The 54,827-nt window shown below is 68.7% G+C and carries 59 protein-coding genes (1 of these 59 running past the window's edge); 31 read left to right on the top strand and 28 right to left on the bottom strand.

Annotation, left to right across the window (positions count from 1 at the left end; translation table 11 throughout):
• A protein-coding gene (locus AB0N89_RS01250) for a 3-hydroxyanthranilate 3,4-dioxygenase (RefSeq protein WP_364198924.1) crosses the window boundary here: on the top strand, positions 1–435 show its 3' portion. It extends 87 nt beyond the left edge of the window; 435 of the gene's 522 nt are visible here — the last part of the coding sequence; its start codon lies off the left edge, out of view; its stop codon occupies positions 433–435.
• A gap of 1 nt (position 436) precedes the next feature.
• Entirely contained in the window at positions 437–1,432 is a 996-nt protein-coding gene (locus AB0N89_RS01245; protein WP_364198922.1) for an amidohydrolase family protein, read from the top strand.
• On the opposite strand, the gene AB0N89_RS01240 is transcribed toward AB0N89_RS01245, so the two are convergent.
• Positions 1,422–2,366, bottom strand: a complete 945-nt coding sequence (locus AB0N89_RS01240) for a LysR substrate-binding domain-containing protein (protein WP_364198920.1) — start codon at positions 2,364–2,366, stop codon at positions 1,422–1,424. The genes AB0N89_RS01245 and AB0N89_RS01240 overlap by 11 nt on opposite strands.
• A gap of 32 nt (positions 2,367–2,398) precedes the next feature.
• Between AB0N89_RS01240 and AB0N89_RS01235 the strand changes: the two genes are divergently transcribed.
• Entirely contained in the window at positions 2,399–3,562 is a 1,164-nt protein-coding gene (locus tag AB0N89_RS01235) for a carboxylesterase family protein (protein WP_364198919.1), read from the top strand.
• Between the two features lie 10 nt (positions 3,563–3,572).
• The gene (locus AB0N89_RS01230; RefSeq protein ID WP_364198917.1) at positions 3,573–4,718 is read left to right on the top strand and encodes a hypothetical protein; all 1,146 of its coding nucleotides are present in this window, start codon (positions 3,573–3,575) and stop codon (positions 4,716–4,718) included.
• Between the two features lie 40 nt (positions 4,719–4,758).
• On the opposite strand, the gene AB0N89_RS01225 is transcribed toward AB0N89_RS01230, so the two are convergent.
• From AB0N89_RS01225 to AB0N89_RS01210, 4 genes are all read right to left on the bottom strand, one after another.
• Positions 4,759–6,117, bottom strand: coding sequence for an MFS transporter (locus AB0N89_RS01225; RefSeq protein ID WP_364198915.1), 1,359 nt, complete (start codon positions 6,115–6,117; stop codon positions 4,759–4,761).
• Positions 6,118–6,241: 124 nt separating this feature from the next.
• Positions 6,242–6,766 (bottom strand): MaoC family dehydratase, encoded by a 525-nt coding sequence (locus tag AB0N89_RS01220; protein ID WP_364198913.1) that lies wholly within the window; start codon positions 6,764–6,766, stop codon positions 6,242–6,244.
• Positions 6,763–7,614, bottom strand: coding sequence for a CoA ester lyase (locus tag AB0N89_RS01215; protein WP_364198911.1), 852 nt, complete (start codon positions 7,612–7,614; stop codon positions 6,763–6,765). The genes AB0N89_RS01220 and AB0N89_RS01215 overlap by 4 nt, the downstream gene beginning before the upstream one ends.
• Positions 7,607–8,953 carry an aminotransferase class I/II-fold pyridoxal phosphate-dependent enzyme gene (locus AB0N89_RS01210; RefSeq protein WP_364198910.1) on the bottom strand — a complete coding sequence of 449 codons (1,347 nt, stop codon included), beginning with the start codon at positions 8,951–8,953 and terminating at the stop codon, positions 7,607–7,609. The genes AB0N89_RS01215 and AB0N89_RS01210 overlap by 8 nt, the downstream gene beginning before the upstream one ends.
• Before the next feature lie 513 nt (positions 8,954–9,466).
• Between AB0N89_RS01210 and AB0N89_RS01205 the strand changes: the two genes are divergently transcribed.
• From AB0N89_RS01205 to AB0N89_RS01190, 4 genes are read left to right on the top strand one after another with little or no spacing between them, the layout of a single operon-like run.
• Positions 9,467–9,826: a hypothetical protein gene (locus tag AB0N89_RS01205; protein ID WP_364198908.1), complete on the top strand. Its 360-nt coding sequence runs from the start codon at positions 9,467–9,469 to the stop codon at positions 9,824–9,826.
• Complete coding sequence (locus AB0N89_RS01200) at positions 9,807–10,424, top strand: RNA polymerase sigma factor (protein WP_364198906.1); 618 nt, start codon at positions 9,807–9,809, stop codon at positions 10,422–10,424. Before AB0N89_RS01205 ends, AB0N89_RS01200 begins: the two co-directional genes overlap by 20 nt.
• Positions 10,421–11,083, top strand: coding sequence for a hypothetical protein (locus tag AB0N89_RS01195; RefSeq protein ID WP_364198905.1), 663 nt, complete (start codon positions 10,421–10,423; stop codon positions 11,081–11,083). Before AB0N89_RS01200 ends, AB0N89_RS01195 begins: the two co-directional genes overlap by 4 nt.
• The gene (locus AB0N89_RS01190) at positions 11,064–11,339 is read left to right on the top strand and encodes a hypothetical protein (protein WP_364198904.1); all 276 of its coding nucleotides are present in this window, start codon (positions 11,064–11,066) and stop codon (positions 11,337–11,339) included. The genes AB0N89_RS01195 and AB0N89_RS01190 overlap by 20 nt, the downstream gene beginning before the upstream one ends.
• A 137-nt stretch (positions 11,340–11,476) precedes the next feature.
• Here the strand turns inward: AB0N89_RS01190 and AB0N89_RS01185 are convergent, their stop codons facing one another.
• From AB0N89_RS01185 to AB0N89_RS01175, 3 genes are all read right to left on the bottom strand, one after another.
• On the bottom strand, positions 11,477–12,253 hold the full coding sequence (locus AB0N89_RS01185; RefSeq protein ID WP_364198903.1) for a hypothetical protein: 777 nt from the start codon (positions 12,251–12,253) through the stop codon (positions 11,477–11,479).
• Between the two features lie 417 nt (positions 12,254–12,670).
• A complete protein-coding gene (locus AB0N89_RS01180; protein WP_364198901.1) occupies positions 12,671–14,065 on the bottom strand; it encodes a lysine 2,3-aminomutase in 1,395 nt (464 codons plus the stop codon).
• A gap of 84 nt (positions 14,066–14,149) precedes the next feature.
• Positions 14,150–15,532, bottom strand: coding sequence for a hypothetical protein (locus AB0N89_RS01175; protein WP_364198899.1), 1,383 nt, complete (start codon positions 15,530–15,532; stop codon positions 14,150–14,152).
• Between the two features lie 52 nt (positions 15,533–15,584).
• Here AB0N89_RS01175 and AB0N89_RS01170 point away from each other — a divergent pair, with 52 nt between their 5' ends.
• From AB0N89_RS01170 to AB0N89_RS01160, 3 genes are read left to right on the top strand one after another with little or no spacing between them, the layout of a single operon-like run.
• Complete coding sequence (locus AB0N89_RS01170) at positions 15,585–17,195, top strand: amidohydrolase (RefSeq protein WP_364198897.1); 1,611 nt, start codon at positions 15,585–15,587, stop codon at positions 17,193–17,195.
• 9 nt (positions 17,196–17,204) lie between these two features.
• The gene (gene lnt / locus AB0N89_RS01165) at positions 17,205–18,797 is read left to right on the top strand and encodes an apolipoprotein N-acyltransferase (protein WP_364198895.1); all 1,593 of its coding nucleotides are present in this window, start codon (positions 17,205–17,207) and stop codon (positions 18,795–18,797) included.
• 26 nt (positions 18,798–18,823) lie between these two features.
• Entirely contained in the window at positions 18,824–19,591 is a 768-nt protein-coding gene (locus AB0N89_RS01160) for a polyprenol monophosphomannose synthase (RefSeq protein ID WP_364198894.1), read from the top strand.
• Here AB0N89_RS01160 and AB0N89_RS01155 read toward each other — a convergent pair.
• Positions 19,578–20,342, bottom strand: a complete 765-nt coding sequence (locus tag AB0N89_RS01155; protein WP_364198892.1) for a DeoR/GlpR family DNA-binding transcription regulator — start codon at positions 20,340–20,342, stop codon at positions 19,578–19,580. The two genes, AB0N89_RS01160 and AB0N89_RS01155, sit on opposite strands and share 14 nt — an antisense overlap.
• A gap of 51 nt (positions 20,343–20,393) precedes the next feature.
• Between AB0N89_RS01155 and AB0N89_RS01150 the strand changes: the two genes are divergently transcribed.
• Positions 20,394–20,768 carry a DUF4406 domain-containing protein gene (locus AB0N89_RS01150; RefSeq protein WP_364198890.1) on the top strand — a complete coding sequence of 125 codons (375 nt, stop codon included), beginning with the start codon at positions 20,394–20,396 and terminating at the stop codon, positions 20,766–20,768.
• On the opposite strand, the gene AB0N89_RS01145 is transcribed toward AB0N89_RS01150, so the two are convergent.
• Positions 20,756–21,649 (bottom strand): LysR family transcriptional regulator, encoded by an 894-nt coding sequence (locus tag AB0N89_RS01145; protein WP_364198888.1) that lies wholly within the window; start codon positions 21,647–21,649, stop codon positions 20,756–20,758. The two genes, AB0N89_RS01150 and AB0N89_RS01145, sit on opposite strands and share 13 nt — an antisense overlap.
• Before the next feature lie 73 nt (positions 21,650–21,722).
• Between AB0N89_RS01145 and dapA the strand changes: the two genes are divergently transcribed.
• Positions 21,723–22,613 (top strand): 4-hydroxy-tetrahydrodipicolinate synthase, encoded by an 891-nt coding sequence (dapA, locus tag AB0N89_RS01140; protein ID WP_364198886.1) that lies wholly within the window; start codon positions 21,723–21,725, stop codon positions 22,611–22,613.
• Positions 22,614–22,770: 157 nt separating this feature from the next.
• Here dapA and AB0N89_RS01135 read toward each other — a convergent pair whose 3' ends face one another.
• The 3 genes from AB0N89_RS01135 to AB0N89_RS01125 form a co-directional block, all read right to left on the bottom strand.
• Positions 22,771–23,118, bottom strand: coding sequence for an RNA polymerase-binding protein RbpA (locus tag AB0N89_RS01135; RefSeq protein ID WP_005151365.1), 348 nt, complete (start codon positions 23,116–23,118; stop codon positions 22,771–22,773).
• 226 nt (positions 23,119–23,344) lie between these two features.
• Positions 23,345–24,103, bottom strand: coding sequence for a thymidine kinase (locus AB0N89_RS01130; protein WP_364198884.1), 759 nt, complete (start codon positions 24,101–24,103; stop codon positions 23,345–23,347).
• A gap of 30 nt (positions 24,104–24,133) precedes the next feature.
• The gene (locus AB0N89_RS01125; RefSeq protein WP_364198882.1) at positions 24,134–25,534 is read right to left on the bottom strand and encodes an MFS transporter; all 1,401 of its coding nucleotides are present in this window, start codon (positions 25,532–25,534) and stop codon (positions 24,134–24,136) included.
• A gap of 270 nt (positions 25,535–25,804) precedes the next feature.
• On the opposite strand from AB0N89_RS01125, the gene AB0N89_RS01120 reads away from it, so the two are divergent.
• Positions 25,805–26,479, top strand: a complete 675-nt coding sequence (locus tag AB0N89_RS01120) for a transglycosylase family protein (protein ID WP_364198880.1) — start codon at positions 25,805–25,807, stop codon at positions 26,477–26,479.
• A 60-nt stretch (positions 26,480–26,539) separates the two neighbouring features.
• Here AB0N89_RS01120 and AB0N89_RS01115 read toward each other — a convergent pair whose 3' ends face one another.
• Positions 26,540–27,319, bottom strand: coding sequence for a glycerophosphodiester phosphodiesterase (locus AB0N89_RS01115; protein WP_364198878.1), 780 nt, complete (start codon positions 27,317–27,319; stop codon positions 26,540–26,542).
• 66 nt (positions 27,320–27,385) lie between these two features.
• On the opposite strand from AB0N89_RS01115, the gene AB0N89_RS01110 reads away from it, so the two are divergent.
• Together AB0N89_RS01110 and AB0N89_RS01105 are read left to right on the top strand one after the other, a co-directional pair.
• On the top strand, positions 27,386–27,769 hold the full coding sequence (locus tag AB0N89_RS01110) for a hypothetical protein (protein ID WP_364198876.1): 384 nt from the start codon (positions 27,386–27,388) through the stop codon (positions 27,767–27,769).
• A 30-nt stretch (positions 27,770–27,799) separates the two neighbouring features.
• Positions 27,800–28,414, top strand: a complete 615-nt coding sequence (locus tag AB0N89_RS01105; RefSeq protein ID WP_364199251.1) for an HAD family phosphatase — start codon at positions 27,800–27,802, stop codon at positions 28,412–28,414.
• Positions 28,415–28,421: 7 nt separating this feature from the next.
• Here the strand turns inward: AB0N89_RS01105 and AB0N89_RS01100 are convergent, their stop codons facing one another.
• Both AB0N89_RS01100 and AB0N89_RS01095 read right to left on the bottom strand, forming a co-directional pair.
• The gene (locus tag AB0N89_RS01100) at positions 28,422–29,402 is read right to left on the bottom strand and encodes a tyrosine-type recombinase/integrase (protein WP_364198874.1); all 981 of its coding nucleotides are present in this window, start codon (positions 29,400–29,402) and stop codon (positions 28,422–28,424) included.
• 553 nt (positions 29,403–29,955) lie between these two features.
• Positions 29,956–31,161 (bottom strand): epoxide hydrolase, encoded by a 1,206-nt coding sequence (locus AB0N89_RS01095; protein ID WP_364198872.1) that lies wholly within the window; start codon positions 31,159–31,161, stop codon positions 29,956–29,958.
• An 84-nt stretch (positions 31,162–31,245) separates the two neighbouring features.
• Here AB0N89_RS01095 and AB0N89_RS01090 point away from each other — a divergent pair, with 84 nt between their 5' ends.
• Positions 31,246–31,809 (top strand): CGNR zinc finger domain-containing protein, encoded by a 564-nt coding sequence (locus AB0N89_RS01090; RefSeq protein ID WP_364198870.1) that lies wholly within the window; start codon positions 31,246–31,248, stop codon positions 31,807–31,809.
• Position 31,810: 1 nt separating this feature from the next.
• On the opposite strand, the gene AB0N89_RS01085 is transcribed toward AB0N89_RS01090, so the two are convergent.
• Complete coding sequence (locus tag AB0N89_RS01085; RefSeq protein ID WP_364198868.1) at positions 31,811–32,176, bottom strand: helix-turn-helix domain-containing protein; 366 nt, start codon at positions 32,174–32,176, stop codon at positions 31,811–31,813.
• 91 nt (positions 32,177–32,267) lie between these two features.
• Between AB0N89_RS01085 and AB0N89_RS01080 the strand changes: the two genes are divergently transcribed.
• Positions 32,268–33,107: an NAD(P)H-binding protein gene (locus AB0N89_RS01080; protein ID WP_364198866.1), complete on the top strand. Its 840-nt coding sequence runs from the start codon at positions 32,268–32,270 to the stop codon at positions 33,105–33,107.
• Between the two features lie 49 nt (positions 33,108–33,156).
• Positions 33,157–33,996 (top strand): methyltransferase domain-containing protein, encoded by an 840-nt coding sequence (locus AB0N89_RS01075; RefSeq protein WP_364198864.1) that lies wholly within the window; start codon positions 33,157–33,159, stop codon positions 33,994–33,996.
• 1 nt (position 33,997) lies between these two features.
• On the opposite strand, the gene AB0N89_RS01070 is transcribed toward AB0N89_RS01075, so the two are convergent.
• Genes AB0N89_RS01070 through AB0N89_RS01055 form a run of 4 tightly spaced genes read right to left on the bottom strand, consistent with a single transcriptional unit; the run spans position 33,998 to position 36,696 of the window.
• Positions 33,998–34,639, bottom strand: a complete 642-nt coding sequence (locus tag AB0N89_RS01070; protein ID WP_364198862.1) for a class I SAM-dependent methyltransferase — start codon at positions 34,637–34,639, stop codon at positions 33,998–34,000.
• 10 nt (positions 34,640–34,649) lie between these two features.
• Positions 34,650–35,408: a putative protein N(5)-glutamine methyltransferase gene (locus tag AB0N89_RS01065; RefSeq protein WP_364198860.1), complete on the bottom strand. Its 759-nt coding sequence runs from the start codon at positions 35,406–35,408 to the stop codon at positions 34,650–34,652.
• A complete protein-coding gene (locus AB0N89_RS01060) occupies positions 35,405–36,172 on the bottom strand; it encodes an NAD(P)-binding domain-containing protein (RefSeq protein WP_364198859.1) in 768 nt (255 codons plus the stop codon). Before AB0N89_RS01060 ends, AB0N89_RS01065 begins: the two co-directional genes overlap by 4 nt.
• Positions 36,173–36,180: 8 nt before the next feature.
• The gene (locus tag AB0N89_RS01055) at positions 36,181–36,696 is read right to left on the bottom strand and encodes a DinB family protein (protein ID WP_364198857.1); all 516 of its coding nucleotides are present in this window, start codon (positions 36,694–36,696) and stop codon (positions 36,181–36,183) included.
• A 150-nt stretch (positions 36,697–36,846) separates the two neighbouring features.
• Between AB0N89_RS01055 and AB0N89_RS01050 the strand changes: the two genes are divergently transcribed.
• Both AB0N89_RS01050 and AB0N89_RS01045 read left to right on the top strand, forming a co-directional pair.
• The gene (locus AB0N89_RS01050; RefSeq protein ID WP_364198855.1) at positions 36,847–37,371 is read left to right on the top strand and encodes a sigma-70 family RNA polymerase sigma factor; all 525 of its coding nucleotides are present in this window, start codon (positions 36,847–36,849) and stop codon (positions 37,369–37,371) included.
• A gap of 36 nt (positions 37,372–37,407) precedes the next feature.
• Positions 37,408–37,863, top strand: coding sequence for a peroxiredoxin family protein (locus AB0N89_RS01045; protein WP_364198854.1), 456 nt, complete (start codon positions 37,408–37,410; stop codon positions 37,861–37,863).
• Positions 37,864–37,866: 3 nt separating this feature from the next.
• Here the strand turns inward: AB0N89_RS01045 and AB0N89_RS01040 are convergent, their stop codons facing one another.
• The gene (locus AB0N89_RS01040; RefSeq protein ID WP_364198852.1) at positions 37,867–38,313 is read right to left on the bottom strand and encodes a DUF1772 domain-containing protein; all 447 of its coding nucleotides are present in this window, start codon (positions 38,311–38,313) and stop codon (positions 37,867–37,869) included.
• 90 nt (positions 38,314–38,403) lie between these two features.
• Here AB0N89_RS01040 and AB0N89_RS01035 point away from each other — a divergent pair, with 90 nt between their 5' ends.
• From AB0N89_RS01035 to AB0N89_RS01020, 4 genes are all read left to right on the top strand, one after another.
• Positions 38,404–38,982 (top strand): TetR/AcrR family transcriptional regulator, encoded by a 579-nt coding sequence (locus AB0N89_RS01035; protein ID WP_364198850.1) that lies wholly within the window; start codon positions 38,404–38,406, stop codon positions 38,980–38,982.
• Between the two features lie 51 nt (positions 38,983–39,033).
• Complete coding sequence (locus AB0N89_RS01030; protein WP_364198848.1) at positions 39,034–39,639, top strand: TetR/AcrR family transcriptional regulator; 606 nt, start codon at positions 39,034–39,036, stop codon at positions 39,637–39,639.
• Positions 39,623–41,242 (top strand): acyl-CoA dehydrogenase family protein, encoded by a 1,620-nt coding sequence (locus tag AB0N89_RS01025; RefSeq protein ID WP_364198846.1) that lies wholly within the window; start codon positions 39,623–39,625, stop codon positions 41,240–41,242. Before AB0N89_RS01030 ends, AB0N89_RS01025 begins: the two co-directional genes overlap by 17 nt.
• 160 nt (positions 41,243–41,402) lie before the next feature.
• Positions 41,403–41,834 (top strand): hypothetical protein, encoded by a 432-nt coding sequence (locus AB0N89_RS01020; RefSeq protein ID WP_364198844.1) that lies wholly within the window; start codon positions 41,403–41,405, stop codon positions 41,832–41,834.
• A gap of 3 nt (positions 41,835–41,837) precedes the next feature.
• Here AB0N89_RS01020 and AB0N89_RS01015 read toward each other — a convergent pair whose 3' ends face one another.
• Complete coding sequence (locus AB0N89_RS01015) at positions 41,838–42,998, bottom strand: 4-hydroxybenzoate 3-monooxygenase (RefSeq protein ID WP_364198842.1); 1,161 nt, start codon at positions 42,996–42,998, stop codon at positions 41,838–41,840.
• Positions 42,999–43,051: 53 nt separating this feature from the next.
• Here AB0N89_RS01015 and AB0N89_RS01010 point away from each other — a divergent pair, with 53 nt between their 5' ends.
• Positions 43,052–43,810: a helix-turn-helix transcriptional regulator gene (locus AB0N89_RS01010; RefSeq protein WP_364198840.1), complete on the top strand. Its 759-nt coding sequence runs from the start codon at positions 43,052–43,054 to the stop codon at positions 43,808–43,810.
• Between the two features lie 24 nt (positions 43,811–43,834).
• Positions 43,835–44,482 (top strand): DUF4865 family protein, encoded by a 648-nt coding sequence (locus AB0N89_RS01005; RefSeq protein ID WP_364198838.1) that lies wholly within the window; start codon positions 43,835–43,837, stop codon positions 44,480–44,482.
• Here the strand turns inward: AB0N89_RS01005 and AB0N89_RS01000 are convergent.
• Together AB0N89_RS01000 and AB0N89_RS00995 are read right to left on the bottom strand one after the other, a co-directional pair.
• Positions 44,419–45,579, bottom strand: a complete 1,161-nt coding sequence (locus AB0N89_RS01000; protein WP_364198836.1) for an SWIM zinc finger family protein — start codon at positions 45,577–45,579, stop codon at positions 44,419–44,421. The two genes, AB0N89_RS01005 and AB0N89_RS01000, sit on opposite strands and share 64 nt — an antisense overlap.
• A complete protein-coding gene (locus AB0N89_RS00995; RefSeq protein ID WP_364198834.1) occupies positions 45,576–48,293 on the bottom strand; it encodes a DEAD/DEAH box helicase in 2,718 nt (905 codons plus the stop codon). The genes AB0N89_RS01000 and AB0N89_RS00995 overlap by 4 nt, the downstream gene beginning before the upstream one ends.
• Before the next feature lie 68 nt (positions 48,294–48,361).
• On the opposite strand from AB0N89_RS00995, the gene AB0N89_RS00990 reads away from it, so the two are divergent.
• Positions 48,362–49,156, top strand: coding sequence for a TetR/AcrR family transcriptional regulator (locus AB0N89_RS00990; RefSeq protein WP_364198832.1), 795 nt, complete (start codon positions 48,362–48,364; stop codon positions 49,154–49,156).
• A 7-nt stretch (positions 49,157–49,163) separates the two neighbouring features.
• Here the strand turns inward: AB0N89_RS00990 and AB0N89_RS00985 are convergent, their stop codons facing one another.
• Positions 49,164–50,093 carry a hypothetical protein gene (locus tag AB0N89_RS00985; protein ID WP_364198830.1) on the bottom strand — a complete coding sequence of 310 codons (930 nt, stop codon included), beginning with the start codon at positions 50,091–50,093 and terminating at the stop codon, positions 49,164–49,166.
• An 83-nt stretch (positions 50,094–50,176) separates the two neighbouring features.
• Here AB0N89_RS00985 and AB0N89_RS00980 point away from each other — a divergent pair, with 83 nt between their 5' ends.
• The 3 genes from AB0N89_RS00980 (at position 50,177) to AB0N89_RS00970 (ending at position 53,383) form a co-directional block, all read left to right on the top strand.
• Positions 50,177–51,310, top strand: a complete 1,134-nt coding sequence (locus AB0N89_RS00980; protein WP_364198828.1) for a glycosyltransferase — start codon at positions 50,177–50,179, stop codon at positions 51,308–51,310.
• Positions 51,307–52,539, top strand: coding sequence for an RNA polymerase sigma factor (locus tag AB0N89_RS00975; RefSeq protein WP_364198826.1), 1,233 nt, complete (start codon positions 51,307–51,309; stop codon positions 52,537–52,539). Before AB0N89_RS00980 ends, AB0N89_RS00975 begins: the two co-directional genes overlap by 4 nt.
• A gap of 70 nt (positions 52,540–52,609) precedes the next feature.
• Positions 52,610–53,383: an alpha/beta hydrolase gene (locus AB0N89_RS00970; RefSeq protein WP_364198825.1), complete on the top strand. Its 774-nt coding sequence runs from the start codon at positions 52,610–52,612 to the stop codon at positions 53,381–53,383.
• 85 nt (positions 53,384–53,468) lie between these two features.
• On the opposite strand, the gene AB0N89_RS00965 is transcribed toward AB0N89_RS00970, so the two are convergent.
• Together AB0N89_RS00965 and AB0N89_RS00960 are read right to left on the bottom strand one after the other, a co-directional pair.
• Positions 53,469–53,960, bottom strand: coding sequence for an anthrone oxygenase family protein (locus AB0N89_RS00965; protein WP_364198823.1), 492 nt, complete (start codon positions 53,958–53,960; stop codon positions 53,469–53,471).
• Between the two features lie 32 nt (positions 53,961–53,992).
• Entirely contained in the window at positions 53,993–54,823 is an 831-nt protein-coding gene (locus AB0N89_RS00960) for an NmrA family transcriptional regulator (protein ID WP_364198821.1), read from the bottom strand.
• Between the last annotated feature and the right edge of the window lie 4 nt (positions 54,824–54,827).

The raw sequence follows: 54,827 nt of genomic DNA, 5'->3' as shown, positions 1-54,827 counted from the left end.
ATGGCGCTCGGCAGCGATTTCATCGTGCAGGTCGTCGGCGGGCCGAACCAGCGCACCGATTTCCACGTCGACCCTTACGAGGAATGGTTCTACCAGCTCAAGGGCGCCATGCACGTGAACATCATGACCGACGAGGGCCAGAAGACCATCCGGATCTCCGAAGGTGACACGTGGCTGCTGCCGGGCGACATCCCGCACTCGCCCCAGCGCCCGGAGGCCGACTCGATCGGCCTGGTCATCGAACGCGTCCGTGAGGAGGGCACTCTGGAGAAGTTCCAGTGGTACTGCCTCGAATGCGCTTCGCTGGTGCACGAAGTGGAACTCCAGGTGCGCGACATCGTCGAGGATCTGCCGCCGGTCTTCACCGCCTTCTACGGCGACGAGCAGGCTCGCACCTGCGGCGGCTGCGGCGCACTCCACCCTGGGAAGGGCTGAGATGACCGGCCTGATCGACATCCACACGCACTACGTGCCGAACGGCTGGCCGGATCTGCGCGCGGACGCCGGGCCGGACGCGCCGTGGCTGCGCGCGGAAACCGAGTCCGAGGCGATGATCATGATGGGGAGCAGTGAGTTCCGCCGGATCGGCGCGGACTGCTGGAACGCGGAGACCCGGCTGCTGGACATGGACGCCGATGGCGTGCGCACCCAGGTGGTCTCCCCGACGCCCGCCTTCTTCAACTACGGCCGGACCGGCGAGCAGGCGAGCCGGGTCGCCCGGATCTTCAACGACCTGGCACTGGAGATCGTCGCACCGGCACCCGACCGGCTGATCCCGTTCTGCCAGGTCCCGTTGCAGGACACCGACGCGGCGTGCCGTGAACTGGAACGCTGCCTGGCCGCGGGGCATCGCGGGGTGGAGATCGGCAACCACGTCGGCGACCGGGACCTGGACAGCGCGGGGGTGGAAACCTTCCTGCAGCATTGCGCGTCGCTCGGGGTCCCGGTGTTCGTGCACCCGTGGGACATGGCCGACTCGCCCCGGCTGGACCGGTGGATGGCGCGATGGCTGACCGCGATGCCCGCGGAGACGCATCTGTCGATCCTGGCGCTGGTGCTCGGCGGGGTGTTCGACAGGATCGACGCGAGCCTGAAGATCTGCTTCGCGCACGGCGGTGGGTCGTTCGCGTTCTGGCTCGGCCGGATGGAGAACGCCTGGCATCGGCGGAACGACGTGATCGGCACCTCGGAGTTCCCGCCGTCGCACTACCTCGATCGGTTCCACGTCGACTCGGTGGTCTTCGACGAGCGGGCACTGCGGCTGCTCGTGGACACGCTCGGCGCCGAGCGGGTGATGGTCGGCAGTGACTACCCGTACCCGCTCGGCGAACGTCCGGTCGGCGAGGTGGTGCGCAAGAGCGGCTTCCTGAGCGAGACCGAGCGGCAGCTGATCACGAGCGGGAACGCCGAACGCTTCCTCTTCACGGCGTGATCGGGCGATCCTGATGCGACATGCCGGTGGCGACGTCGGTCAGGCTGCGGATCAGCGCCTCCACCGACGGGCTGAGCGTGCGCTGGGCGGGCAGGGTGAGTCCGACGCTGTGCCCGATGGGCTCCAGTGCCAGCGCGACCCTGGTTATCCTCGGATCGTCCTTGGTGATCAAGCTGGGCAGGGCGGCGATCACATCGGTTTCCAGCAGCAGCTGCCGCACAGTGAGGAACGACGTGGTCTCCACGCGGTTCGCCGGTAGCGGGAAGTCGTTACGGGTGAACAACTGCTCCAGCTCACGGCGCAGCGCGGTCTCCGCTCCGGGCAGGATCCACGGATACTCCGCGAGGTCGGCCAGCTCGACGCCGGTCGCGCCCGCCAGCGGATGCGTGGTGCGGACCACCAGATCCACCGACTCGTCGTACAGCTTGCGTCGCTCGATCCGCTCGTCCGACGGCGCGGTCAGCCTGCCGATGATCAGGTCGACCCGGCCGGCCTCCAGCTCCACCAGCAGCGCTTCGGGAGAACCCTCCCGTACCACGACGGTCAGGTACGGCCGTTCGGTCTTGATCGCCGCGATCGCACGAGGCAGCAACATGTTCGATCCCGCGAGATGGGTGCCGACCACCACCGTGCCGCGCTCCGCGTCGGCCAGCTCGGCGACATGCCGCCCTGCCTGCTCGAGCTGCGCGAGCACCGCGCGGGCATGCCCGGTGAACGCCTCGCCGAACACGGTCGGGGTGATGCCGCGCGGGCCGCGTTCGAACAGCCGCACGTCGAGGATCTCTTCGAGCTCATGCAGACTCCTGGTCGCCACCGGCTGCGTGACATGCAACTCGGCCGCGGCCCCGACCACGGTGCCTTGTCTGGCCAGCGCGTCGAGCAGGACGAGATGACGGAACTTCAGACGGCCGTCCAACAGACGAGGCAAGAACACCAGCCGATCCTATCCGCGAGGTGCGTATGACCATGACTGTCCGAACCGGATCGATCCGGTATGCCACGGCGGCGCGGTTCGCTCCGCCGGTCGCCGTTTCGGAACGGATGCCGTCCAGTGGGGAGTGCAGCCCTCAACCGCCGTCCCGGCTGGACCACGTGATGGGGCCGCCGCGCGAGCTCGTCACGCAGGGCGAGGACTGTCTCAACCTGACGATCAGCACCCCTCGCCTGGACGACGGGCACCGGCCGGTACTGGTGTGGCTCCACGGCGGTGGCTTCTCCAGCGGTGGCGGGTTGCTGGAGTGGTACGACGGCGGCGCGCTGACGGCCGAAGGCGACCTGGTGGTGGTCGGTGTCAACTACCGGCTCGGCGCCCTCGGCTACCTGTACCTGGACGGGGTCAGCCCCGGCAACCTCGGGCTGGCCGACCAGCTCGAAGCGCTGCGCTGGGTGCGGGCCAACATCGCGGCCTACGGTGGGGACCCGGACAACGTGACGGTCGCGGGACAGTCGGCGGGCGGCATCTCCATCCGGCTCCTGATGGAGATGCCCGAGGCACGCGGCCTGTTCCGGCGGGCGATCCTGCAGAGCGCGCCGCTCGGCCTCGCCACTCGCCCGCCCGCGCATGCGGCGCGCCTCGGCCAGGTGTTCGCCGACGCGCTCGGCAGCGACCCGCGCACCGCCGCGATCACGGAAATACTCGCCGCGCAGAGGGAGACCGCGCTGACCAACCTTCGGCTCACCGGTGACCCGATGGAACCCGCGTTCGTTCCGGTGGACACGCTGGACAAGGCGTCCTTCGCGGACAACGTGAGCGACCTCGACGTGCTGTACGGCTGGAACGCCGACGACATGACCGCGTTTCCCGGCGCCCAGGGCACCGACGAGATCTACCTCGAACCACTGACCGCCCTCGGTGACCGGCTTCGCGAGGCCGGAGCCGTCGTCCGGTCGTATCGCCTGGACTGGCGGCCCGAGGGATCCGAGTTCGGCGCCACCCACTGTCTGGAACTGCCGCTGCTGTTCGGCACCCAGCGGGCCTGGCAGGACAGCCCGATGCTCGGTAAGGTCCCGTGGCCGGAGATCGACACCTTCGGTGCCGCACTCCGCGCCGTCTGGGCGACCTTCGCCCGCACTGGCACCCTTGACCCCACTCCGGTCGCGGGTCACCCCATCAGGTTCGGCCTCGGTTAGGCTCATGCGCGTGGGCGACGCCGGAAGCGAATTCGTTCAGGAGACGGTCGCTTCCCTCCGGTCCGCTCTTCCCTCGGCTCGGGGTTTGGCCCGGGCCCTTGCCGCGCAGGCGGCGTGGGAGGCGACCGGCGACGACGAGTATGTGTCCGAGGTGGCCGCGGTGCTGGAGGGTTTCGGCGAGCGGGACGATCGGGTCGCCGCGGCCGAGATGCTGCGGGCACTACCGGCCACCCCGCGTTCGCTGGCGGCGTTGCGTCGAGGGATGTCGGACCGGGAGCCGCTGGTGCGCCGGCGCAGCGGCGAAAGTCTGCGCGGACTGGCCGGACAACGGCCCGACCTCATGGCCGACGGTGGATTCGCGCGGATTACCGGGGACGATCCGGCTGGTTGGCGTGCTGTTGCCGATGAGGTGCTGAGTGCGTTCGGCACACGGTCCGCGGGACTCTACGGCGACCGGGGGAGCTTCGCCGTGAAGCTGGGGCCCGCGGACTATGTCGCGCCTCATCACCGGGCCGCGCGGGTGTTCCTGGGCGGCGTCACGCTGCGCGGTCCGGATCGGTCGCATGTGCCGTCGCTGCGCAACATCGGCGTGTACGCGACTTATCCCGATCGAGCGCCCGATTACCCGAATCTGCGCGCCGCGCTGGAGCAGTTGGGGTTCGGCGAGCTGCCTGAGCTGATCGCGCTTGACGAGGACGAGACCGCGGCCACCCTGGACGCCGTGGCCGCAGCCCTCGACTTCGACTTCGACGTTTCCCGTTGGTGTGCCACGGAAGTCCTCGTCGGCGACCGGTCACGTATCGCACTGGAGATCGGACCGGCCGACCCTGGCGGGGATCGGCTTCGTGTCTGCACGCTGTGGCTGGACGGTGCTGTCGCGACTCCGTTCGACAACATGGCCTACGTGCCGCAGTTCGTCCACTCGCTGCGGTCGGACGCCGCCCGCTACCGAGCCGGGCGTTCACCGGATTTCGCGTACTGGGGTCCGACCACCGACGACCTGGACGCGGAGTTGCACGCCGACGGCACACTCCGGTACCGGTTGCGTTCACGGATCGAGCACGTCGGCGACCGCGAAGGGGTGGTGCGGCTGAGTGTCGAAGAGATCGTCACCGTCTTGGAGCAAGCTGCCGACGTGCTCAGCCGTCACGGTTGAAGGCCCGCCACACACCCGTTCCGGCGGATCCGGTCGCTCGCTAACGAACTTTCACGGCCGACACCCTCCCGGCTTGATGGCGTGGAGCCCGGATGGCCAGGGGAATCAGGCCGGCGGTGAGGAATCCGAGGGCGGTGAGGAGAAAGGCGGCCTGGTAGGCACCCAAGGTCGGGACGACGTGCTGGCTGTGGCTACTGACGAGGATGGCACCCATGACGGCGCTGGCCGTCGCTGAACCGATGGTGCGGAAAACGACGTTCATACTGTTGGCGATACCGGTCTGGTCGGCTGGTACCGCCATGTTGATACAGATGGGCATGGCGGTGAAGGCCAGGCCCGTGCCGAGACCGATGATGGCGCTGGCCAGGTAGACGGCGACGCGGTGCTCGTGACCCATGATCACGAGCAGCATGGCGACAGCGCTCACCACACCACCCGTGATCAGGCACTGGCGCGGTCCGATCCTGAGGCCGAGCGGGACGGCGGCCAGGTTGCCCAGGGAGCTGGGCAACAGCATCAGACCGGCACCCAGCACAGTGGCGGAGAAGCCGAATCCGGTCTCTTGGGGTGTTTGGACGAACTCGCTGACCATGATCAAAGAGCCGTACATGCCGAACCCGGTCAGGGTTGCGGCGATGCCGGTAAAGGCGACCGTGCGCCGAGTGAGCATGGTCAGGTCGACCAAGGGGTGGCGCACGCGGCGCTCGACGGTGATCCACGCTCCCATGCCCATGACGGTGAGGAGCATCAGGCCGAGGATGCGAGTATCGCTCCAGCCCCAGGTGTTGCCTTTGCTGATTGCGATCAGCAGCGCACACAGCCAGGTGACCAGTGTGAGGGCACCGAGGAGGTCGACGCCGCGGGCGTGGCCGGTCACGCGGTCCGCCGGAACGGCCCTTGATACGGCGAGGAGTGCCACCAGGCTGAGGGCGAACAGCAGCCAGAAGATCGCCTGATACCCCCACCCGGTCATGAGCGCACTGCCGGCCAGTACGCCAAGCCCGCTGCCGATGCCCATGCTCGTGCTGACCAAGGCCATGCCCCGGGCGGGCCGAGGAAGGTGAGTGCGGATGATGCCCACCGCCAGCGGGAACACCCCGGCGGTGGCACCCTGCAGGACGCGGGCAAGCACGAGCAGGGCGAAGGAATGTGTCAGCGCCGCCAACAGGGATCCGGCCACGGGCCCCAGCAGCGCCAGCAGCAGGAGGCGCTTGTGCCCGTAGAGGTCACCGAGGCGCCCGAGCAGGGGTGTGAGTACTGCCGATGCCACCAGGTTGGCGATCATCAGCCAGTTGATGTCGGCCGCTGAAACCCCGAAGTCCCGTGCCAGAGAGGGCAGCAGTGGCAGGAGCGAGGTCTGCGAGATCGGCAGGACGATCATCCCGGTCAGCAGCGCCACGAGCATGACCCACGTCCGGCGCTGCCGCCGGGGCCCGGTCATGTCATCGCGTACAACCGCACCGCCGCCGGTAGCTGGACTGCCATGCCGTGGCGCGCCGGCGGAGGTGGAGCTCATCGCCGGATCAGATGATCGAGGCATCGCGGACGACGGCCTCGCCGAGGGGGATGAGCGCTGACCGGGTGAAGATCATCACCAGGGTGCCGTCAGGCTTGAGTCCTCTGGACTCGAAGGTCACGATCCCGGCTTCGGGGCGCGATTTCGACCGCCGCTTGGCCACCACGGTCGTCTCGGCATACAAGGTGTCGCCGACGAAGACCGGGTTGGGCAAGCGGATGCTTTCCCAGCCGAGGTTGGCGATCGCCTTGGCGCTGGTGCCGTTGGTGCACATCCCCCCGACGATGGACAGCGTCACCAGACTCGAAACCAAGGGTTTGCCGAACTCGGTGTGGCGGGCGTATTCGTGGTCGATGTGCAGGGGATGATTGTTGAGCGAGATCAGGGACTGCCACACGTTGTCGGTCTCGGTAATCGTCCGGCCCGGCCGGTGTTCGATGATGTCGCCGACGTCGAACTGCTCGTAGAACAGGCCCTTGTTTTCGCGGTAGCGCCCGCCACCCAGATCTTCGAAGAACGGTACGGATTTCACATCATCCCCTGGAGTTCGAGAATCGCCTGGGCCCGCTTGAGGAACGGCGGCCCCACCATCAGCCCGTCTACGGTGTGGATGCCCTTCGAGGAGGCGTCGAATTTCTCCACCACCTGCTGCGCCCACGTGACCGCTTCGGCCGTGGGGCTGTAGATCTCATTGATGATCGGCACTTGCCGTGGGTGAACGGCGACCTTGCCGGTGTAGCCCATGTCCACCGACCGGCGCGCCTCGGTGCGCAACAGTCCGACGTCGTCGAGATCGAAGGTGGGAGCGTCCATGACCTGGATCCCGGCGGCGCGGGCGGCCATGACCACCTGCGACCTCGCATAGAGCACGCTCTCCCACGCCAGGGACGCGCCGATCTCAGCGGCGTAATCGGCCAGGCCGAACACCAGCCCGCTCAGCCGCGGACTCGAGGAGGCGATCGCCCTCGCGTTGGCCACCCCGTTGGACGTCTCGATCACCGCCCACACCGTCGAGGCGCGGCCTGCGGCGGTGAGGATCCGATCGGCCAACTCGATTTGCTCAGCGGTTTCGGTTTTCGGAATGTGGATGATCACCGGCTCGATCTCCGCGTCACAGATCGCCAGTAGATCTTCCAGCCCGTCCCGGGTCATGAGGCCGTTGATCCGCACCCCCAAGACCTCAGGCAGATCCTCGCTGGTCAACTTGAGGTACGCCTGCCGGGCCCGCGTCTTTTCACCGGCCGGGACAGCGTCTTCGAGGTCGATGAGGTTGACATCGGCTCCACTGGCACGGCCCTGGCGGAATCGGTCCACGCGTAGCGCGGACGTGACCAGCAGACTCCGGCACAACGGAGCATCGAGTAACGAAGTGTCAGCCATGGGGCACCACGTGCTTGTCGAGCAGGTCGCACAACCGCTCCAGGTCCGGCCGTTCGACGTCGGCCCGGATCATGACCCGCAGGCCTTCCTTGCCCCGGGCGGTGGTCGGGAAGTACACCGGCGCGACGTAGAAGCCGTTGTCCAGCAGCGTATTGGACAGGCTGACGGAAAGACCCGGGTCTCCCAGGATCAGCATGCGAACCGGCATCTGACTGCCGGTCTGGGCGGTGGGAACGCGTTGGTCGAAGTAGGCGAGGTTCTCCCGCAGCTTCCCTTGGAGCAGGGCCAGCTCCGGGCCTTCATGGATGTCGATGCAGGCCCGGACGCTGCCGAGGTTGGCCGTACTCATCGTCTGCGACCAGCACATGGGGCCGGCCATGGTGTTGACGATGCGCCCGATGTCCTGGCGACCGGTCATGATGATCCCGCCGGTGCATCCGAAGCCTTTGACCAGCGAGCCGGTGATGAGGGTCAGCGGATTGAGTTCATCCACGCGTGAGCGCACGAAGCCCTCGCCCTTGGTGCCTATCACTGACATGGCGTGGGAGTCATCCAGCCACAGGAACAGCCCGTACCGGTCCTGCAACTCGAGGAGGGCATCCATGTCGGCCATGCCGCCGGTGGAATACGCCCCATCGGCGATGTACGCCACCCGAGGGTGCTTCTTGCACAGGTCTTCGAGGTAGTTCATGTCGTTGTACGGGCTGATGAACACTGGCGCCTCGTCGGCACAGACCGGCTTCATCAGGTCCATGCAGAAGTGGGCCCGCTTGTCGAAGACGGTGACTCTCGGCTTGCCGTCGATCAGCGCCCCCGAGGTGACCAGTGGTAGCAGCGCCGCTGTGGCCACAGAACAGGAGATCGCCAGGAAGCACTGCGCGTCGAACAGCGTCGAGAATCGCTCCTGGACGTCATACATCAGCGACGACTGAATGCGCGTCGGTGCGATGCCCAGCTCAATGATCTGTTCCTCGCGCAGCGCGTCGATCGCGCCCTGAATCACGGCCGGATGGCGATTGAGACCCAGGTAGGAATACGAGCTCATATTGATGAACTGACGACCACTTGAGCGCTCGACAAGCGACCCGTCAGGGCTGCTTGTGGCGTGCAGGGCGATCAGACCGGCGTCTTCGGCCGCCGTCCAGTTCGGAAGGCTGTAGGCCATCATCTTCTCGGTATTGCGGTACAAGCGGGGGCCGTGGGTTTCCGCCTCGCTCATCGCATTTCGTCCTTTCTGACAAGACTCTCCGGCAGCCATCCGCCAGAAGCGGTTTCCTTTGTGGGCCGCGGCTGCGCATCGATCTCCGGCCGACAGCGCGCACAGCTGGATGACCTTCACGCCAACACCCGGCAAGCGTGGCATGGATCATCCGAAGGAACCGAGACGGCAAGACTGTGACGCCAGTCATGTTGACCTGTTTCAAGTGGAGGATATGCACGCCGAATTAATTGCACGCGCCGCTCGCTTGTGGCGTCTTACCTGGTAAGAAGCATTCGTTCGACAAAGACGTGGTCGTGACGATAAAAATCTTCGCATGTTCTCGACGGGCGGCTCGGTGCATGGGTCATACGAATGTCGCAGCGCGACAGTTTCCGGACGGACAGACAACCGTGCACGTTCGGGCAGACGAATGGCCGGACCCCGTCGCCGAGGCGCCCCTGACACGACTTCGGCCGCACCGCGCGGGTCAGCAGGTCTGATCTCTTGGGTCTCGCCGCGTGCCCCAGGCGACCTCTGTGCCACCCTGCCCCGGCTCAGCGCCGGCCGGGCTCGAATCGCAAGCCGGGAGCTCGCAGGGCGCTTCCGCCGCGGCTCACCTGACCAGGCGGTTTGTCAGCCAACCAAACAGAAATGGACCTGCCCTGCTCTATACGAGCAGCAGGGTACAACGCCCGGCGGCTGGACATCTGGGAGAACGGTGTGATCACGATAGGAAGCCTGTTCCGGGGTTTTCGGAATGGCTGTGGCGTGCTCCAGGAGTGGGTCAAGGGGCGCTACCGGCTGGCGCGGGAGAAGGAGGACCGGGCAACGGCGGAAGTGGTCCTGCGTCAACTCGGGACCGGAGGCGGTGTGTGGCTCGACCGGGAAGCAGACCGGGTCAGAATGATCGTCAGGCCGGTCGATGGCGAGCCGGGCAGCGTTCGGGCTCAGGTGGAGCAGGCCGGGGAACTTCTGCAGCTGAAACAGGGCAATGGAACGTCCGAGCGATGACCTGCCGGAGGCGTCGTCCCCTCGGTCCGACGCGGACATCACGGCCCGCCTCGGCGCCGCGGCAGCCGCACTGCTCGAGGGCTGGTTCGCCGAGCACGCCGGCGCCGGATACAACTATCTCCGGGCCAGGGGCGCCGACGCGGCGACGGCCGAGGATCTTGTTCACGAGGCCTTCCTCGCGATCGGGAAGCACCTTCATAACGGCAGGTCAGTCGAAGATCCGAGAAAGTTCGTGATCGCTGTGGTCCACAACCGGTGGGTGAGGTGGTTGAACAGCACCGAGCGGAACTACCGGCCCCACGCCGAAGCGGGCATGGAAGAAGTGGATGAAGCCAGCCACGATGCGTTCGAACGCGTTCTCGATCAACACGCCCGGAAAGACGACGTCGACATGCTCGCGATAGCCCTGGAGACACTTCCTCCACGCCAGAGAACGATCGTGCGCATGAAATACTTCGTGGGCATGGCGGATGCCGAGATCGCCGAAGCGTTGGAAATCAACAAAGGCACAGTGCGTTTCCACCTGTCGCAAGCGCGCACCGCTCTTAAGAAGTTCTACTCCCCGCACACGAGAAAGATGGGAGGAGAAGCCGAATGAGTGACGATGATCTGGACGCCAAGCTCTCCCGGATGCCAGGAAGCTACGAAGCGGAGTTCGACATCGAGCGAGGGCTCGACCGGCTACGCGCCGCCGGCCACGGCGTCCAGGACACCGGCGACGGAGCTGACGAGGCCGACATGGTCCTGGGCGTGGCGTCCGTCGGCGCATCACGCTCTGGCTCCATGGTGGAGGTGCTCGGCGCCGATCTGCGTATCGACTCGGTGCCACTGACTGCACCTGTCGCGCTATCCGCGCGCGGGACCAGGCTGAAATCCGGCCAGATGTATGTCGACGTCACCGAGTACGAGGACGGGCCGAGCGAGGATTCCTTCCTTGTCTTGAGCCGCCGCCCCCTGAGCGCTGGTGAACTCGCGGACCTCAAGGCCGTCAGAATAGAATTCGTCACGCCGCAGACTGGTGAAACGCGGAAGCTGACTGGCGCTTCTGCTCTCGCTGCCGGCACTGCCTTGTTCTCAGCCGCCGTCGTCGCCGGGGTCGCCCTTGTCGCCGGGATGCCGGAACTGATAGCCGCTGTGGCGGCAAGCGCAGCCACACTCGCCTTCTACCTCGTGAATCTCGCCCTGCTCCGAGGCCAGGCCGCGCGATCGAAGGGCAAGCCCAGAAAGGACAGCGACGATGAGCACGCTTCCGGCTAACAAAGTGCAGGATTCTCACACCCGTGCGCAAACGGCAGGCGGTGCTGGCGAATTGACGCGCGTTACCGTAAACCTGACTCCGCGAGCTGTGCGCGCGTTAGAAAAATCCACAGAGATCACCGGACATTCAACAACGGATGTGATAAACAGGGCGACCCAGCTCTACAGCTACCTGGAACAAGTCAATTCCGACGGCGGGAGAATTTTCATTCGAGATGAGGGTCGCGACGATATGAGCGAGCTGCGGTTGATCTAGCACCGTGGGCATCGTGAGTGCTCGGCAGCTTTCGGAAGCGGCGTCAGTAGCATCCGGGCGTCCGACGCGATTCCCGGGCAGATCCTCGGCGGGCCGGTCCAACGAGAAGAGACGGAGCGAGCGACCTCCGCCTTGAACTACTCGGCGTAGCGATGGCCTCCGAATTCGGTTAGCGCCCTGCGCGCCCGAACAAGCAGTTCCGTACGTTCCGTGCCGCCCGAGGCCACGTACAGCCGGGCCATGATGTGGCCGTCCGAGGTGGACTCTCCCCGCTTCTCCAAAGCACTGATCCGCGACGCTTCGAACTCGGATTCCCCGCTCCTGAACTGCACGATCAGGATGGAGAAGGCGGGCTGCGTGGAAGACAGGAGCCGGACACGTTCCATCAGCGGCCAGGGAATCGTGAACGACGTGTCGCCGTAGCGGATATGGCGCTTGTCGATGATGGTCAGCCCCTCGTCGTTGACGATGAGCAGATCCTTGCCGCCTGGAGCAGCCAACCAAGCCAGGAAGGCCACCAACGCGGCCACGCCCACAGCCAGCAGAAAGAAGGTCATCGGGGACCTGTGGACGGCGGCCCGGGTGGCACTGTCGAACAAGCCGACCACGACGACCGGCACGATGATCGCGGCGAAGCCCTGGCCCGCACCCTCGGCCGCGTGGGACAGCCGGTTCGCGGTTCGGATGCGGCGCGTGGTCAGCTCCACCGCCACCGTGCCGGTGCCGGGGCGGTGCGCTGGTCCTGAATCGGGCGCCTCGGTCCCCGGGCTCGGGTGGATCGTCGAATCGCCGCCGGCACCGGAGTGGCTGGTCAGGGCCAGGACGAGGGACGGGACCGCGATGATGAAGGAGCCGGCACCGGCTATCCAGGACAGCATCTCCAGGTTTCCCGCGAGCAGCAGAATGGCCGTCATCGCCGCGCACGCTGCGGCGGCCGAGATCCCTACCCACGCTCTCCGCATGACCTCACTGTGCCGTATCTCCGGTGGGCTATGTCCTGCTTGGCCACGCAGGTGCGGCGGATGTCGTCGATCGCCTGCCCGTGGTCAGGATCAGGCAGCCGACCGATTTCTCCCTCGTTCGGGGCCTGTGCCGTCCCTGGCGCTGTGGCCGACACTGGGGAGTCCGGCAGCTCGATCGAGGAGGGTGATCCAGGTGGCGAACCGCGACGGCTAGCAGTCAGTAACACGATAAAGGGGGCCGTGCAGCCTCGGATCCGGCGCGCGGTTCCCTTCGTCGTGCGGGCGGCGCGAGATGTTTCCCTGCCGGCGAAGGGGGCGTTCAAAGCTCGCACATGAGCCTGAACGCCCCCTCCGGGGCCTGCTGGCCGGTCAGGCCATCGGGGGCTGGTCGCGCCACCAGCGCTGACCGGCCTCGGGGAGGGTCGAGATCGGGTCGTAGTACGGGTAGCGGCGCTGCAAGGCTTCGGGATCCTCGTGCTCGATGCCGGTCCGGTAGTTCTTGGTCCAGTAGGAGATTCCGAGTTCGCGGTCGTAGTCGGCGAGCTGGTGCACCCACCGCTTCCCGACATAAGGCACGTCGCAGACGATGCGCGGCGTGGCGTAGCCGGGCAAGTAGCCCATGATCGCGTGCTGCAGTTCCTGCGCCTCGTGCACCGAAACCCGCCAGTGCTCGGCGTTCGGGATCATGTCGCACATGTAGAAGTAGTACGGCAGGATGTTCGCTTCGCCCTGCAGCGCGAAGCAGAGGTCCAGCAGGTCCGCCGGGGTCGCGTTGACGCCCTTCATCAGTACGCCCTGGTTGCGCACGTCGCGGACGCCGACGTCGAGCGCGGTGCGGGCGGCTTCGGCGACCAGCGGGGTGACCGACTGCGCGTGGTTGACGTGGGTGTGGATCGCGAGGTTGACGCCGCGGCGCTGGGCGGTGCCGGCGACGCGTTCGAGGCCTTCGACGACCTTCGGCTGGATCCAGTGCTGCGGCAGGGCGGCGAGCGCCTTGGTGGCGAGCCGGATGTCGCGGACGGTGTCGATGTCCATCAGCCGCATCAGGAACGACTCCAGCTGCGGCCACGGCACGTTGGCGACGTCGCCGCCGGAGACCACGACGTCACGCACGCCGGGGGTCTTCTTCAGGTACTCGATCATCGCGTCCTGGCGGTCGACCGGCTTGAGCGAGAGCTTGTGCTTCTCGATCTGTTCGGTGGAGTTGCCGACGAGGTCCATCCGGGTGCAGTGCCCGCAGTACTGGGGGCAGGTGGAGATCATCTCGGCGAGGACCTTGGTGGGGTAGCGGTGGGTCAGCCCCTCCACGACCCACATCTCGGCCTCGTGCAGCGAGTCCCGCTCGGAGTGCGGGTGGCTCGGCCATTCGGTGTCGCGGTCGCTGCGCACCGGGAGCATGTAGCGGCGGATCGGGTCGGCGTACCAGGCCTCGGTCACCTTCGCCGGGTCGGTGCCCGCGTTGGGCGCCATCGTGTTGATCATCTGCGGCGGCAGCAGCATCGACATCGTGGCCATCTCGCGCTGGTCGGCGAGCATGTCCTCGTAGAAGCGCTCCTCGAGCTGATCGCCCATCAAGGCGCGCAGCTGCTTGGCGTTGCGGATGCAGTGAACGCGCTGCCACTGCGCGTCACGCCACTCTGCCTCGGTCACGTCGTGCCAGCCGGGGAAGCGGCGCCAGTCGGGTTCGATCAGCTCGACTCGGGTGTAGTCGTAAGGCTGATCGTAGGCGGCCACCGGCGAGGTCGGTTCCTGGATCGCAGTCACTTGTACTCCTCGTCGTCGGAAACGCGTGAAAATATCCTGTCACATCGTTCGGACGACGTAAATATTCCTGTCTTGCCCGGAGTGTCAGGCCGACACTGCCTCCTGCTTCGAACGAGCGCGAAGGTGTTCGACGGCAGCGATTCCGGCGATCAACGCGGCGGCGAGAAACAGCAGGCCGGCCGAATAACCCAGGTGATGAACCGCTTCAAGCCGGGTCGATGGCGCGTTCTCGTCGCGGACGCCGACCGCGGTCATCGCACCGGCGCCACCGAACACCAGCACCGAGGCCAGCGGGCCGAGCACGGGTACGACGACACCGTCCTCCGCGAGACGAGGGCCGGTCGTGACGATCGCCGCGACGACGGTGGCGCACAGCAGCGCCAGCAGCAACGCACCCGGGATCACCGCTTCGTGGTCGATCAGCTTCTCCGGCACCCCGCCGGTCCCCAGATCCAGGATGAACAGCACGAGCGCGGACACCACGGCCCCGCCGACCGCGAACTGCGCCCTCCAGCGCGACGCCCCCGCCAGACACCCGGCGGCGACGCCCGCCGCGGCCGCCAGCCAGCTCAGGACCGGCTGGAACGCCACCGAGTACACCGCCAGCAGCAGCGGCGCCATCGCCCCGACCTGCACACTCGCCGACGTCGCCGCGGCGAAGAACGCCCGCGAACCGGCGAGCGCGCACACGACGACCCCGCCGACGAGCACGATCAGCCCCCCGATGGCCACGACGACTTCGGGATGCCTGGCGATCGATGCGACCGGCAGCTCCAGGATCTCGCTGACCTTCACCACGTCCACCGCCTGGACGGCCATGGGCAGCAGTACCGCCACGATCGCGGCGGCCGCGAACCGCGCCGTCAGCGGACGCGATTCCGGCCATTCCGCGTCCCGCGCCCGGGCACCACGGGTGACGACGGCCAGCACCGCCCCGGCCACGCTCACTGCGGTCAGGATCAGATGCCAGGCCAGACCGCCGGGCGCGAGCATGAGCCAGGACGCGCCTGCCAGGCTCGCGGCGAACAACTGTGTCCCGACGGCGAGCCCGATGACCACGAGCCCGGCCGTGCGGGCGCCTCGCCGCAGGAGATCCTGTGCGGCGGCGAACACGGCCAGCAGCACCACTGGCGGTCCGGCAAGGGCGACGATCGACAGCGACGGATGTGCGGCCAGGTCCGGGAACAGGTGCACGAGCGCGGTCGGCAGGGACAGCACGACCCCCGCCACCAGCAGCCACGGCCACCACCGGCTCAGGAACACCGCGGCGAGCACCGCCGCCATCGGCAACAGGGAGACCGCCACCAGATCCGACGGCCATGCCTGCGGCGCCACCAGTGCGATGAGCGGCCGCAGGATCGCGGTGTCGCGGACCGCGGTGAAAACGACCACCGCCCCGAGCCCCAAGCTCGCCGACAAAGCGGTCCCGACGACCGCTGACTTCGTGTTTTCGGCTCCCCAGCTCATTTCATCGACCCTAACCACGTGGTGATCATCCGCACGCTGCAAACTCGGAAGGGTGACCAACGCGCGAACCACGCTCCTGCTCGGCGGGCGCGTCTACAGCCCCTCGGCCCCCGACGCCACCGCCATGGCGATCACGGACGGCACCGTCGTCTGGGTGGGACAGGACGGCCCGGCCAAAGCACTGCATCCCGACGCCGAGGTGGTCGACCTCGACGGCGCCTTCGTCGCCCCCGCCTTCGTCGACGCGCACGTCCACGCCACCGCGACCGGCCTGCACCTCACCGGTCTCAACCTCACGGACGTCCGCGGTGCCGGTGAACTGCTCGCCGCGGTCCGCGGCGCCGTCCGTCCCGGCCAGGTGCTGGTCGCGCACGGCTGGGACGAGTCGCGCTGGACCGACGGCAGGCTGCCCAGCCGCGCGGAGATCGACGAGGCCGCCGACGGAACCCCGGTGTACCTCAGCCGCGTCGACGTCCACTCCGCGCTCGTCTCCAGCGCCCTCGTCGCACTCGCCGCCGGCGTGCACGACGCGCCGGGCTGGTCGCCCGACGGCCCGCTGACCCGCGACGCGCACCACCGCGTCCGCGCCGCGATGCGCGAGGCGATCTCCCCGCAGCAGAGACGCGAGGCCCAGCGCGCGTTCCTCGCCGAAGCCGCCGCACGCGGGGTCGTCAGCGTGCACGAATGCGCGGGCCCGGACATCTCCGGCGCCGACGACCTCACCGACCTGCTCACGCTCGCCGCGGACCCCGGACTGCCGGAAGTCGTCGGCTACTGGGGCGAGCGCGGCGGCGTCGACACCGCCCGCGCGCTGGGCGCCAGGGGAGTGGCGGGCGACCTGTTCGTCGACGGCGCGCTCGGCTCACGCACCGCGGCGCTGCACGAGCCCTACGCCGACTCCCACGGCACCTCCGGGACGCTCTACCTCGACGCCCCCGCGATCGCCGAGCACATCAGTGCCTGCACCGAAGCCGAACTCCAAGCCGGCTTCCACGTCATCGGCGACGCCGCCGTCGCCGAAGTCGTCGAAGGATTCCGGCTCGCGGAGAAGACCGTCGGCAAGCGGGCGCTGGCCGCCCGGCACCACCGGCTCGAACACGTCGAGATGATCGACGCGGTGCAGGCACGGGAACTCGCGGGCTGGGGCGTGGTCGCCTCGGTCCAGCCGCAGTTCGACGCGGAATGGGGCGGCACGCACGGCATGTACGTCGACCGCCTCGGCGCCGAGCGCGCCCCGAAGCTCAATCCCTTCGCCGCCATGGCGGCCGAAGGGCTCCTGCTCGCCTTCGGCTCCGACGCACCCGTCACCCCGGTTGATCCGTGGGCGACTGTCCGGGCCGGGACGTATCACCGCACCCCTGGGTCGGGGCTGTCCGCCCGCGCGTCCTTCACCGCCCACACGCGTGCGGGGCACCGCGCCGCAGGGGTCAACGACGGTGTCACCGGCAGCCTGGTCCCGGGCGCTCCCGCGCACTACGCGATCTGGGACGCCACCGATCTGGTCGTCGCGACCCCGGACTCGCGAGTGCAGCGCTGGTCGACCGACCCTCGGGCCGGTGTGCCGCCGCTGCCGAACCTGGAAGAGGGGGCGACGCTGCCCCGCTGCCTGCGGACGGTCCGCAGCGGGCAGGTCATCCACGATGTGTTCACCCGGACGGCCTAGGGTTCAGGGGTGCCCCCGACCGTGACGAACCCGGACCCCGAAGCAGCTCCCCGGAAGCGGTTCTCCCGCGCCTGGCTCCTGCGATTCCTCGTCGCCGCGGCGTCGGGTTTCACGCTGTACCTGAGTTTCGCGCCGCGTCCGCTGTGGTGGCTCGCGCCGCTGGCGTTCACCGGTTTCGCACTCGTGGTGCACGGACGCCGGTTCCGGGGCGCGTTCGGCTACGCGTTCGTCTTCGGGATGGCGTTCTTCCTGCCGTTGCTGACCTGGCTGCTGGACTTCCTCGGGCCGGATTTCGGGCCATGGCCATGGCTCGGGCTGGCGATGGCACTGTCGGTGTACCTCGGTTTCGGCGGGGCCTTCGCCACCGTGGTGTGGCGGCTGCCGCTGGGACCGTTGTGGGCGGCGCTGGTGGTCATCGCGCTGGAGACACCGCGCGCCTGGTTCCCGTTCGGCGGATTCCCGTGGGGCCGCGTGGCGTTCAGCCAGCCCGAGGGCGCTTTCGTCTCGCTCGCCTCGATCGGCGGCGCTCCGCTGGTCGGCCTCGCGGTCGTGCTGACCGGGTTCGGGCTCGCGGCGCTGTGCCTGCGGCTCAAGGGTGCCGACCCGCGGCGTTCCCTGGTGGCCGCGTCGGTCCTGACGCTGGTGCCGGTGGTGGCGGGACTCGCGGTGTGGCCGACGATCGGGACCGAGGCCCAGGACGGCGAGCTCACCGTCGCCACGGTTCAGGGCAACGCCCCCGACATCGGTCTGGCGCTGGAGGGCCGCCGCGACGAGCTCCGGAACAACCACCTCGCCGAGAGTGCCCGGCTGCTCGAAAAACTCAAGGCGGACAACACCAAGGTCGATCTGCTGATCTGGCCGGAGACCGCGATGGCCATGCGCGCCGGCGACGCCGGTGTCGACCGGATGGTCCGCGACTTCGGCAAGCAGGCGATCATCGGCGCGCTGGTCCGGCTGCCCGACGGCACGGCACAGAACTCCGCGCTCGTCTGGGATCCGGTCACCGGCCCCGGTCAGCGCTACGCCAAGCAGCAGCTCGTGCCCTTCGGTGAGTACGTTCCCGCCCGTGAGGTCGCGAAGCTGGTGACGCCGTTCGTCGACAGCGTCGCGAACATGACGCCGGGTGACGGCGCCAACGCCGCACTGTCGGTCGCGGGCACCAAGGTCGGCGTCTTCATCTGCTACGAGACCGCGTTCGACTACCCAGCCCGGGAATCGGTCGCCGACGGCGCGGAACTGCTCGTCGTGCCGACCAACAACGCCTGGTACGGACCGGGGGAGATGAGCTACCAGCAGCTGGCGATGTCGCGGCTGCGGGCGGTCGAGCACGGGCGCGCGGTGGTCGTCTCGGCCACCAGCGGAGTGAGCGCGCTCGTCGCTCCTGACGGATCGATCGCGGCCTCCACCAGCCTGTTCACCGCAGATTCCCTGGTCGGGCGCGTACCGCTGAGGCAGCAGACTACGCTGTCGGATCTACTCGGTGTAACCACGGAGTACGGGCTGCTGGCCCTGGCGATCGCCGGGGTTACCGGCGGGTACGTGATCCGTGTCCGCACCCGGCGCGCGAGCGCCACCAAGGCAACGAGGGAAGCGGCGGGCTGACCCGCCGGAACACGGAGGAAAAGCGGATGGCGCAGGCGCCACGGGGGGCCCAGGGAATCGACCCGGTGCTGGTGGTGGTCCCGACGTACAACGAACGGGACAACATCGGCCCGATCCTGGAACGCCTGTTCAAGGCTCTCCCTGACGTGAACGCCCTCGTCGTCGACGACGGCAGCCCCGACGGCACCGGAGACGTCGCCGACGAGCTCGCGAAGGCCGACGAGCGGATCCAGGTCATGCACCGGACCGAGAAGGCCGGTCTGGGCGCAGCGTACGTCGCCGGATTCCGCTGGGGCCTCGCCCGTGACTACGCGACCATCGTCGAGATGGACGCCGACGGATCGCACGCCCCGGAGGACCTTCCCCGGGTGCTGGCGGCCCTGGAGGACTCGGACCTGTCGATCGGCTCGCGTTACGTTCCCGGCGGCAGCACGGTGAACTGGCCGTTCCAGCGCAAGGCGCTGTCGTGGTTGGCGAACTTCTACGCGAGGATCGCGCTCGGCACGAAGATCAACGACATCACCGCGGGTTTCCGCGCGTACCGCCGCACGGTGCTGGAGAAGCTCCCGCTCGACGAGATCGCCTCGCGCGGCTACTGCTTCCAGATCGACCTGGCGTTCCGCACCGCGCTCGCCGGCTTCGAGGTGGTCGAGGTGCCGATCACCTTCACCGAACGTGAGGTCGGTCAGTCGAAGATGAGCGGCTCGGTTGTGCGCGAGGCGATCGTCCTGGTCGGCATGTGGGGGATCAAGCGTCGCTGGCAGCAGCTTCGCGGGCTGGTCAAGAAGAGCTGACCCCCAGAACGCTCACCCCGAGCTTCCCCAGGTCCTTCACCGTCTGTTCATCCGGCGCCGCGTCGGTGATCACGCCCGCGACGTCGGACAGGGGAAGCACGGTGAACGGCGAGGCCGCGCCGATTTTCTCGGAGCTGGCCAGCACGTAGGTGTCGGCGGCGCGTTTGGCGAGGGTCCGTTTCATCGCGGCTTCGTCCGAGTCTCCGGTGGTCAGCCCGGTCTCGGGGTGGACGCCGGTGACGCCGAGGAAGAACAGATCCGCGTTGATCCCCTCGGCGGCCTCCGCCGCCGCCGCGCCGCACGTGACGGCCGAGTGCTTGAAGAGCCGCCCGCCGATCAGGAACACCTCGACCTTCGGATGCGTGACGAGCGCGGCCGCGACGGTGGGGCTGTGCGTGACGATCGTCGCTTCGAGGTCGACGGGGAGCGCCTTGGCCAGCGCGAGCGCCGTCGTGCCGCCGTCGAGAATGACGGTCGAGCCGAGCCGGATCAACGCTGCTGCACGTTTTGCGATGCGCTCCTTGCCCGCGACGCTGACCGCCATCCGGGTCGCGTAGTCGGCGGTGGCGGGGGAGACCGGCAGAGCTCCGCCGTAGACCCGCTGGCAGAGTCCGGCGTCCGCGAGTTCTCGCAGGTCACGGCGGATACTGTCCTCTGACACGCCGAGTTCGGCGGCGAGGTCCTTGGCCACGATCCGGCCGTCGGTCTTCAAGCGTTCCATCAGCAGGTCTCGGCGCTGCGCAGCCAACATGTGCACATTCCTCCTTGTTCCTGCCGATTGTTGCACATTATGCTCCGGTGCATGAGCAAACCTCTGATGATCCTCATCGCCGGCCCGTTCCGCTCCGGCACCGGCGACGACCCCGAACTGCTCGCCCGCAACCTCGCCCGGCTCGAAGAGGCCGCCTGGCCGATCTTCCGCTGCGGGCACGTGCCGATGATCGGCGAATGGGTCGCGCTCCCGGTACTGCGCGGCGCGGGCGGGAAGACCGTGGCCGACCCGGTCGCCAAGGAGGTCATGTACCCGACGGCCGACCGGCTGCTGCACCACTGCGACGCCGTCCTGCGTCTGCCGGGGGAATCCACCGGCGCCGACCAGGACGTCGCGATCGCCCTGTCCCGCGGGCTGCCGGTCTATCACCACATCGAAGACATCCCGGGCTATCAGGCAGCCTGAAGCTCCGTCAGCACCGCCTTGATCGCCGGGCTGGCCTCGGCGCTGCGGCGCCACGCCGCGTGCACCTCGCGCATCGGCGGGCGCCGCAACGGCCGGACGACCAGCCCCTCGCTCAAGGGAGGACGAGCCAGCCGCGGGATCAACGCGAGAACCTCGCCAGAAGCGGCCAGCGAGAGCTGCGTGGAGAAGTCGTCCACCAGATGCCGCACATCCGGCTCCTCGTCCGAACCGGCGAACAGCCGCCGGAACCACTGATGGCAGACCGTGCCGGGCGGACTCGTCACCCACGCGTGACCGGCCAGGGCCGCACCGTCCAGCGGCGACTCGGCCCGCGCCAGCGCGTGGGTCTCGGCCATGACGACGTCGCCGAGGTCGGTGTGCATCAGGCGCCGGGACAAGGCGGACGACGCGGGGACAGGCAGACCGTCGGCGTCGTGCAGGAGCGCGAGATCGGCGGTTCCGGCATCGACACTGTGCAGCGCCTGGTCGGGATCCTGCTCGGTGATGTGCAGGCGGAGATCGGGGTAGCGCCGCAACAGCCGGGGATGGACGGGCGCGAGCAAACCGCGGATCCCCGTCGAGAACGCCGCCACCCGCAGGACGCCACGAGGCGCGCCCTCCGCGACCGACTGAGCGGCCTCGGCACAACGCTCCAGCGCCTGGAACACCTCCAGCGACGAGTCGACGACGGCCTGCCCGGCCGGCGTGAGGACCACTCCGCGTCCCGCCGGAGCGAGAACGGGCATCCCGACCTGGCGCTCCAACCGCTTGATCTGCTGCGACACCGCGGAGGCGGTGAACCCCAGCTCGTCCGCCGCCCGCGCCAGCGTCCCCAGAGCAGCCACCGACCGCAGTGCCCGTAACGCACCGACCTCGATCATGAAGCCATGCTACGCAATACAGCCTAAAAAGCATCGCTGGACCACAGGTATCGCCCTCGAGAAGATCGGCTGCATGACCGAACCGCTCTTCGGCTCCAACCTCGTCGCCATGGTCACCCCGATGGAACCCGGCGGCGCACTCAGCGAACCCGGCATCACCGGCCTGGTCGACCACCTGCTCACCACCGGCTGCGACGGCATCGTCGTCGGCGGGACCACCGGCGAATCACCCACCCTGACCGACACCGAGTCCGCCCGGCTCGTCCGCACCGCGGCGAACCTGACCGGGAACAGCGCCCGTGTGATCGCCGGAGTCGGCACCTACGACACCACCGCCTGCATCCGGCGCGCGAAGGAAGCCGAGGCCGCCGGCGCCGACGCGCTCCTGCTCGTCTGCCCCTACTACTCCAAGCCGACCCAAGCCGGGATCGTGGCGCACTGTCTGGCCGTGGCCGACGCCACCGAACTGCCCGTGATGCTCTACGACGTCCCCGCCCGCACCGGGACGGCCATGGAGGCGTCCACCCTGATCGAGCTCGCCGGCCACCCCCGCATCTGGGCCGTGAAGGACGCCAAAGGCGACCTGTTCGAAGCGATGTCCGTCATGACCCGCGCCCCGCTGGCCTACTACTGCGGGATCGACGAACTCAACCTGCCGTATCTCGCCACCGGCGCCACCGGCCTGGTCAGCGTCGTCGGCAACGCCTTCGCCGACCGCAACGCCGAGCTTATCCGAGCCGTACGCGGGGGAGACCTCGACACCGCACGAGCGATCAACGCCACGGTGCTTCCCCTCGCGGACGCGATCATGCGTACCTCGCAGGGAGCGATCATGGCCAAGGCCGCCCTGGCCGAGCTCGGCGTGATCCCGCACGCGACGGTCCGGCTTCCGCTGCTCGAATCCCCGCCGGAGCACCTGCGGCGACTGCACGAGGTGCTGACACCGCTCGCCGCGGTCACCTGACTCACGTTCGCCGGGGATGTCAGGAAAGGGTCGTTCCTGACGTTTTTCGTCCTGAACGACCCTTTCCTGACATCCCCGGGACACGGCGAAGCCCCCGCGGAGGGAGGTCGCGGGGGCTTCGCCGATTCGTGGTGGGGCTAGCTACTTGTGCCGTGCGTCAGGCGGACCGGGTGGTCCTGCGTCCCTTCAGCTCGGCGAGACGTTCGTTGAGCAGATCTTCGAGCTCCGGGATCGAACGGCGCTCCAGGAGCATGTCCCAGTGCGTCCTCGGGGGCTTGACCTTCTTCTGCTCCGGCTGCCCGCCGTCCACGATCTCGGACTCACTGCCGTGCAGCCTGCACTCCCACACCGAGGGGATCTCGGCGTCGTCGGAGAAGGGCACCTCGAACTCGTGGTTCTTGGGGCAGGCGTAGCGCACGGTGCGGCGAGGGGCGAGGTCGTGGTTGCGGTCGGTCTCGTAGCTGACCGCTCCCAGCCGGCTTCCACGGAGAACACGGTCGGCCATGATGGGGGTCCTTTCAGTCAGCTCCGGGTGGAGCCAGGGTGATGCTCACCCTATGCAACGACGGAGGGGGCCAGAGGATTCCCTGGACACCATGTCCTTGCTCACGATGAGCTGTGTCACCCGGTGGCAACAGCTTCTCCTAGTAGGAGTGATTTCGCGCTCTGGCGTGACGTCAATACGGCCATCTTGGTGCGGATATCCCCCAGATGGGCTAGTAGTACGCCTGTCACGTCAACCGTAACTGACCGTGTTGGGCCGAGGAGGGCCCCAGGTCGCCCAGTCGAAAGTGCCGACGGCACAATACCTGATAACGGACAGTGTTCGGTTCGCCCTCGGAACGTGATGCCGATGAAGTTTCAACTAGCGACTGCTCGGTATCCGCCACGACGACAGTGTCCCCGGCCCGCAGAACCTCACCCTCGGACACCCGCGCGTTGAACCGTCCCGTCTGCCCGCACCAGCACAACACCTCGACCTGAACCGGTTGCAACTCGTCCGCCAGCTCGAACAGCCGCGCCGCTCCGGGGAACAGCACGCTCCGGAAATCCGTCGCGATCCCGAAGCAGTACACGTCGATCTGGACGTCATCGGCCAATTCGGCCAGCTGATCCACCTGAACGGGTGACAAAAACTGAGCTTCGTCGACGATCAAGTAGTCCACGTGCCGCCCGGCCGCCCACTGCTCACGCACCAGCAACCGCAGATCGGTCTCGTTCCCCACCTCGATCGCCTTGCGCGTCAACCCGATCCGGCTGGTGATCTGCGGCTCACCGGACCGGTCGTGCCGCACCAGCACCATCCCGCGACGACCCTGCCGCGCGTGGTTGTGGTCGATCTGCAACGCCAGCGTCGACTTCCCGCAGTCCATCGGCCCGTAGCAGAACTTCAACTTCCCGACGACCGGCACACCCCGCCGTGAACCCGCCACCGGCACCGACGACAACGCGTCCGTGGGGTCCGGGCCACTCTCCTTCAGTACGGTCACGACGGTCGACCCTATCGGCAGGCCTTGCCCTCACAGCACCGCCGGTGGTCGGTTGCCCGCCGCCTCGATCGCCCGGCGCACCGGCACCAGCCACACGAACACGAAACCGAGCACGAAGAAGATCACCAACGCGATGATCGCCCACCGGAACGACCCGGTGATCTGCCCGACCGCCGCGAACAGCAGGGGACCCAGCCACGACGTACCCCGCTCACCGACCACGTACAGCGAGAAGTACTGCGCGTCCTTCCCCTCGGGGATCATCTGCCCGAACAACGACCGCGACAACGCGTTCGTCCCACCCAGCACCAGCCCGATCCCGACCGCCACCGCGTAGAACTGCAACGGCTGCCCCGCCTCGATGAAGAACGCGAAGGTCAGCACGACCACCCAGGCCACCAGACTGCCCAAGATCGTCTTCTTCGCCCCGATCCGCGCCGCGATCGCCCCGTGGATCATCGCCCCGGCGTACGCCAGGAACTGGATCACCAGGATCGTGACGATCAGCACCTGGGTGCTGTACTTCAGCTCGTCCTTCCCGTACTGCGCCGACACTGCCACCACCGTCGTGATCCCGTCGGTGAAGACCAGGTAGCTCCCGAGGAACGCCAGCGTCAGCGGATAGGCCCGAGCCTCCTTGATCGTCTGCCTCAACTCCTTGAACCCGGCCGTCAGCACCGACAGGCCACGCTCAGCCGACTTCGGCACATGAATCTGGGGGAGTGCCCGCACCGCCGGGACCGTGAACACCGCCCACCAGATCCCCGACGTCAGGAAACAGATCTGGATCGCCAGACCCTCGCTCACCCCGAAGAAGTCGTGCCCCATGAAGAAGCCCAGCTGCAGCGCCAGCGCCAGACCGCCACCGAGGTAGCCGAACGCCCAGCCCTTCGACGACACCGCGTCCCGCTCGTCCGGCTCCGCGATGTCCACCAGGAACGAGTAGTAGACGACCAGCGCACCGCCGTAACCGATGTTCGCCAGGATGAACGTCCAGACGCCGATCTCCCAGTTCGTCCCCGCGATGAAGAACATCAGCGCCGACGCCACCGCGCCCAGGAACGCGAACCCGCCGAGGATCCGCCGCTTGTGCCTGCTCCGATCCGCGACCGCGCCGGCGATCGGCAGCACCAGCACCTGCGTCACCGTCGCGATCGACAGCAGATACCCCCACAACGACCCCGCGGGGAAATGCAGCCCGAACAACGAGACGTCGCAGCTCTGCAACGTGCTCGACGCTCCACTCGAATCGGTACACGGCCTGTCCCCGTTAAGGGTGAAATTCGTCTTGGCATCCGCAGACGCGATCTCGCTCAAATAGAGCGCGCCGAACACCGTGATGACCGACGAATAGAACGGCGAATTGGCCCAGTCGTAGAGGTACCAAGCCCGCCACACCCGCTTGCGTTCACGGGTCACGGCCACCGTCATGCACTACTCCTGAAGTCGAGAATGTCGAGGTCAGCGGGAGACTACTGGTGATCAAGCCCGCCTGTCCGGCACGAGTCCGGACCGTGTTCGTTTCGACGCGTGACCAACCCTTCCCGGCCATCCGCCGGACCATCGTCGGCGTGTCGCTGCCACGAACCGCGTGTGTTTCATGTGAGGCTGGTGGTCAAGCTGTGACTCTTGTGAAGCATGTGTCCGTTATTTACTGTTCCGCTCATGAGGACCCATCGCCTTCGCACAGCACACCGCGTGGTGGCGAGAACGCTCCTGCTCGCCCTGGCCGTGACGGGCTTGCAGATCGCCATCACCGGATCCGCCGCCGCGGATCCCCACGGCTCCTACTGGGCCAAGCTCCGCATGTGTGAATCGAGCGGGCGCTACAACATCAACACCGGCAACGGCTACTACGGCGCCTACCAGTTCGACCTGCCCACCTGGCGCAGCGTCGGCGGCCAAGGACGCCCCGACCAGGCCAGCCCCCGCGAACAGGACTACCGGGCCCTCTACCTCTACCGCATGCGCGGCTGGCAACCCTGGGAATGCGCCGGCAAACTCGGCTTCCGCAACGACGGCGACGCCCGCAGCAAACGCGTCCCGTCCTATGAGGACTCCGCCTACATCGGCGGGGGAGGACAACCCGCACCGCCGCCTCCGCCCAAGCCGAAGCCTGTCCCGCCCGCACCGCCCGGCGGACCCAAACCCGACTGGCCCGGCGTCGTCTACGCCTACGGCGACTGCGCCGCACCGCTCAAGCAGTTCCAGCTGCGAATGAACGCCTACGGCTACGGCTTCACCGGAACCGGCTGCTACTACGACAAGACCCGCGAAGCCGTTCTCGCCCTCCAGCGCGCCAACGGCATCAACGACTCGGGCCGCCTCGGCCCCAAGACCTGGGACGCCGCCTGGAACGGCAAACCACCCCGGTAACCCCTCGCGTTTAGTCCTCTGAATGCGGTGTGAGCGCATTCAGAGGACTAAACGCGGAGATCACGAAGGCCAAGCACCCCGCTCACGAAGCACCTCACGCAGCAGATCCGGCCGATCCGTCACGATCCCGTGCACCCCCAGGTCCAGCAGCGACCGCATCTCCGCCGGATCGTCCACCGTCCACGTGTGCACCTCGAAACCCCCACGCGTCGCCTGCCGCAGAAAAGCCCGGTCCACCACCTTCAACCGCCCCTGCCGCACCGGCACCTGCGCCATCACACCCGGCGACAACGCCCGCAACGACACCAGCGGCAGAAACCCGTTCGCCCACATCACCGCCACCGAACGCGGCCCCATCGCCGTCACCAGCTTCGGCCCCGCCAGTTTCCGGATCCGCGCCAACCGCGCGTCCGAGAACGACGCCGCCGCCACCCGGTCATGCGCGCCGGTCCGCTCGATCGCCCGCACGAAGGGCACCACCGCGTCGTTCGACTTCACATCGACGTTGAACCGCGCCTCCGGCAGCTCCTCCAGGACGTCCTCCAGCCGCGACAACGGCGCACGACCCCCGATCTTGACCGACTTCAGCTGCGCCCAAGTCTGCCGGGAGATCAATCCCGCACCATCGGTCGTCCGGTCCAGCGACGCGTCGTGATGCACGACCACCACGCCATCCGACGTCGCGTGCACATCCGTCTCGAGGTAGCGATAACCCTCCGTCACCGCCTGCTGGAAAGCCGGTAGCGAGTTCTCCAGTCCTTCCAGGTCACCGAGGTGCCAGCCCCGATGGGCGAAGGCACGCGGGAGAGGGTCGGCGAGGTAAGGAAACAGTGTCGGCACCCCACTAGTGTGCACTTCCGCCGTGGCCCCGGCGTGAGCGTTCGATGGCCAGCTAGGGTCTGGTTCGTGAGGGAAGTGGCCGAACACCCGAAGACGTCCGCTGAAGAGGTGTCCGAGCTGCGCCGCGCCGGAGCACCCAAGCACTGCGGCTGGTGCGGCCGACGACTCGAACAAGGCGGCAACGTCGGCAGGCGCCGCCGTTACTGTGGGCAATCCTGCCGCCAGCGAGCCTACGAACGCCGCACCGCCCTGCAGCGCAGCGGCCTCCCGGAAGACGCCGTCGTCCTCTCCGACACCGAGATCGCCACCCTGCAGGACAGGCTCTTCCAACTCCGCTGCGCCGCCGAAGACGTCGTCACCGCGGCCGACGACGGTGCCTCCATCGCCGAACTCCGCGGTCTCGCCGGCGAGATCGCCCAGGCCGCCAAGGACCTCGAACAGCTCCGCTGATCCTGCGTGGAGCGTAGGACGGTGGCGATCATGGCGATTCGCGCGGCGGTGTTCGACATCGGCGACGTCCTGGAGATCGCGCCCGACCTCGGGGTCCGCAGGCGGTGGGAGGTCAGGCTCGGTCTCGTGGAGGGTGAGTTCGGCCGACGCCTGGCTGACGTCTGGGCAGCCGGGGCCATCGGCGGGGTCACCGAGGACGAGGTGCGTCAGGCGATCAGCGACCGGCTAGGCGTCGCCAGGAAACAGGCCGACCTGATCATGGCGGATGCCTGGGAGCAGTATCTGGGCACCGGCAACACCGAGCTGATCAAGTATTGCCGGGGGCTGCGCCCGAGCTATCGGACCGGCATCCTGAGCAACAGCTTCGTCGGCGCCCGGGAGCGGGAGCAGGCCGCGTATGGGTTCGAGGACCTCGTAGACGACATCGTCTACTCGCACGAAGTCGGCATGAGCAAGCCAGATCCACGGATCTACCAGCTCAGCTGCGCGCGGCTCAAGGTCCGCCCCGAGGAGATGATCTTCCTCGACGACATGGAGCCCAACATCGCCGCTGCCCGTGCGGTCGGTATCCACGGAGTCCGCTACCGGGACAACGCTCAGGCGATCGCCGAGATCGAGGCGCTCCTGATACGGGCCGGTGATTGAACCGGCCCTACACGATCCCGTCCAATGCCCGGTACGTCCGGTTGCTCGCGGCCGCCGCCCGCTGCTCCCGCCCAGTCGCCTCGATGTAGTTCTGACTGGTCGCCAGGCTCGCGTGCCCCAGCAGCGCCATGATCTCCGACGCCGTCGCGCCGTCCTCGGCCAGCCGTGTCGCGAACGTGTGCCGCAACGCGTGCAGATTCGCCCCGACCGGCACCCGGTCGTGCAGGCCCGCCCACCGGTAGCAGGACTTGACCAGGTACTCCAGCGCGCCGCGGCCGATCGGCTCGCCGGCGCGATCCCGGAGGAGGGGAGTGGAGGGGCCGAACCGCTGCTGAGGAAAACGACGGCGGCAGGAGGCCAGGTACTCCTCGATGATCTTCTCCATGATCGGCTGCACCGGGATCGACCGGTCGCGACTTCCCTTGCCGTGGACGTGCAAGCGCATCTCACCCTGACGTCCGACAAGGGACCGCGCCGTCAGCGCTCGCATCTCCGCGGCGCGCAGCCCGGCGACCAGTCCGAGCGCGATCACCAGGACGTCCCGCTCCGGCCACGGATCCCGCGTCCGACGCGAACCATCCGCCGCGGCCGCGAGCAACTGCTCCGGGGTTTCCTCGCCCCGCAACGGTTTCGGCGTCAACGGCGGCGCTTTCGGCCGGGCGACCGCGCCCATCGGATTGCCCGCGAGCAGCCCGTCCGACACGCAGAAGGTGAGGAACTGGTTCCAGGTCGACCAAGCGCGCAGGACCGAACTCTTGGCGTGGGTGTCCGCGAAGGCGCCGAATGCGTTGCGGAGAGCCTGGGCGGTGAGCATCTCGACAGTGAGCTCGTCAGGGGAGCGGTCCAGCTCGCGGAGCAGGAGAGCGGTGATGCCCGCGAGGTCGCGGCGGTACGCGTCAGTGGTGTGAGGAGAATCCTTACGGGGACGACGTGCGGCGAAAAAGGCTTGCTGTGCCTCGGAAACCCTCATGCGCATCTTGTACCGCATGGCACCGACAGTCTTACACTGGGTTATATTCCGTTTCATGCATAATAGTGATTATGCATGAAACGGAGCGGTAGCTCCGGAAGTCCCTCGCGGGGGATCTCGGTCCGCTCGCAGCCCTCCAAGGTGTCAGGAAAGGGTCGTTCCTGACGTTTTTCGTCCTGAACGACCCTTTCCTGACATCCGGGCGCTACCTGGGCGTTCTCCGGTACTGAAGGTCGCCGCCCGGGCGACCAGGCGGCGACTCGGGTCGATCCAGGGCCTCCGTTGATCTTCGGATCCTGAACGCCTGTGGTGATTCGTCACAGTGACGTATTGAGGCTGAGTGATCGGACATCGGTTTCCCGTCCTCGGGGGCGTCCAGGGACACCCTGTGGGTCACCAGGCAGCCAAGTCTGCCGACCGTGGCGGAGAGAGCGACGCCCGCGCCTGACCGCGACGAGAGGAACTCTCTGCGTGTGCGACGCGCGCCGAATGACCCCTTCAAGGACGCTCCAGAGACCCCTCTCGACCCTCGTTATCCAGCTCGTCCAAAGTGCCGATAATGTACATTATGTCAAGTAGTCGAGATATCAGCGCTCCCCGCCAACCGTTCGGAGCCAACGAGGACGGCCGCGAGGCCTTCTTGCAGGTCCTTGACGAAGTATTCGGGCACCTCCAGTGACGGGAAGTGTCCCCCGGCTTCGGGCGCCATCCAGCGGACGATCTGCCGGTACCGCTCCTGCGCCCAGGCGCGCGGGTACTTCTCGATGTCACGTGGGTACATGGTGATCGCCGACGGGACGTCGACCCGGAGTTCGGGATCGAGCGAGGCGTGGCTTTCGTAGTAGATGCGAGCCGACGACGCCCCGGTACGCGTCAGCCAGTACAGGGTGACGTTGTCGAGAATCCGGTCCCGGGAGATCGTCTCGAACGGACTGTCTTCGGTGTCCGTCCACTCGTAGAACTTGTCGAGGATCCAGGCGAGGAGCCCGACCGGTGAGTCGACGAGCGAGTAGCCGATGGTCTGCGGCCGAGTCGCCTGCTGCTTCGCGTACGCCGCGCGATGGTGCCAGAAATCGCGGGTTTCCTCTGTCCATCTGCGCTCGACCGCTGTCAGGCCGTCCGTCGGCAATCCGGCCGGCCCCTCCGCGAAGGTCGTGTGGATGCCGAGGACGCGTTCCGGGAAACGGCCGGCGAGAACCGTGGTGATGTTTCCTCCCCAGTCTCCCCCGTGCGCGACGAACTTGTCGTAGCCGAGCTTTCCCATCAGTTGCACCCAGGCGGCCGCCGTCTTTTCGGTGCCCCATCCGGTGGTGGCCGGCTTGTCGCTGTAACCGAATCCCGGCAGCGAAGGAATGACGACGTGGAACGCCGGCGCGCCCCCGTCTTCCGGATCGGCCAGTTCGTCCACCACGTCGACGAACTCGGCGATGCTGCCCGGCCAGCCGTGGGTCAGGATCAGCGGAGTGGCGTCCGTGCGTGCGGATCGGCGGTGCAGGAAGTGGATTCCCAGGCCGTCGATGGTCGTGCGGTACTGCCCGATCTGGTTGAGGCGCTCTTCGAATGGTCGCCAGTCGTATTCGGTGCGCCAGTGGTTCACGACGTCGACGAGGTCGGCGAGCGGGACGCCCTGGTCCCATCGGCGCGGGTCGGGCGCCGCGCGGTGGACCGTCTCGGGCTCCGGTAGCCGGGCCGCGGCCAATCGTGCGCGCAGATCGGCGAGTTCGGCGTCGGTCGCGTGGGCTTCGAATGCTTGTACGTCGTCGGTTGAACGGGACATGAGAACCTCCTGACCATCGTGGAACCGGCTAAGACGGTTCTAACATGTCGTCAGGTCCAGAAGCAACCGGCTAAGGTGGTTCCCATGTCTGACGGGTTCCCTGACTTCCGCCTCGGCACTGTGCTGGCGACGAGCTTCACGGCGACTCTGACAGAGCGTCGCGGTGAGGCCGTCGAGCGCGTACCCACGCCGCAGCGGCTCGTCGATTGGCTGACGGTGAGCGGTCTCGCGGTGGATTCCTGCACCGCTGCCCAGCTGGAACTGGCCCGGGAACTGAGGGAATCGATTCACGCCGCCGCGACGGCGGCCGCGATCGGCGACACTCCCCCTGTGTCCGCTGTCCGGGTCATCAATGACCGCAGCATCGAGAGCCGGGCCTCGGCCGTCCTGACTCCGGAGGGCACTCGTCACTGGCGGCTGAGTTCGGCGTCGCGTGTGGAAGACGCTCTCGGGGTGATCGCAGCCGACGCGATCGGCATCCTCTCCGGCGAGCGGGACGGAAAGTTGGCCTTGTGCGCGTCGCCGACCTGCCAGGCCGCCTTTTTCGACACCAGCCAGAGCCGGACCCGCAAATGGTGCGACATGGGTACCTGCGGGAATCGCCAGAAAAAGGCGCGCTTCAATGCCAGCAAAGGCAAAAGGCCGTGAGCTAGGGGCGTGACCCGAGTCGCTGGGTGATCCGGTCGAACAACTCCCCCAGCGGCTCGCCGACGTCCCGGCCGAATTCGGTCAGCCCGTAGGTGACTTGAGGTGGCGTGGTCGGCTCGACCTTGCGCCAGATCAGGCCGTCCTGGACCAGGGAGCGCAGGGACTGGGCGAGCATCTTCTCGCTGATGCCCTGGATGCTTTCGCGGAGCTCGAAGAAGCGGAGATCGTTGCTCTGCAAGGAGATCAGTACCCAGATTCCCCAGCGGCTGGTGATGTGGTCGACCACGTCACGGGCGGCGCAGTCGGTGTGAAACACCTCATACCGCGTCTCGGTGTCACCTTGGGTGATCTGCGAGCCTCCAGCCATGTCAGGAGCTTACCTCCAGGTATGTACTTACCAAGAGTTAGCTCCACTTCTAGCGTCCTGACCACAGGGAACATCGGACGAAGGAGCTTTCATGATCGTGGTGACCGGGGCTACCGGGAACATCGGCCGGCCGTTGACCGAGGCGCTGGTCGCGGCGGGCCAGGAGGTGACGGCGGTGTCGCGGCACGCCGCGGCGGCGCCGGAGGGCGGGCGGCATGTGGTGGCCGATCTGGCGGAGCCTGCCGGTCTCGACGCCGCGCTGGCCGGGGCGAAGGCGTTGTTCCTTCTGCTCTCCGGTGACCTGCACGCCGCCGGAGCCAACCCGGCGGACATCGTCCGCGAGGCCGCGGCGAGCGGAGTCCGCCGTGTAGTCCTGCTTTCGACGTTGGGTGTGGCGACCAGGCCGTTCGGTGCGACGCGGATCGCGATGCGTGCTCTGGAGGACAGGCTGCGGGAGTCCGGTTTGGACTGGGCGATCCTGCGGCCAGGTGGCTTCGCGTCCAACGCGCTGTGGTGGGCGGAGTCCGTGCGTGCTCAGCGGATGGTCGCCGCGCCGTTCGGTGACACGGGTGTTCCGATCATCGATCCGGCGGACATCGCGGAGGTCGCGGCCGCTTGTCTGGTGGACGATCGGCATCTCGGTGAGGTGTACGAGCTGACCGGTCCGGCGGTGATCACGCCGCGCGAGCAGGCCGCGGCGCTGGCCGGGGTGCTGGGTTCGCCGGTGCGTTTCCACGAGCTGAGCCGGGCCGAGGCGAAGGCGGGGATGGTCCGGAGCATGCCGGCGGAGCTCGCTGACGACACCTTGGACATCCTGAGTTCGCCGACTCCGGCCGAGTTGCGCGTCAGTCCGGATGTGGAGCGGGTGCTCGGTCGCGCGCCGCGGTCGTTCGCCGATTGGGCTGCCCGGAACGTCGCCGCGTTCCGCTGACGGGTGGCGCTATGGTCATCCCTGGAATCGAAATCTGGGGGTCACCGAAATGTCCGAGAGCAGCGCTGTGCGCGTCGATCCGTCCAACGAGCGGATGTTGAAGGCGTGGAATGGCGATGATGGCGCGCTGTGGGCCAAGCGCGCGCAGCGGTTCAACGACGGCGTCGCCGCGTACCGCGACACCTTCTTCTCCGCGGCCGGCATCCAGCCGGGTGATCGTGTCCTTGATGTCGGCTGCGGAGCCGGTCAGACGACGCGGGACGCGGCTCGGCTGGCCACCGAAGGGTCCGCGCTGGGCGTCGACCTTTCGGGCGAGATGCTCGGCCTCGCCCGGCGTCTCGCCGAGGAGGAACGCGTTCCCAACGTCTCGTTCGAGCAGGTGGACGCTCAGGTCCACGCGTTTCCCGAGTCTGGCTTCGACGTGGTGATCAGCAGGCATGGATCGATGTTCTTCGGTACTCCCCTGGCGGCGTTTGTCAATCTGGCCGGGGCGACGCGGTCAGGGGGTCGTCTCGTGTTGCTGACGTGGCAGCCGTTGCGGCTCAACGAGTGGATCACGACGTTCCGGACGATTTTCGCCGCGGGCCGTGAGGTGCCGTCGGTGAATCTCGCGCTCAGCGATCCGCACGAGACCGAGGCGCTGCTGACCTCCGCTGGGTACGCCGACGTCCGGTGCACCGCGGTGGACAAGCCGATGTACTTCGGGCAGGACGTCGACGACGCGGCCGAGTTCGTCATCGAGCAGCACGGCGGGCGGCTGAGCGACCTGGACGACGCCACCCGTGTGAAGGCCATCGAGACGTTGCGCGCCGATCTCGCCGAGCACCAGACCGACCGAGGCGTTTTCTACGGCTCGGCGGCCTGGCTCGTCGAGGCCCGGCGTCCTTGACCTAGGGCTTGCGGGCGATCAGGTAGGCCTGTGGGGTGTTCTCGAACTCCTCGGACGGCTCACGGACGAGCTGGGAAAGCACGGTGAATCCCGCCTCCCCCAGTTGTTCGGCGATCTTCTCCGGCGAGAGCCGGTACGCGTCGCAGGTGATGTCGTGCCCGTACGCGTGCTCGATGTGGCGCACTTCGTCGCCGACCTGGAAGGCCACCATGAGGTGGCCGCCCGGGGCGAGGATCCGGTGGAAGTCGGTGAAGATCTCCGGCAGGCGTTCGCGTGGGGTGTGGATGATCGAGTACCAGGCGACGACGCCGGTCAGTGCACCGTCCTGAATGGGCAAACCGGGCATCTCCCCGATTTCGAAGTCCAGGTGTGGGTACCACTCGCGGGCGACGGCGAGCATCCCCGGGGAGAGATCGACGCCGTGGATGTCGAGCCCGAGTCCGTGGAGGTAGTCGGTGACGCGGCCGGTGCCGCAGCCGATTTCGGCGACGCGTCCGCCACCGGCGGCCTGGACGATTTCGGCGTACGCGCCGAGCATTGCCCTGTCCCAGGTGGATCCGGCGAGGTGGTCGCGGAGGAGTTCTGCGTAGTCGGCCGCGACGGTGTCGTAGGCGGTTCGGGTGGTGTCGAGGTAGTCGGTCACGGCGGGCACCCTAGTGGCGGGCTCCGACAACAATAGTCGCGTACAGGTCGTCGTCGGTGATCACTTCGGGGGTCAAACCGTTGTCCGCCATGGCTTTCGCGGTGTTCGCGGATTGGGTTTCGCCGGTTTCGACGAGCAGGTGACCGCCGGGAGCGAGCCATTGGGAAGCTTCGGCGGCGACGCGGCGGTGGACCTCGACGCCGTCGTGTCCGCCGTCGAGCGCGACGCGGGGTTCGTGGTCGCGTGCTTCGGGCGGCATCATCGCGATGGCGTCGGTGGGGACGTAGGGGGCGTTGACGACGAGGAGGTCGACGTGGCCTCGCAGGGATGCGGGGAGGGGCTCGTAGAGGTCGCCTTCGAAGACCTCTCCCCCGGCTTCGGCGACGTTGATCCGGGCGCAGCGGACGGCGGCGGGTTCGATGTCGGCCGCGTGGAGCCGGATTCCGGGGAGTTCGGTGGCGATGGCGGCACCGAGCGCGCCGGTGCCGCAGCAGAGGTCGACGACGACCGCTCCCGGTCCGGCGAGCGCGACAGCGTGGCGGACCAGCAGCTCTGAGCGTTGGCGTGGCACGAAGACGCCGGGTTCGACGGTGATGCGGAGTCCGTGGAATTCGGCCCAGCCGAGGATGACTTCGAGGGGTTCGCCGTCGACACGGCGGCGGACCATGGTGTCGAGTTCGGCGGGTGTGCGGGCTTCGGCTCTGAGCAGCCGGGCTTCGTCTTCGGCGAAGACGCACCCGGCTGCCCGGAGTCTGTCGACCGTGGTCACTTGTCGCGCAGCCTGGAGAGGATTCCGTCGAGGGCGTGGCGGACGGTGTCGGGGACGCCGTTGGTGCGCAGGTCGGTGAGGAATTGCTCGTTGAGCCCGCCGGGGGTCATGTGCTTGCCGGTGAGGGTTTCGAGGGAGCCGCCCTGCTCGATCAGGGAGTGGCCGAGCTGCCCGAAGATGTGGCTGGTGAAGGTGGTCGCCACGGTGTCCTCGATGCCCTGGTCGGTCATCCAGGCGGCGATGGTGCCGAGGTAGTCGAGGTGGGCGGCGAAGGTGGCGGTGGCGCCGCTGAAGATGTCGAGGTCCTTCTCCGCGGCGGGGACGACGCTGCCGCCGATGCTGTCGAAGAGAGCTCGTGCCTCGGGGTTGTCCGGGTACAGGGCGGTGAGGCTCTGGCGGCGGGAGGCCGGGGGCAGCGGGATGCTCCGGACGACTTCGCGTACGGGGGCGGCCCATTCGCGCAGCCGGTCGAGGGGGACGCCGGCGAGGGCGCTGATCAGGACCTGGTCGGGCCGGAAGGTGAGGTCGCGGAGGACTTCTTCGGCGATTGGCGTGCGCACGGCGAGGACGATGGTCGGGGCGCTGTCGACGACGGCTTGGTTGCTGTCGCGGACTTCGACGTTGGCGAAGCGGGCCGAGAGTTCTTGGCCGACGCTGCGGCTGCGGGGCGAGAGGAAGATCGAGGGCGGTTCGGCGATGTCCTTGCTGAGGCCTTCGACGATGGCGGCGGTGATCTCACCGGCGCCGATGAATCCGTATTCCATGGTCGCTCCTAGGCTCCGGTGTGGCCGTCGACGCGTTCGCGGATGAGGTCGGCGTGGCCGTTGTGGCGGGCGTATTCCCCGATCATGTGGATGTAGAGCATGCGCAGGGAGAACGGGGCGTCGCCGAGCTTGAAGGTGTCGTCGAGGGATCCTCCGGCGGCGGCTTCGTCGGCGAGGCGGATCTCTTCGAGCAGGACGTTGTAGGCCTCTTCGGCTTTGCCGGCGTCGAGGGTTTCGAAGTCGTGGTCCTTGCCGAGGGCGGGGTCGTAGAGCGGTCCGATGTCCTGGCCCGCGTAGTGCAGGCGGAACCAGATGCGTTCGACCTTGGCCAGGTGCCGGACGAGGCCGAGGAGGGTGAGGTTCGAGGGCGGGACCGACGCCTGGGCGAGCTGTTCTCCGGTGAGTCCGGCGAGTTTGTGGAGGAAGGTGCTGCGGTGCCAGTTCAGCAGCGAGGGAAGAAGAACGCGTTCGTCGGCGGCGGTGTCGCCGGACGGACGGGTCACCTCGGGGGCGGTCCATGTCATGACGGCGATCATGCCATCGGGCGAGGTGGGCCTGTGGCGAGCGGGACGTGAGCGGGGTCACGTCCCGCTGTGGGGCGTGGGCTGAATCCTTTCGCGGGGGTGCCGGCTCTTGTAGGGGTCGGGACAAGCCCGGCGTGGAAGGAGGTTGTCGTGGAGTCCGAGTGGCCCAGGGAGTCTTTGGTCGCGGCCGCGCAGAGCGGTGACGCGGACGCCATCGCGGCCTTGGTCTCGGGTTCCCATCCCCATGTGCAGCGTTTCGCGCGTTCGTTGTGCGCGTCGCCGGAGGACGCGGAGGATTCCGCGCAGGAGGCGCTGATCATCCTGTACCGCAAGATCGGCACCTTGCGGGCGACCGGTGCGCTCGCGTCGTGGATGTTCCGGATCGTGCGCAACGAGTGCCTTCGCCGGGCCCGGCGGGCGGTGCGTGGCGATGATCTGGCGATGTCCGGCGCGGTGATCTCGGCGGAGGACGATGCCCTGGAGCGGCTGGAGGCGCGCCGGGTGGCGGCGGCGATCGCCGAGTTGCCCGCCGATCAGCGTCGTGTCCTGATCATGCGTGACATCCAGGGTCATCCGGGCCGGGCGGTCGCGGACGCGCTCGGCCTGAGTACCGCGGCGATGAAGTCCCGGCTGCACCGGGCGCGGGCGACCGTCCGCGAGTCGCTGCTTCCGTAATTTCCCCCTTTCTCTCGTATCTATTGAGGAGTTGTCATGCTCGAAATCGGTTCCACGGTCCCCGACCTCGTCCTGGAGGACACCGCCGGGCAGGTGGTCCGGCTGTCGGATCACCGCGGCGCGGACCACGTGCTGCTCTACTTCATGCGCTCGACCACGTGCCCCGTCTGCACCGGTCATGTGAAGGACCTCGCGAGGCAGGCCGACGAGCTGGCCGCCGCCGGTGTGCGGATTCTGATCGCCGTTCCCGAGGGCCGGGCCGAAGCGGCGGCGTGGCGGGCGAAGCGCGGGTTGTCGCTTCGGGTGGTCACCGGCCGGAACGGTACTCCGCACGAGGCCTTCGGGCTGGCGAAGAAGATGCTGCAGCAGTCGGGCAGTGTGCTGATCGACCGGGGTGGGGTCGTCCGTCACGCGCGCGTGTCGACCATGCCGACCGGCGCGTACGACAAGAAGGGGATCGCCAAGGCCGTGGCGTTGCTCGGGGCGTCGTAGGTTTCAGACGAGGGCGGCGGCGAGCAGGGCGAAGGCGGCGATGATGACGGCGACGCGGAGGTAGTGGAACCGGTCCCAGCGGTTCATCTGCTCTTTCCAGTCCTCGGGGCGGTTCTCGGGGGTCCAGGTCTTGCCCCGGTTGTTGATCGGGACGAGCAGCAGGATCGACATGATCACGCTGACGATCAGCAGCGCGGCGGCGATGACCACGAGGGCCGTGCCTGGGCGGTTCCAGGCGGCGATGGCCCAGATCGCGCTCAGGACGAGTGAGCCGATGTACCAGAACGGCATGACCGCGCCGAGCATCCGGCCGCCGTGGGCTCGCCCGAGCTGACCGCTGTCCTCGGGGAGTCCGTTGAAGATCCGGTTCATGACGAAGGCGACGGAGAACTCCACCCCCACCATCACGCCGACGACCACGACGGTGCAGACCTGTAGTGCGCTGAGCATAAGACTCCTCCAGAAATCTAGTGTCGCTAGCTGATAAGGCAACGCTAGTACTACTGCCGCTCGATTGTCTAGCAATGCTAGGATCTCCTCATGTCGGTACAGGAACGCAAGCAGCGCGAACGGGCGGAACGCGAGCGCCTCATCGTGGCGACGGCCCGCGAACTCGCCGAGCAGCAAGGCTGGGACGCGGTCACCACCCGCCGCCTCGCCGAGCGCATCGACTACAGCCAGCCCGTCCTCTACAGCCATTTCCGCGGCAAGCGCGAGATCATCGGCGCCGTCGCTCTCGAGGGCTCGGCCGAGCTGGCGGTGGCACTGCGGGCCGCCACTTCCGCCGCTGAGGGCCCTCGTGCGCGGGTCACCGCTCTCGCTGGCGCCTATCTCGAGTTCGCCGAGCGCAATCCGGCGGTCTACGACGCCATCTTCCAGCTCGACGGCGGTCTGGCGTTCGCGCAGGAGGACACCCCGGAGCCGCTGAAGGACGCGTTCGCGGCGCTACTGGAGTGTCTCGGTGAGGTCGCCGGGGAGGGCGTCCATCCGGCGCTGTTCACCGAACTGTTCTGGGCGGCACTGCACGGACTGGCCACCCTGACCCGGGAGCAACGACTGCCACGGGAGTTCACCCGGCAGAGAGTGGAGCTGCTGGTGGGCCGGCTCGCCGTGCTCTGACACACGGTCCGCGCGTTGACTGAAGGTGTGAATCAGTGCTTCACTTCTTGAGTGCCGTACCGCCGTACACCGAAGGTCCAGGAGCGCCTCGACGCCCAGCGCGACGCCGTCCTCGCCGCCGCCATCGAGCAGCTGGCCGAACGCGGCTACGCGGGCTGCTCGGTCTCGGCCGTCGCCGAGCGCGCCGGGATCGCCGTCGGGAGCGTGTACCGCCACTTCCCCACCAAGGCCGCGCTGGTCGTGGAGTTGTTCCGGAAGGTCGTCACCCGTGAGGTCGAGGCCGTGCGCGCGGTGTCGGAGCTGCCCGGAACACCCGCCGAGCGGGTCGTGGCCGTCTTCGACACCTTCGCGAGCCGGGCGCTGAAGACCCCGCGGATGGCGTACGCGCTGCTGGCCGAGCCCGTCGACGCGCCCATCGAGGCCGAGCGGCTGGTGTTCCGGCGCGCGTTCCGCGACATCGTCGCCCAGCACGTCGCCGACGGCGTCCGGTCCGGTGCGTTCCCCGCCCAGGACGCCGACGTCACCGCGGCGGCGCTCGTCGGCGCCGCGGCCGAAGTGCTGATCGGCCCGTTGACCACCGGCAGCGCGGACGAAGTGTCCGGGCTGCGCACTTTCGTCCTGCGTTCTTTGGGAGGTTCCGATGCCGGTCACTCATGAGGTCACCAACCAGGTGCCGCCGCTGGCGGACTACGACGTCGCCGCCGATCCGGCCCTGCTGGAGGGCCTGGAGCGGGCTGACGCCGGCTGGGCGGTGGCGGAACTGCACGCGCTCGGCAGGCTGGCCGGGAGTGAGCAGGCCCAGGAGTGGGGCAGGCTGGTCAACGAGAACGAACCGGTGCTGCGGACGCACGACCGGGTCGGGAACCGGATCGACGAGGTCGAGTTCCATCCGTACTGGCACGAGCTGATGGACGTCGCGGTGTCCTACGGGCTGCACGCGACGCCGTGGCGGGATTCCCGGCCGGGCGCGCACGCCGCACGGGCGGCGAAGATGTACGTCTGGGGTCAGGTCGACGCCGGGCATACCTGCCCGATTTCGATGACCTACGCGGCGGTTCCGGCGCTGCGGTTCAACCCCGAGCTGTCCGAGCGGTACGAGCCGCTGCTGGCGGCGACGGAGTACGACTTCGGGCTGCGCGAGCCGAGCACGAAGCGCGGGCTGATCGCGGGGATGTCGATGACGGAGAAGCAAGGCGGCTCCGACGTCCGGGCGAACACCACCACCGCGCGGCCGCTCGGCGACGGCAGCCACGTGATCGTCGGGCACAAGTGGTTCACCTCGGCGCCGATGTCGGACATGTTCCTCACGCTGGCCCAGGCGCCCGGCGGACTGTCGTGCTTCCTGCTCCCCCGCGTCCTGCCCGACGGCTCCCGCAACGGGATCCGGCTGCAGCGGCTGAAGGACAAGCTCGGCAACCGGTCCAACGCGTCGTCGGAGATCGAGTACGACGACGCGATCGGCTGGCTCGTCGGCGAGGAAGGCCGCGGGGTGCGCACCATCATCGAGATGGTGAACAACACCCGCCTGGACTGCGCGGTCGGCAGCGCCTCGGGAATGCGCTACGGCGCCGTGCGGGCCGTCCACCACGCCCGGCACCGGAGCGCGTTCGGCGCCGATCTGGTCGATCAGCCGCTGATGGGCAACGTGCTGGCGGACCTCGTCGTCGAGTCCGAGGCGGCGACGACGGTCGGGATGCGGCTGGCGGCGGCCACCGACCGGCCGGACGACGAGCAGGAACAGGCGTTCCGGCGGCTGGGGCTGGCGGTGACGAAGTACTGGGTGTGCAAACGCGGCCCATCGCACGCGGTCGAGGCGCTGGAGTGCCTGGGCGGCAACGGGTACGTCGAGGACTCCGGGATGCCGCGGCTCTACCGTGAAGCACCGCTCATGTCGATCTGGGAGGGGTCGGGCAACGTCGCGGCGCTGGACGCGTTGCGGGCGATGGCCAAGCAGCCGAAGTCGGTGGCGGCGTACTTCTCGGAGGTCGAGCGAGCAGCGGGCGCCGACGCCCGGCTGGACGACGCGACAGGGCGGCTGCGCAAGGAGCTGGCCGATCTGTCCGACATCGAGTATCGGGCCCGGCGGCTGGTCGAATCGATGGCGCTGGTGCTCCAGGGTTCGCTGCTGGTGCGGCACGGGACGCCGGCGGTCGCCGACGCGTTCTGCGCGTCGCGGCTGGGCGGCGACTGGGGCGTCGCGTTCGGGACCCTTCCGTCCGGTGTGGACACTCGGGCGATCATCGCCCGCGCCGAAGTCTGAGCGGGACGCCCTCCTCCAACGCTCAGTACCCACCTGACCACGTGGTGCGCCGGTCCGGCCGGTTACCCCGGCCGGACCGGCGCCGAGCACTGCGAACAGCCGCAGGATTGCGGAATTCGGGTGCATCCAAGGGCGCGCGGGTCGGCTACGTTCCTCGGTCATGGTCGATCGCCGAAGATGTCTGGTCCTGATTCCGCTGGCACTGCTCGCCGCCGGTTGCGCGAGAACCGAGCCGACACCGCTGTTCGCGGCGGTGAGCGCGAAACCGTCCACGGAGAGCGCGCCGATGATGGAGGCGGCGGCCCCGTCAGGCTCGCCGTTCACCGCGGCGGACGGGCGGGATCTGCGTGCTTGCGCCGACGGGGAGTGCGAGGTGCTCGTGCGGACCGGTGACCAGATCCCCAACGACGGCGGAGCCGGCCCGCTCTCGGTCACGATCCGCGCCGGGAAAGTCGGGCTCGCCCCCGCCTCGGGCGGGATGGGCGAAGCGGTGTCCGGGCCGCCGGGGATGGTCCATCAGATCAACCGGCAGGTGATCGTCGTCGTCGCCGTGCAAGGCGACGAAGGGATCATCCGGCTCAGCAAGAAATAGCGTTCAGTTCAGACCGGCGATGAACTCGCTGAGCAGCCGGTTCGCCGTGTCCGAAGTGAACAGCCGCGCCAGATCCGCGCGCGCCACCCGATGACGGAACTCCCCTCGACAGCCCGGGTCCCCGGCATCGTGGACGGTGTCGGTGAACCACGTCGCGAAGGCCTGGTAGTTCCACACGTCGCGCAGCCGGGTGTCGGAGTAGGCGTCGAGCAGGCTCCGGTCGTCCTTCTCGTAGTAGCGGACCAGGGCCTCGGCGAAGACGTCGGCGTCGTGCAGGGCGAGGTTCATCCCCTTGGCGCTCGACGGCGGGACGATGTGCGCGGCGTCGCCGAGCAGGTGGATCCCGCCGTGGCTCATCGGGCTGAGGACCTCGCTCCGAAGCGGCACCAGCCCCTTCTCGACGATCGTGCCCTTCGTGGCGATCGGTTCGCAGAACCTCGTTTCGAGCTCGCTCCAGATCCGTTCGTCCGGCCAGTCCGCGACCGTGTCGCCGAGCGGGCACTGGAGGTAGAACCGGCTCGCCTCCGGCCCCCGCGCGAACGCGGCCGCGAAGCCGCGCGAGTGGATCGCCATCAGCGTCTGGCGAGTGGGCGGCGCGTCGGTCAGGACGACCAGCCACGCGTAGCCGAACTCGTGGGAATGGCGGGTGATCCGGCCCTCGGGGATGGCGGCCCGGGTCGCGCCGTGGCTGCCGTCGCATCCGGCGATGAAGTCGCCCTCGATGATCGCCCCGTCGCCGAGCCGGACGCGCGGGCGTTCGCCGTCCTCCACGGTCACTTCGGTGCCGAACCGCAGGTCGCCTCCCTCCTGTTCGAACACGGTGATGAGGTTCCGCACGAGAACCTGCTGGGGACAGAACCGGCCCTCACGGTGTTCGTCGGCGACGAGGTCCAGCCACCGGTCCTGACCGTCGACACGGAAGCCGAGGCCGGCTTGGACGGGAGATCCTCCGACGATCCGGTCTTCCAGGCCCCGCTTGCGGAACGCGCGGGTGGCGCGGGTGTCGATGACCCCGGCGCGCTGGCGTCGCTCGACGTGGTCGCGGTCGCGCCGTTCGAGGACGACGCAGTCGATCCCCTCGCGCAGCAGGAAGTTGCCGAGTGCGAGTCCGGACACCCCGGCTCCGACGATCACGACGGGTTTGCTCGCTTCTTCTGTGGGCATGGTTCGAGTTTCGCCTAGGTCGCGGCGTCCTACTACCGGTATTCTGACGCTCTATGCCGGAATTCCGCCGAGGTCTGCAGCCGGGTGACACCGGCCGCGGATCGTTGACCCACGGCCAGCTGGTCGGCCCGCATTCCCACACGCGGGGACAGCTGCTCTACCCGTCCACGGGCGCGCTCGCGACCACCACCGAACGGGGGACCTGGGTCGCGCCGGCGAATCGGATCACCTGGACACCGCCGGGATTCGAGCATTCCCATCGGGCCTACGGCGAGACCGAGGTCAGGCGCATCGACCTGCCCCTCCGGCTGTGCCGTTTCCTGCCCGCCTTGCCGTCGGTCTTCGCCGTGACACCGCTGTTGCGCGAGGCGCTCCTGGCGCTCAGCGACGGGCGTCCTCGCGATCCGGGGCCCCGTCACCGGCTTCGCGGGCTGATCATCGACGAACTGACCGACGCCGAGCCGCAGGAGCTCTACCTGCCCGAACCCGCCGACGACAGGCTGCGGGCGGTGACCTCGCTGCTGCACGACGATCCGTCGAATTCCGCGACGCTGCGCGAACTCGGGCGGACCGCCGGCGCCAGTGAACGCGTGCTCAGCAGGCTGTTCCAGGACGAGCTCGGCGTGAGTTTCCGGCAGTGGAGGAGCATGCTCCGCGTCCAGCACGCCCTCGTCCTGCTCGGCGACGGGCACGCCGTGACCACCGTGTCGTCCCGGCTGGGCTGGGCGAACCCCACCAGTTTCATCGAGGCCTTCGTCTCCGTCGTCGGCGAGACTCCCGGTCGTTACCAGGCCGGATTACGCCACCCCTAGCTCTGTACCTACTAGTATGTACGCATGCATGCGATGCAGTACGAGATCACCCTCCCCGCCGACTACGACATGGGCATCATCCGCGACCGCGTCGCCACGCGCGGGCATCTGCTCGACGACTTCGGCGGCCTGGGGCTGAAGGTGTACGGGATCCGTGAACGCGGCGTCGACGGCTCCACGCTCAACCAGTATTCGCCGTTCTACCTGTGGCACGACGAGGCCGGGATGAACACCTTCCTGTTCGGCGGCCCGTTCAGCGGCATCGTCGAGTCGTTCGGGCGTCCCGCCGTCCAGCACTGGACCGTGCTCGGATTCGAGGAGGGTCCCGCGTTCGGCACTGCCCCTGTCGCGGCGGGAAAGCACGTTCTTTCGATCCCCGCCGAGACCGATCCGGTCGCCTTCCTGGGCGAGGCTCTCGACGGGCTCCACGAGCACCTGCGGCAGGACGGTGCGCACTCGGGCGCGCTGGCCGTCGACCCGAGAACCTGGCAGGTGGTGCGCTACAGCCTCTGGACCGGTGAGGCGCCGGAGTCCGACGAAGTGCGCTATCGGATCCTCCACCTGTCCTCGCCGCATCTGGACCAGTTGCGGCGAGGACGGCAGTGGGATCAGCCCAGCAGTGCCGCGAACACCGCGCCGGGGTCGGTTTCGGGCGGACCGGCGGGCCACTGATCCCGGTACGGGTACCAGAGCCCGTCCTTGCCCAGGCGCACCTGCACGCCCGTCCCGTGGACGGTGCACCGGTTGCGTTCGACGTCCACACCTTCGCCGGGATCGTCCACCACCTCGGCGAAGGCCGCCCGCGCCCGGCCCATCGCCTGCGACGGCGGCGTCCACGCGGTCTCCAGGACCTCGAGACCGGACCGGCCACCGTGCTGCCACGCGAGGACCGCACGGTCGAAATCCTCACCGTTCCCGTCCGGGCGCAGGCGATCGGCCGTGGCGGGCAGGGTGGCGGCGAGACGGACGGCGTCCTGCCTGCGGGTCAGCTTCGGCTGCGACTCCAGCAACGCTGTGGCCGTCTGGCCCGCGTTGGCGACCAGCAGGGCGAAGGTCTCCGCCGGGATGCCGGGCGCGCCCGGCACGGTCGGGCCGCCGGCGGGCGCGAAGGCGGCGAGGTCCGGCAACGGGCCCGGCTCGTCGGCGTAGGCCCGCTCGGCCGTCGTATCGTCGTCTCCCGTCCGCACGAACCTGGGCGCGTTGCGCCGCTGCAATTCGTCGAGGAGTTCCCGCTCTCCCTTGCCGCGCATCAGCAGCAACACGAAGGGATCCGCGTCGAGCAGCCACGACGCCTGGAACGACAGGGCCGCGGCGTGACGGCACGGAAGTTCCCACCCGGGACAGTCACAGTCCGGGTCGAGGTCACCGATCCCGGGCAGCAGATGCACCCCGGCGTCGTCGGCGGCCTCGACGAGGTCGTGCGGCATGTCCCGGTCCAGCAACGCGGCGAGATGCCCGGCCCGGGACGCGACCCTGTCGAGGAACCGTTCCCAGTCCTCGTCGGTCAGTTCCGCGAGCCGGACCTCGGTGCGGTACTGGCCCTCCTGGTCGTCGACCACGGCCGCGATCCGTCCGGGGCTGACCGTGATCGGACCGACCCGGCCCGCCGCGGCGTACTTGCGGCCCTGTTTGAGCTGACGCAGGTCCAGCGCGGTGTCCTCCATCGCGCTGATCCACGCACGGCCCCACCACGAGCGGGCGAACTGCCCGCGTCCGCCTTGCGCCCCGAAGGCGGGGAAACCGCGGACGCGATCGTCGGGCGTGCTCATCGGCGGCTCCTCAACTCGACCAGATCGGCCAGCTCCTCGTCGGTCAGTTCGGTCAGCGCCGCCTCGCCGCCGGCGAGCACCGCGTCGGCCAGCGCGCGCTTCTCCCGCAGCATCGCCGCGATCCGGTCCTCGACCGTGCCCTCGGCGATGAGCCGGTGCACCTGCACCGGCCGGGTCTGCCCGATCCGGTACGCGCGGTCGGTCGCCTGATCCTCCACCGCGGGGTTCCACCAGCGGTCGTAGTGCACGACGTGATCGGCGTGCGTCAGGTTGAGCCCGGTCCCCGCCGCCTTGAGCGACAGCAGGAACACCGGCACCTCACCGGCCTGGAACCGGCGCACGAGCTCCTCGCGTCTGGGCACCGGCGTGCCGCCGTGCAGCAACTGCGTGCCGATCCCGCGCTCCGCGAGATGCCGTTCCAGCAGCCGCGCCATGGCGACGTACTGGGTGAACACCAGCACCGCGCCGTCCTCGGCCAGGATCGTGCCCAGGAGTTCGTCGAGCAGTTCGAGCTTGCCCGACCGGCCGTCCAGCACCGCTTCGGACGGCTCCTTGAGGTACTGCGCCGGGTGGTTGCAGATCTGCTTGAGCCCGGTGAGCAGCTTGACGATCCGGCCGCGGCGCGCGATGCCCTCGCTGCCCGCGATCTCGGCCATCAGCTCACGCACCGTCGCCTCGTACAGGGCCGCCTGCTCGGCGGTGAGCGTCACCGGGCGGTCGGTCTCGGTCTTCGCGGGCAGCTCCGGCGCGATCCCCGGATCGGATTTACGGCGGCGCAACAGGAACGGGCGGACCAGCCGGGACAACCGTTCGGCCGCCTCGGGGTCCTTTCCGGACTCGACCGGTTTCGCCCACACCCGGCGGAAGTCGGCCATGCCGCCGAGCAGTCCCGGCGTCGTCCAGTCCAGGATCGCCCACAGCTCGGCGAGGTTGTTCTCCACCGGGGTGCCCGTCAACGCCACCCGCGCCGACGACGTCAGCGTCCGCAACGCCTTCGCCGTTCCCGAGCGGTGATTCTTGACGTGCTGGGCCTCGTCGGCGACCAGCAGTCCCCAGTGGACACCCGCCAGCGGCTCCGGGTCGACACGCAGAGTGCCGTACGTCGTCAGCACGAAACCGCGGTCGAGGTCGTCGAGTGAGCGTTCGGTGCCGTGGAACCGTCGCACCGGGACACCGGGGGCGAACCGGGTGATCTCGCGTTCCCAGTTGCCCAGCAGGGACGCCGGGCAGACGACCAGGGTCGGCCCGTCCGCGCGGTGCAGATGCAGCGAGATCAGCGTGATCGTCTTCCCGAGACCCATGTCGTCGGCGAGGCAGCCGCCGAGCCCGATCGACGTCATCGCCGTCAGCCACTGCAGACCGCGCAACTGGTAGTCGCGCAGCGTCGCGGCCAGCCCCTGGGGCGGGGCCTGCGGTTCCGGCGGTGCGAGCAGCCGTTCCCGCAGCGCGGCGAGCCAGCCGTCGGTGAGGACGTCGACGCGTTCGCCGTCGACCTCGGTCGTTCCGCTCAGGGCGGCGCCGAGCGCGTCGATCGGGGTCAGCGGCTTCAACGCGCGGTCCCGTGCCTTCGCCGCGAGCGCCGGGTCGACGAGCACCCACTGATCGCGCAACCGCACGACGGGACGGTGTGCCTCGGCCAGCTCGTCCATCTCCGCGGCGGTGAGCGGCGCGCCGCCGAGCGCCAGCTGCCAGTCGAACTGCAGGAGCGAGCCGCCGGCGAAGAAGGACGGGAGATCGGCCGGTGGCGCGTCACCCCCGCCGACGACGGCCTTCGCGCTCAGGTCGCGGACGAGGTCGGCGGGCCAGTGCACGTCGATTCCCGCCGTGGCCAGCAAGGGCGCGGCCGTGGTGAGCAGTTCGATGACGTCGGCGTCGCCGATCGTGACCTCGTCGGGGACCGCGGCGCTGAGCAAGGGTTCCAGCGGCGGCCACAGCTGGGCGGCGCGGCGCAGGGCCAGCATCACGTCGATCCGTGCCCGCGGGCCCAACCGGTCGTCGCCCGACCACAGCGCGGCGGCGTCGATCAGGACACCCGGATCGGCGAGACTGTGGACCTGGACGACCCCGCTGAAGCGGCCGATGGTGAAGTCGTCCCCGGGCGCCTCGATCCGCACCGAGACCCGGACCCCGGAGTCCAGCCCGGCCGCGACCTCGGCCGCCCAGTCCCGCAGCTGCGGGACGCGGTGCGCGGCCGGTGCGGCGAAGGCCTTGACGCCTGCCGCGTGCGCGGCCGCCGGGGTACGGGGAAGGGTGTCCGCCACGGCGTCGAGGAACGCTCGCAGCAACGGATACCTCGCGGGAAGCAGATTCCCGTCGCCGGGGATCGCCCGCGCCCGGGCCGGCATCGCCTCGGACAGCTCGCGCAGCCACGCCGCGTCAGCGGTCTCCAATGGGCCCGCGCGCCAGGCGTCCACATCGGACTCCGTGACCCCGGGAAGCAACCTGCCCGCCTCGGCGAGCTTCAACGCCGCCTCCGCGGCGACACTCCAGAACCGTGCGGACTCGTCGCCGCTCTCGCGAAGCCGTAGCAGCGCGGGGAGCGCCTCGGCCATCGTGAGCCGGACGCAGGGCACCGTGGTGATCTCGGGGAGGGCGACTGTCACCTCCCCGGGCCCCGGCGTGTTCCCGTCGGCGTTCCAGAAGGCGAATCCGCTGGTCCGAGGGGGATTCTTTGGTTCGAACACGACACTGCCGAAACCGTCGTGAGACGTCACTCAACCCCAATCTCTGTACGGTGTACAGTTCAGGATAACACAACTCTGTACAGCGTAGAGAGAAAGTGATGACGGACGCGGACCACACCGGGACGGGCGATCCACGGCGGACCATCGAACTGCTCTGGGGTGTGCGCGGGAAACCCCGCCGCGGCCCCAAGCCCAAACTCACCGTCGACGAGATCGTCACCGCCGCGATCGAAATCGCCGACACCGAGGGCATCGGTGCCCTGTCGGTGCGCCGCGGCGCGGAGAAGCTCGGCGTCTCCCCCATGACGATCTACACCTACATCCCCAGCCGCGCCGAACTGCTCGACCTGATGATGGACCGCGTCCACGGCGAGCTGACCGATCCGCCGGAAAGTCACGACTGGCGGGTCACGATGACGATCCTCGCCGAGGACGCCTGGGAGATGTACCACCGGCATCCGTGGCTGCTCCAGCTCACCACCGGCCGTCTCCCTCTCGGCCCGCACACCTTCGCCAAACACGAACGCGAGCTGGCCGCCGTCGACGCGATCGGGCTCACCGATCTGGAGATGGACGCCGTGGTGGCGATGGTCAACGGATTCGTCCAGGGCATCGCCCGCGGTTCGGTCGAATCGGCGAGCCTCGTGCGGCGATCCGGGCTGACCGACATGGAGTGGTGGACGGCCAGCGCGCCCGTGCTCGCCGAGATCCCGGAAGCCGATGCGGGACTTTTCCCGCTGGCGGCTCGGATAGGTCAGGCGGCAGGGGAAGCGCACGGCGCGGCGAGCGCGCCGCTGCACACCTTCCGATTCGGCCTGGCGCGGATCCTGGACGGGGTCGAGCAGCTGGTCGACGGCGACTCGGACGGCTCGGGAACCGAACTGCCGTCGTGAGTGGTCCCTAGCCGAGCTCGCCGCTCACCGCCGGAGGCCCGTCGATGAACACTGCCTCGTCGGTAGCCGGTTTGCGAACGAGTGCGGCCAGCTGGCGGACGACGTCGTCGTACCGCCCCTGATCCGCGACCGCCCGCGCCTGCGCGCGCTCGAGTTCCTCGCCCAGCGCGGTCACCCGTGCCTCGGCCAGGCTGCGGGAGGTGTGCTCCCGTGCCAGCTCGGCCCGGACGCGGTCGAGTTCTCCCCGCAGGCCCGCCGATTCCGCCCGCGCGGCCCCACAGTCCTCCGTCAGCCGGGTCTTTTCCTCTCGGACGGCGTCGAAATCCTCGCGCAGCCTCGCGAGATCGGAGGTCAGGGTGTCGCGTGCTCGTTCGGCCGCCACGGTCGCGGCTTCCGCGGCGCCTCGGGCGCGTTCGTGGGCGGCGATCTCGGTCCACGCCCGCCGGCGGGCCTCCTCCTCGTCCTTCAAGGCCTGTTCGGCGACGCGTTCAGCCTTGACCTTGGCCAGCTTGTCGTCCCGTGACGCGGCCAGCGCGGTCGCCCGCGCCGAGTCGGCCTTCGCCGCGGCTTGATGGGCGTCCTCGGCTTCGCGCCGGGCAGCGGTCGCATCGGACTCGGCTTCGGTGACCCGGCCCAGTGCCGCCTCAGCGGCGTCGTCGAACCGCGAGCGCATCACTGCCAGCAGATCCACGAGCGACGTAGCAGCCGGGGTGAACTCGTCGGCGATCCGGCGGACCTCGAGCAGCGGATCCGCCACGCTCGCCACCGCGGCCGCCCGCCGCGCCCGCGACGCGGCGTCGGCGTGCGCCTTCCCGCAGTAGGCCGAAGGCCGCCCACCCTTGCGTTTGCCCTCGGCGTCGACCGCGGGCGGGGGCAAGGGGTTCTCGCAGCCTTCCAGCGCGCACAGCCGGACCTCGTCGGCGTCCGTATCGATCACGGCAGCAGGGTAGCGCTGTCCGGCGGGGTGGGAAGCGGGGCAACGCCGGGAGAATCGCCGGTCCCGCCGATAGGGTCGGTCGTGTGCGTGTTCTCTTCAGCTTCGCCGGCGGCAACGGGCACTTCCGGCCCCTGGTCCCCCTCGCCCACGCCCTCGCCGACGCGGGGCACAAGATCGCGTTCACCGGCGAGCCATCCATGGTCCCGATCGTCGAGGCGGCCGGTTTCACCGCGTTCCCGTCGGGTCCGAACCTCGGTGGCGACGGCAAGCGCCGTCCCCTGCTCGCGGTCGACCGGGACCGTGAGGACGCCGACTTCCGCGACGGTTTCGTCCGGCGCACCGCGCCCCTGCGCGCGGAGGACGTCCTGGCGCTCTGCGAACACTGGGCGCCGGACCTCCTCGTCTGCGACGAGGCCGATCACGGCCCGATGATCGCCGCCGAAAAGCTCGGGATCCCCCACGTGACCGTCCTCGTCATGGCCGCCGGCGCGCTCGTCCGTCCCGAACTCGTGGACGACGCGCTCAACGAGGTCCGCGCCGCCCACGGCCTCGCCCCGCAACGGAACCTCGACTCCGCGTACCGCCATCTCGTGCTGTCCCCGTTCCCCGCGAGCTTGCGCGATCCCCGGTTCCCGCTGCCGCCGACGGCGCAGTCCTTCCACAGCCCCGTTCCCGGTCGCGGCCCGGTACCGGACTGGTACGCCGAGGGCCGCTCGACGCTCTACTTCACCCTCGGCACGATCTTCAACACCGAATCCGGCGACCTGTTCGCCCGGGTGCTGGCGGGTCTGCGCGAGGTCGACGCGACCTGTGTGGTGACCGTCGGGAACCTCATCGATCCCGCGGAGTTCGGCCCGCAGCCCGGGCACATCCACCTCGCGAAGTACCTGCCGCAGGACGACGTCCTCCCGTACTGCGACGCGGTCATCACCCATGGCGGTTCGGGCAGCCTGCTGGGCGCGATCGCGCACGGACTGCCGATGGTGGCGCTGCCGATGGGCGCCGACCAGCCGCACAACGGCGACCGCGTCACCGAACTCGGGCTCGGCACGGTCCTCGACGTCATCGGCGTGACACCGGAAGACGTCCGGGACGCCGTGTCGTCGGTGTTGAGGGAGCCGTCCTATCGGGAAGCGGCCGCGCGATTGCGGGACGAGGTCAGCGCGTACCCGTCACCGGAGAAGACCGTTCCGTTACTGGAAGGGCTGGTGCGGTGACCACCGACCTCGACGCCGCGATCACCCGGGCGTTCCGCGAGGAATCAGGGCAGGTCATCGCGACCCTGATCCGCGTCACCGGCGACTGGGACCTGGCCGAGGAATGCGTCCAGGAGGCCTTCGCGCTCGCGCTGCGCACCTGGCCCCGCGACGGTGTCCCGGAGAAACCCGGCGCCTGGCTGACCACGACCGCGCGCAACCGCGCCACCGACCGGATCCGGCGAGAGGCCGTCGGAGCGGAGAAACTGCGGGAAGCCGCCGAACTGACCGCGGCCGCCGAGCCGGAATGGGACGAGAGCGGCGTCCACGACGACCGGCTCAGGCTGATCTTCACCTGCTGTCACCCCGCGCTGCCGATGGAAGGCCGGGTCGCGCTCGCACTGAGGACCCTGGCCGGGCTCACCACCGCCGAGATCGCCCGTGCCTTCCTCGTTTCCGAGGCGACGATGTCGCAGCGCCTGGTCCGGGTGAAACGGAAGATCCGCACCGCGGGAATCCCGTACCGCGTCCCGCCGTCGGATCTGCTGCCCGAACGCACCGCGGCGGTGCTGGGGATGCTGTACCTGCTGTTCAACGAGGGGTACTCGGCTAGTGCGGGCACCGATCTGCTGCGGACCGACCTGTCCGCGGAGGCCATCCGGCTCGCCCGGATCCTCGCCGGCCTGATGCCCGGCGAACCGGAGGTCCTCGGTCTCCTGGCGCTGGTGCTCCTGCACGACGCGCGCCGGGCCACGCGCGTCGGCGCCGAGGGCACCCTCGTCTCACTCGAAGACCAGGACCGCGACCGCTGGAACACCGCCGAGATCGCCGAGGGCACCGAGCTGCTGGAGACCGCGCTCCATCGCGGCGTCCCGGGGCCGTACCAGATCCAGGCCGCCATCGCCGCCTGTCACGCGACCGCGGCCCGCGCCGCCGACACCGACTGGGCCCAGATCGCCGCGCTCTACGGGGAACTGCTGCGTTTCGTGCCTTCACCGGTCGTCGAGTTGAACCGGGCGGTCGCCGTCGCCATGGCCGAAGGCCCCGAGGCCGGGCTCGAACTGGTCGACAAGCTCACCGCCGGCGGCAGCCTCCCGGGGTATCACCTGTTGCCCGCGACCCGCGCGGACCTGCTCCGGCGTCTCGACCGGTTCACCGACGCCGCCGACGCGTACCGCGAGGCGCTCGCGCTCGCCGGTACCGACGCCGAGCGCGCCTATCTGTCGGGGAAACTCGCCGAAATCTCGTGACGCCGGGTGTCGGTCCGCGGGGACACCGTTCGTCGGTGGGCGACAGAACCGAAGAGGAAAGGGTCAAGTCATGGCCACGCTCGACGTCCCCGGCGCCCGGCTCCACAACACCGTCACCGGCAGCGGACCGGTGCTGCTGTGCATCCCCGGCGGGGCCTCGGATTCCGGCATGTTCGCCCCGCTGGCGGGGCTGTTCGCGCGGCACCACACGGTGATCACGTACGACCCGCGCGGGATCTCCCGCAGCACCCTCGACGATCCCGGCCAGGAGCAACAGATCGAGGTCCACGCCGACGACGCGTTGCGCCTGCTCGACAGCGTGAGCAGCGAACCCGCGATCGTCCTCGCGTCGAGCGGTGGGTGCATGCAGGCTTTCGACCTCGTCGTCCGCCACCCCGGACGGGTGCGGACGCTCGTCGCGCACGAGCCGCCGCTGATGGCCCTGCTGGACGGGAACCCCGGCACCTCTCCCGACGAACTGCTGCACATCCACCGTGAGCACGGCATCGAGGCGGCGATCGCCAAGTTCATGGCGGGCGCCGGGTTCGAAGGGGGCGAAGGCGGCGTCCCGCCGGAGATGCGCGAGAACTTCGAGTTCTTCATCGTCCACCTGATGAAAGCGATCGTGGACTTCACACCGGACTACGAGGCGCTGAAGGCGTCCGGCACGCGGATCGTCCTCGGCGCCGGCGAGGACTCGGTCGGCCAGCCCGCGCACGAGGCAGCCGTGGCCGCGGCGGGGCGTCTCGGGATCGAGCCGACCCGCTTCCCCGGCGACCACATCGGTTTCGCCTTCGAAGCCACGGCTTTCGCTTCGCGGCTGCGGGAGGTTCTCGACGCCTGACCGCCTCCGGATGTCATGAAAGGGTCGTTCAAGACGTTTTCCGTCCTGAACGACCCTTTCATGACACGCACCCGGCGAGTGCGGGTCAGGCGCGGACGTGCGCGATCAGCCCGCCCACCAGAGCGCCGAAGCCACCGATCCCGGCTATCGTCCGGACCAGGTTCCACCGCTCCCAGACACCCTCGAACTTCGACCGCAGCGCCTCGAAGTCGGTGTTGTCGCCGTCGAAACCGGCTTCGAGCGCGTTGTTCAGCGGCACGTTGACCGCCATCGTCACGATCAGCATCACCAGCAGCAGCACGAATCCCGCGATGATCCACGGCAGCGCGGACCGCAGTTCCGACTTGAAGTGCAGGGCGGCCGCCGCCGCGGCGAGCAGCGGCGCGCCACCGAAGCTGAGAGCGAACCAGCCGTTGAGGATCGCGATGTTGATCTCCCGCATCCCCGTGACGTACGTCCGGGCGTCGGCGCGCGCCAGCCCCGGCATGACCGAGCACGTGTAGGCGTAGAACAGGCCGGCGATCAATCCCGCCGCGATGACGGCCGCGATCAGGACGATCTCGCTCAGCGTCGACATTCCGGTCGTCTCCCTTCTGCTTGTGGCTTGTTTCATCGATTCCAGACCCCAGTGGCCGCGGCCTTCGCGGCGTAGTCGGAGAAGTCCCTCGCGGGCTTGCCCAGCACCTTCTCGACGTCGCCGGTGAGCGAGGAGTTCCGGCCGTCGAGGATCCGCGTGAACAGATCGGTCAGGCCCTCGATCTCCTCCTCCGGCACTCCCTGTTCGGCCGCTCCGGCCGCGAACTCCGCCGCGGAAACCGGAACGTACCGGACATCCCGCCCCGCAGCCTTGCCGATTTCCGCCGCCACGTCCGCGAAACCCAGCAATCGGGGGCCGGTCAGCTCGTACACCTCGCCGTTGTGCCCGTCGGCGGTCAGTGCCGTCACGACGACGTCGACGATGTCCTCGACGTCGATGAACGGCTCGGTCACCTGCCCGGCGGGCAGCACGATCTCGCCGGCCAGCACGGGTTCCAGCAGGAAGTGCTCGCTGAAGTTCTGCGCGAACCAGCTCGCCCGCACGACCGTCCACTCGGCACCGGAGTCCCGCACGCCCTGTTCGCTGACCACGGCTTCCTCCTCGCCGCGGCCGGAGAGCAGGACGAGCCGCCGGACACCGTGTTCCACGGCCAGTTTCGAGAAGTCGCGGATCGCCTCGGCCGCGCCGGGGAAGGCGAGGTCCGGGTAGTAGGTCAGGTAGGCGGCGCCGACACCGGTCACGGCGGCGGTCCAGGTCGAGCGGTCGTCCCAGTCGAACGCGGGCCGCGAGGCCTTGCGGACGTCGATCCCCCGGTCGGTCAGCCGCTGCGCCACCCGGCGCCCGGTCTTGCCCGTCGCTCCGAGGACCAGGACCGTCTCGTTGGTGTTCTTCGTGTTTGTCATGGCA

Source organism: Amycolatopsis sp. NPDC089917 (genome assembly GCF_040684635.1).
In the GTDB taxonomy this organism is placed as follows: Bacteria; Actinomycetota; Actinomycetes; order Mycobacteriales; family Pseudonocardiaceae; genus Amycolatopsis.
This window is presented reverse-complemented; position numbering and strand designations above follow the sequence as displayed.

Coding starts and splice junctions, on each gene's coding strand:
- AB0N89_RS01000 (WP_364198836.1), bottom strand. CDS start 45,579: ATGAGCACGCCCGACGATCGCGTCCGCGGTTTCCCCGCCTTCGGGGCG.
- AB0N89_RS01080 (WP_364198866.1), top strand. CDS start 32,268: ATGATCGTGGTGACCGGGGCTACCGGGAACATCGGCCGGCCGTTGACC.
- AB0N89_RS00970 (WP_364198825.1), top strand. CDS start 52,610: ATGGCCACGCTCGACGTCCCCGGCGCCCGGCTCCACAACACCGTCACC.
- AB0N89_RS01195 (WP_364198905.1), top strand. CDS start 10,421: ATGAGTGACGATGATCTGGACGCCAAGCTCTCCCGGATGCCAGGAAGC.
- AB0N89_RS01075 (WP_364198864.1), top strand. CDS start 33,157: ATGTCCGAGAGCAGCGCTGTGCGCGTCGATCCGTCCAACGAGCGGATG.
- AB0N89_RS01190 (WP_364198904.1), top strand. CDS start 11,064: ATGAGCACGCTTCCGGCTAACAAAGTGCAGGATTCTCACACCCGTGCG.
- AB0N89_RS01085 (WP_364198868.1), bottom strand. CDS start 32,176: ATGGCTGGAGGCTCGCAGATCACCCAAGGTGACACCGAGACGCGGTAT.
- AB0N89_RS01045 (WP_364198854.1), top strand. CDS start 37,408: ATGCTCGAAATCGGTTCCACGGTCCCCGACCTCGTCCTGGAGGACACC.
- AB0N89_RS01145 (WP_364198888.1), bottom strand. CDS start 21,649: ATGATCGAGGTCGGTGCGTTACGGGCACTGCGGTCGGTGGCTGCTCTG.
- AB0N89_RS00990 (WP_364198832.1), top strand. CDS start 48,362: ATGACGGACGCGGACCACACCGGGACGGGCGATCCACGGCGGACCATC.
- AB0N89_RS01135 (WP_005151365.1), bottom strand. CDS start 23,118: ATGGCCGACCGTGTTCTCCGTGGAAGCCGGCTGGGAGCGGTCAGCTAC.
- AB0N89_RS01040 (WP_364198852.1), bottom strand. CDS start 38,313: ATGCTCAGCGCACTACAGGTCTGCACCGTCGTGGTCGTCGGCGTGATG.
- AB0N89_RS01235 (WP_364198919.1), top strand. CDS start 2,399: ATGACTGTCCGAACCGGATCGATCCGGTATGCCACGGCGGCGCGGTTC.
- AB0N89_RS01060 (WP_364198859.1), bottom strand. CDS start 36,172: ATGGAATACGGATTCATCGGCGCCGGTGAGATCACCGCCGCCATCGTC.
- AB0N89_RS01245 (WP_364198922.1), top strand. CDS start 437: ATGACCGGCCTGATCGACATCCACACGCACTACGTGCCGAACGGCTGG.
- AB0N89_RS01010 (WP_364198840.1), top strand. CDS start 43,052: ATGCCGGAATTCCGCCGAGGTCTGCAGCCGGGTGACACCGGCCGCGGA.
- AB0N89_RS01055 (WP_364198857.1), bottom strand. CDS start 36,696: ATGACATGGACCGCCCCCGAGGTGACCCGTCCGTCCGGCGACACCGCC.
- AB0N89_RS01035 (WP_364198850.1), top strand. CDS start 38,404: ATGTCGGTACAGGAACGCAAGCAGCGCGAACGGGCGGAACGCGAGCGC.
- AB0N89_RS01175 (WP_364198899.1), bottom strand. CDS start 15,532: ATGAGCTGGGGAGCCGAAAACACGAAGTCAGCGGTCGTCGGGACCGCT.
- AB0N89_RS01105 (WP_364199251.1), top strand. CDS start 27,800: ATGGCGATTCGCGCGGCGGTGTTCGACATCGGCGACGTCCTGGAGATC.
- AB0N89_RS01125 (WP_364198882.1), bottom strand. CDS start 25,534: ATGACGGTGGCCGTGACCCGTGAACGCAAGCGGGTGTGGCGGGCTTGG.
- AB0N89_RS01090 (WP_364198870.1), top strand. CDS start 31,246: ATGTCTGACGGGTTCCCTGACTTCCGCCTCGGCACTGTGCTGGCGACG.
- AB0N89_RS01155 (WP_364198892.1), bottom strand. CDS start 20,342: ATGTTGGCTGCGCAGCGCCGAGACCTGCTGATGGAACGCTTGAAGACC.
- AB0N89_RS01015 (WP_364198842.1), bottom strand. CDS start 42,998: ATGCCCACAGAAGAAGCGAGCAAACCCGTCGTGATCGTCGGAGCCGGG.
- AB0N89_RS01205 (WP_364198908.1), top strand. CDS start 9,467: ATGGACCTGCCCTGCTCTATACGAGCAGCAGGGTACAACGCCCGGCGG.
- AB0N89_RS01185 (WP_364198903.1), bottom strand. CDS start 12,253: ATGACGGCCATTCTGCTGCTCGCGGGAAACCTGGAGATGCTGTCCTGG.
- AB0N89_RS01200 (WP_364198906.1), top strand. CDS start 9,807: ATGGAACGTCCGAGCGATGACCTGCCGGAGGCGTCGTCCCCTCGGTCC.
- AB0N89_RS01160 (WP_364198894.1), top strand. CDS start 18,824: ATGGCGCAGGCGCCACGGGGGGCCCAGGGAATCGACCCGGTGCTGGTG.
- AB0N89_RS00960 (WP_364198821.1), bottom strand. CDS start 54,823: ATGACAAACACGAAGAACACCAACGAGACGGTCCTGGTCCTCGGAGCG.
- AB0N89_RS01150 (WP_364198890.1), top strand. CDS start 20,394: ATGAGCAAACCTCTGATGATCCTCATCGCCGGCCCGTTCCGCTCCGGC.
- AB0N89_RS01025 (WP_364198846.1), top strand. CDS start 39,623: ATGCCGGTCACTCATGAGGTCACCAACCAGGTGCCGCCGCTGGCGGAC.
- AB0N89_RS01005 (WP_364198838.1), top strand. CDS start 43,835: ATGCATGCGATGCAGTACGAGATCACCCTCCCCGCCGACTACGACATG.
- AB0N89_RS01020 (WP_364198844.1), top strand. CDS start 41,403: ATGGTCGATCGCCGAAGATGTCTGGTCCTGATTCCGCTGGCACTGCTC.
- dapA (WP_364198886.1), top strand. CDS start 21,723: ATGACCGAACCGCTCTTCGGCTCCAACCTCGTCGCCATGGTCACCCCG.
- AB0N89_RS00965 (WP_364198823.1), bottom strand. CDS start 53,960: ATGTCGACGCTGAGCGAGATCGTCCTGATCGCGGCCGTCATCGCGGCG.
- AB0N89_RS01095 (WP_364198872.1), bottom strand. CDS start 31,161: ATGTCCCGTTCAACCGACGACGTACAAGCATTCGAAGCCCACGCGACC.
- AB0N89_RS01215 (WP_364198911.1), bottom strand. CDS start 7,614: ATGGCTGACACTTCGTTACTCGATGCTCCGTTGTGCCGGAGTCTGCTG.
- AB0N89_RS01100 (WP_364198874.1), bottom strand. CDS start 29,402: ATGCGGTACAAGATGCGCATGAGGGTTTCCGAGGCACAGCAAGCCTTT.